General features: G+C 68.9%; 51 protein-coding genes and 1 tRNA gene. 30 read left to right on the top strand and 22 right to left on the bottom strand.

The genetic code is table 11. The annotated features are described in order from the left end of the window. Nucleotides 1-226: 226 nt before the first annotated feature. The 3 genes from WG923_RS28525 to WG923_RS28515 all read right to left on the bottom strand — a co-directional run bounded on the left by WG923_RS28525 (nucleotide 227) and on the right by WG923_RS28515 (nucleotide 1,900). Nucleotides 227-691: an SWIB/MDM2 domain-containing protein gene (locus tag WG923_RS28525; protein ID WP_340354419.1), complete on the bottom strand. Its 465-nt coding sequence runs from the start codon at nucleotides 689-691 to the stop codon at nucleotides 227-229. Nucleotides 692-759: 68 nt separating this feature from the next. After that, on the bottom strand, nucleotides 760-948 hold the full coding sequence (locus WG923_RS28520; RefSeq protein ID WP_340354418.1) for a hypothetical protein: 189 nt from the start codon (nucleotides 946-948) through the stop codon (nucleotides 760-762). A 40-nt stretch (nucleotides 949-988) separates the two neighbouring features. Further along, the gene (locus tag WG923_RS28515; protein ID WP_340354417.1) at nucleotides 989-1,900 is read right to left on the bottom strand and encodes a DMT family transporter; all 912 of its coding nucleotides are present in this window, start codon (nucleotides 1,898-1,900) and stop codon (nucleotides 989-991) included. 29 nt (nucleotides 1,901-1,929) lie between these two features. Here WG923_RS28515 and WG923_RS28510 point away from each other — a divergent pair, with 29 nt between their 5' ends. The 12 genes from WG923_RS28510 to WG923_RS28455 all read left to right on the top strand — a co-directional run bounded on the left by WG923_RS28510 (nucleotide 1,930) and on the right by WG923_RS28455 (nucleotide 12,586). Beyond that, nucleotides 1,930-2,331 carry a gamma-glutamylcyclotransferase family protein gene (locus WG923_RS28510; protein WP_340354416.1) on the top strand — a complete coding sequence of 134 codons (402 nt, stop codon included), beginning with the start codon at nucleotides 1,930-1,932 and terminating at the stop codon, nucleotides 2,329-2,331. 262 nt (nucleotides 2,332-2,593) lie between these two features. After that, a complete protein-coding gene (aceA, locus tag WG923_RS28505) occupies nucleotides 2,594-3,919 on the top strand; it encodes an isocitrate lyase (protein WP_340354423.1) in 1,326 nt (441 codons plus the stop codon). Nucleotides 3,920-4,164: 245 nt separating this feature from the next. Then, entirely contained in the window at nucleotides 4,165-4,365 is a 201-nt protein-coding gene (locus tag WG923_RS28500) for a hypothetical protein (protein ID WP_340354415.1), read from the top strand. A gap of 187 nt (nucleotides 4,366-4,552) precedes the next feature. Further along, nucleotides 4,553-6,460, top strand: a complete 1,908-nt coding sequence (gene thrS / locus WG923_RS28495) for a threonine--tRNA ligase (protein WP_340354414.1) — start codon at nucleotides 4,553-4,555, stop codon at nucleotides 6,458-6,460. A 79-nt stretch (nucleotides 6,461-6,539) separates the two neighbouring features. Continuing rightward, a complete protein-coding gene (infC, locus tag WG923_RS28490) occupies nucleotides 6,540-7,157 on the top strand; it encodes a translation initiation factor IF-3 (protein WP_340354422.1) in 618 nt (205 codons plus the stop codon). A 189-nt stretch (nucleotides 7,158-7,346) separates the two neighbouring features. Further along, nucleotides 7,347-7,550, top strand: a complete 204-nt coding sequence (gene rpmI / locus WG923_RS28485; RefSeq protein WP_201672507.1) for a 50S ribosomal protein L35 — start codon at nucleotides 7,347-7,349, stop codon at nucleotides 7,548-7,550. A 27-nt stretch (nucleotides 7,551-7,577) separates the two neighbouring features. Continuing rightward, on the top strand, nucleotides 7,578-7,937 hold the full coding sequence (rplT, locus tag WG923_RS28480) for a 50S ribosomal protein L20 (protein ID WP_171557186.1): 360 nt from the start codon (nucleotides 7,578-7,580) through the stop codon (nucleotides 7,935-7,937). Nucleotides 7,938-8,033: 96 nt separating this feature from the next. Beyond that, nucleotides 8,034-9,089 carry a phenylalanine--tRNA ligase subunit alpha gene (gene pheS / locus WG923_RS28475; protein ID WP_340354413.1) on the top strand — a complete coding sequence of 352 codons (1,056 nt, stop codon included), beginning with the start codon at nucleotides 8,034-8,036 and terminating at the stop codon, nucleotides 9,087-9,089. A gap of 3 nt (nucleotides 9,090-9,092) precedes the next feature. Then, complete coding sequence (gene pheT, locus WG923_RS28470) at nucleotides 9,093-11,513, top strand: phenylalanine--tRNA ligase subunit beta (RefSeq protein ID WP_340354412.1); 2,421 nt, start codon at nucleotides 9,093-9,095, stop codon at nucleotides 11,511-11,513. Nucleotides 11,514-11,563: 50 nt separating this feature from the next. Continuing rightward, on the top strand, nucleotides 11,564-11,893 hold the full coding sequence (locus tag WG923_RS28465; RefSeq protein WP_340354421.1) for an integration host factor subunit alpha: 330 nt from the start codon (nucleotides 11,564-11,566) through the stop codon (nucleotides 11,891-11,893). A 121-nt stretch (nucleotides 11,894-12,014) separates the two neighbouring features. After that, nucleotides 12,015-12,467, top strand: a complete 453-nt coding sequence (locus tag WG923_RS28460; RefSeq protein WP_340354411.1) for a MerR family transcriptional regulator — start codon at nucleotides 12,015-12,017, stop codon at nucleotides 12,465-12,467. 42 nt (nucleotides 12,468-12,509) lie between these two features. Next, a tRNA-Pro gene (locus tag WG923_RS28455) sits at nucleotides 12,510-12,586 on the top strand. Between the two features lie 60 nt (nucleotides 12,587-12,646). Here the strand turns inward: WG923_RS28455 and WG923_RS28450 are convergent. From WG923_RS28450 to WG923_RS28440, 3 genes are all read right to left on the bottom strand, one after another. Beyond that, nucleotides 12,647-12,814, bottom strand: coding sequence for a hypothetical protein (locus WG923_RS28450; protein WP_340354410.1), 168 nt, complete (start codon nucleotides 12,812-12,814; stop codon nucleotides 12,647-12,649). A gap of 109 nt (nucleotides 12,815-12,923) precedes the next feature. Further along, on the bottom strand, nucleotides 12,924-13,460 hold the full coding sequence (locus tag WG923_RS28445) for a response regulator (protein WP_340354409.1): 537 nt from the start codon (nucleotides 13,458-13,460) through the stop codon (nucleotides 12,924-12,926). 75 nt (nucleotides 13,461-13,535) lie between these two features. Continuing rightward, nucleotides 13,536-13,781 (bottom strand): hypothetical protein, encoded by a 246-nt coding sequence (locus WG923_RS28440; protein WP_340354408.1) that lies wholly within the window; start codon nucleotides 13,779-13,781, stop codon nucleotides 13,536-13,538. Nucleotides 13,782-13,867: 86 nt separating this feature from the next. Here WG923_RS28440 and WG923_RS28435 point away from each other — a divergent pair, with 86 nt between their 5' ends. The 3 genes from WG923_RS28435 to WG923_RS28425 all read left to right on the top strand — a co-directional run bounded on the left by WG923_RS28435 (nucleotide 13,868) and on the right by WG923_RS28425 (nucleotide 18,046). After that, nucleotides 13,868-14,761, top strand: a complete 894-nt coding sequence (locus WG923_RS28435; RefSeq protein WP_340354407.1) for an adenylate/guanylate cyclase domain-containing protein — start codon at nucleotides 13,868-13,870, stop codon at nucleotides 14,759-14,761. 6 nt (nucleotides 14,762-14,767) lie between these two features. After that, nucleotides 14,768-15,871 carry a type VI secretion system-associated FHA domain protein gene (locus WG923_RS28430; RefSeq protein ID WP_340354406.1) on the top strand — a complete coding sequence of 368 codons (1,104 nt, stop codon included), beginning with the start codon at nucleotides 14,768-14,770 and terminating at the stop codon, nucleotides 15,869-15,871. An 81-nt stretch (nucleotides 15,872-15,952) separates the two neighbouring features. Next, the gene (locus WG923_RS28425; protein WP_340354405.1) at nucleotides 15,953-18,046 is read left to right on the top strand and encodes a serine/threonine-protein kinase; all 2,094 of its coding nucleotides are present in this window, start codon (nucleotides 15,953-15,955) and stop codon (nucleotides 18,044-18,046) included. Between the two features lie 42 nt (nucleotides 18,047-18,088). Here WG923_RS28425 and WG923_RS28420 read toward each other — a convergent pair whose 3' ends face one another. The 8 genes from WG923_RS28420 to WG923_RS28385 all read right to left on the bottom strand — a co-directional run bounded on the left by WG923_RS28420 (nucleotide 18,089) and on the right by WG923_RS28385 (nucleotide 26,198). After that, the gene (locus WG923_RS28420; protein WP_340354404.1) at nucleotides 18,089-18,637 is read right to left on the bottom strand and encodes an NUDIX hydrolase; all 549 of its coding nucleotides are present in this window, start codon (nucleotides 18,635-18,637) and stop codon (nucleotides 18,089-18,091) included. 132 nt (nucleotides 18,638-18,769) lie between these two features. Then, a complete protein-coding gene (locus tag WG923_RS28415; protein ID WP_340354403.1) occupies nucleotides 18,770-19,825 on the bottom strand; it encodes a TRAP transporter substrate-binding protein in 1,056 nt (351 codons plus the stop codon). Nucleotides 19,826-19,985: 160 nt separating this feature from the next. After that, a complete protein-coding gene (locus tag WG923_RS28410; protein ID WP_340354402.1) occupies nucleotides 19,986-21,302 on the bottom strand; it encodes a TRAP transporter large permease in 1,317 nt (438 codons plus the stop codon). Further along, complete coding sequence (locus tag WG923_RS28405) at nucleotides 21,299-21,775, bottom strand: TRAP transporter small permease (RefSeq protein ID WP_340354401.1); 477 nt, start codon at nucleotides 21,773-21,775, stop codon at nucleotides 21,299-21,301. Before WG923_RS28405 ends, WG923_RS28410 begins: the two co-directional genes overlap by 4 nt. A 129-nt stretch (nucleotides 21,776-21,904) precedes the next feature. Beyond that, nucleotides 21,905-22,600, bottom strand: a complete 696-nt coding sequence (locus WG923_RS28400) for a fumarylacetoacetate hydrolase family protein (protein WP_340354400.1) — start codon at nucleotides 22,598-22,600, stop codon at nucleotides 21,905-21,907. After that, complete coding sequence (gtdA, locus tag WG923_RS28395; protein ID WP_340354399.1) at nucleotides 22,597-23,652, bottom strand: gentisate 1,2-dioxygenase; 1,056 nt, start codon at nucleotides 23,650-23,652, stop codon at nucleotides 22,597-22,599. Before gtdA ends, WG923_RS28400 begins: the two co-directional genes overlap by 4 nt. Before the next feature lie 9 nt (nucleotides 23,653-23,661). Further along, the gene (locus WG923_RS28390) at nucleotides 23,662-25,005 is read right to left on the bottom strand and encodes an FAD-dependent oxidoreductase (RefSeq protein WP_340354398.1); all 1,344 of its coding nucleotides are present in this window, start codon (nucleotides 25,003-25,005) and stop codon (nucleotides 23,662-23,664) included. Continuing rightward, on the bottom strand, nucleotides 25,002-26,198 hold the full coding sequence (locus tag WG923_RS28385) for a 3-hydroxybenzoate 6-monooxygenase (protein WP_340354397.1): 1,197 nt from the start codon (nucleotides 26,196-26,198) through the stop codon (nucleotides 25,002-25,004). The genes WG923_RS28390 and WG923_RS28385 overlap by 4 nt, the downstream gene beginning before the upstream one ends. Before the next feature lie 99 nt (nucleotides 26,199-26,297). Here WG923_RS28385 and WG923_RS28380 point away from each other — a divergent pair, with 99 nt between their 5' ends. Together WG923_RS28380 and WG923_RS28375 are read left to right on the top strand one after the other, a co-directional pair. Further along, entirely contained in the window at nucleotides 26,298-26,756 is a 459-nt protein-coding gene (locus WG923_RS28380) for a MarR family winged helix-turn-helix transcriptional regulator (RefSeq protein ID WP_340354396.1), read from the top strand. 92 nt (nucleotides 26,757-26,848) lie between these two features. After that, nucleotides 26,849-27,520, top strand: coding sequence for an OmpA family protein (locus WG923_RS28375; RefSeq protein ID WP_340354395.1), 672 nt, complete (start codon nucleotides 26,849-26,851; stop codon nucleotides 27,518-27,520). Between the two features lie 44 nt (nucleotides 27,521-27,564). Here WG923_RS28375 and WG923_RS28370 read toward each other — a convergent pair whose 3' ends face one another. Genes WG923_RS28370 through WG923_RS28355 form a run of 4 tightly spaced genes read right to left on the bottom strand, consistent with a single transcriptional unit; the run spans nucleotide 27,565 to nucleotide 31,083 of the window. Next, nucleotides 27,565-27,873 (bottom strand): antibiotic biosynthesis monooxygenase family protein, encoded by a 309-nt coding sequence (locus tag WG923_RS28370; RefSeq protein ID WP_340354394.1) that lies wholly within the window; start codon nucleotides 27,871-27,873, stop codon nucleotides 27,565-27,567. Between the two features lie 11 nt (nucleotides 27,874-27,884). Continuing rightward, nucleotides 27,885-28,217: a 2Fe-2S iron-sulfur cluster-binding protein gene (locus tag WG923_RS28365; protein WP_340354393.1), complete on the bottom strand. Its 333-nt coding sequence runs from the start codon at nucleotides 28,215-28,217 to the stop codon at nucleotides 27,885-27,887. Further along, a complete protein-coding gene (locus tag WG923_RS28360; protein ID WP_340354392.1) occupies nucleotides 28,217-29,695 on the bottom strand; it encodes a glutamine synthetase family protein in 1,479 nt (492 codons plus the stop codon). The genes WG923_RS28365 and WG923_RS28360 overlap by 1 nt, the downstream gene beginning before the upstream one ends. Further along, nucleotides 29,692-31,083: a Rieske 2Fe-2S domain-containing protein gene (locus WG923_RS28355; protein ID WP_340354391.1), complete on the bottom strand. Its 1,392-nt coding sequence runs from the start codon at nucleotides 31,081-31,083 to the stop codon at nucleotides 29,692-29,694. The genes WG923_RS28360 and WG923_RS28355 overlap by 4 nt, the downstream gene beginning before the upstream one ends. Before the next feature lie 145 nt (nucleotides 31,084-31,228). On the opposite strand from WG923_RS28355, the gene WG923_RS28350 reads away from it, so the two are divergent. Beyond that, nucleotides 31,229-31,582, top strand: coding sequence for a CZB domain-containing protein (locus WG923_RS28350; RefSeq protein WP_340354390.1), 354 nt, complete (start codon nucleotides 31,229-31,231; stop codon nucleotides 31,580-31,582). Between the two features lie 35 nt (nucleotides 31,583-31,617). Here WG923_RS28350 and WG923_RS28345 read toward each other — a convergent pair whose 3' ends face one another. Further along, nucleotides 31,618-32,556 (bottom strand): alpha/beta hydrolase, encoded by a 939-nt coding sequence (locus WG923_RS28345; RefSeq protein WP_340354389.1) that lies wholly within the window; start codon nucleotides 32,554-32,556, stop codon nucleotides 31,618-31,620. 147 nt (nucleotides 32,557-32,703) lie between these two features. Here WG923_RS28345 and maiA point away from each other — a divergent pair, with 147 nt between their 5' ends. From maiA to phbB, 5 genes are all read left to right on the top strand, one after another. Further along, complete coding sequence (gene maiA / locus WG923_RS28340) at nucleotides 32,704-33,345, top strand: maleylacetoacetate isomerase (RefSeq protein ID WP_340354388.1); 642 nt, start codon at nucleotides 32,704-32,706, stop codon at nucleotides 33,343-33,345. A 79-nt stretch (nucleotides 33,346-33,424) separates the two neighbouring features. After that, on the top strand, nucleotides 33,425-34,162 hold the full coding sequence (gene pgeF, locus WG923_RS28335; protein ID WP_340354387.1) for a peptidoglycan editing factor PgeF: 738 nt from the start codon (nucleotides 33,425-33,427) through the stop codon (nucleotides 34,160-34,162). Nucleotides 34,163-34,461: 299 nt separating this feature from the next. Then, nucleotides 34,462-36,156 (top strand): PHA/PHB synthase family protein, encoded by a 1,695-nt coding sequence (locus WG923_RS28330; protein ID WP_340354386.1) that lies wholly within the window; start codon nucleotides 34,462-34,464, stop codon nucleotides 36,154-36,156. Nucleotides 36,157-36,301: 145 nt separating this feature from the next. Further along, on the top strand, nucleotides 36,302-37,483 hold the full coding sequence (locus tag WG923_RS28325) for an acetyl-CoA C-acetyltransferase (RefSeq protein WP_340354385.1): 1,182 nt from the start codon (nucleotides 36,302-36,304) through the stop codon (nucleotides 37,481-37,483). Between the two features lie 44 nt (nucleotides 37,484-37,527). Further along, nucleotides 37,528-38,265, top strand: a complete 738-nt coding sequence (gene phbB / locus WG923_RS28320; protein ID WP_340354384.1) for an acetoacetyl-CoA reductase — start codon at nucleotides 37,528-37,530, stop codon at nucleotides 38,263-38,265. Nucleotides 38,266-38,333: 68 nt separating this feature from the next. Here the strand turns inward: phbB and WG923_RS28315 are convergent, their stop codons facing one another. Continuing rightward, a complete protein-coding gene (locus WG923_RS28315; RefSeq protein WP_340354383.1) occupies nucleotides 38,334-38,753 on the bottom strand; it encodes an RNA-binding protein in 420 nt (139 codons plus the stop codon). A 92-nt stretch (nucleotides 38,754-38,845) separates the two neighbouring features. Further along, on the bottom strand, nucleotides 38,846-39,250 hold the full coding sequence (locus WG923_RS28310; RefSeq protein ID WP_340354382.1) for an RNA-binding protein: 405 nt from the start codon (nucleotides 39,248-39,250) through the stop codon (nucleotides 38,846-38,848). Between the two features lie 156 nt (nucleotides 39,251-39,406). Between WG923_RS28310 and dusA the strand changes: the two genes are divergently transcribed. The 6 genes from dusA (at nucleotide 39,407) to WG923_RS28280 (ending at nucleotide 47,441) form a co-directional block, all read left to right on the top strand. After that, nucleotides 39,407-40,369 carry a tRNA dihydrouridine(20/20a) synthase DusA gene (gene dusA / locus WG923_RS28305; protein WP_340354420.1) on the top strand — a complete coding sequence of 321 codons (963 nt, stop codon included), beginning with the start codon at nucleotides 39,407-39,409 and terminating at the stop codon, nucleotides 40,367-40,369. 129 nt (nucleotides 40,370-40,498) lie between these two features. Continuing rightward, on the top strand, nucleotides 40,499-42,829 hold the full coding sequence (locus WG923_RS28300) for a bifunctional salicylyl-CoA 5-hydroxylase/oxidoreductase (protein WP_340354381.1): 2,331 nt from the start codon (nucleotides 40,499-40,501) through the stop codon (nucleotides 42,827-42,829). Beyond that, nucleotides 42,813-43,673 carry an enoyl-CoA hydratase family protein gene (locus tag WG923_RS28295; protein WP_340354380.1) on the top strand — a complete coding sequence of 287 codons (861 nt, stop codon included), beginning with the start codon at nucleotides 42,813-42,815 and terminating at the stop codon, nucleotides 43,671-43,673. The genes WG923_RS28300 and WG923_RS28295 overlap by 17 nt, the downstream gene beginning before the upstream one ends. Nucleotide 43,674: 1 nt before the next feature. Continuing rightward, the gene (locus WG923_RS28290; RefSeq protein WP_340354379.1) at nucleotides 43,675-44,814 is read left to right on the top strand and encodes an acyl-CoA dehydrogenase family protein; all 1,140 of its coding nucleotides are present in this window, start codon (nucleotides 43,675-43,677) and stop codon (nucleotides 44,812-44,814) included. Then, the gene (locus WG923_RS28285; protein ID WP_340354378.1) at nucleotides 44,811-45,212 is read left to right on the top strand and encodes a RidA family protein; all 402 of its coding nucleotides are present in this window, start codon (nucleotides 44,811-44,813) and stop codon (nucleotides 45,210-45,212) included. Before WG923_RS28290 ends, WG923_RS28285 begins: the two co-directional genes overlap by 4 nt. A gap of 87 nt (nucleotides 45,213-45,299) precedes the next feature. After that, a complete protein-coding gene (locus WG923_RS28280) occupies nucleotides 45,300-47,441 on the top strand; it encodes a response regulator (protein ID WP_340354377.1) in 2,142 nt (713 codons plus the stop codon). Nucleotides 47,442-47,459: 18 nt separating this feature from the next. Here the strand turns inward: WG923_RS28280 and WG923_RS28275 are convergent, their stop codons facing one another. Further along, nucleotides 47,460-48,095: a GntR family transcriptional regulator gene (locus WG923_RS28275; protein WP_340354376.1), complete on the bottom strand. Its 636-nt coding sequence runs from the start codon at nucleotides 48,093-48,095 to the stop codon at nucleotides 47,460-47,462. 100 nt (nucleotides 48,096-48,195) lie between these two features. On the opposite strand from WG923_RS28275, the gene scpA reads away from it, so the two are divergent. Continuing rightward, the gene (scpA, locus tag WG923_RS28270; RefSeq protein WP_340354375.1) at nucleotides 48,196-50,358 is read left to right on the top strand and encodes a methylmalonyl-CoA mutase; all 2,163 of its coding nucleotides are present in this window, start codon (nucleotides 48,196-48,198) and stop codon (nucleotides 50,356-50,358) included. The last annotated feature ends 120 nt before the right edge of the window (nucleotides 50,359-50,478 follow it).

The raw sequence follows: 50,478 nt of genomic DNA, 5'->3' as shown, positions 1-50,478 counted from the left end.
GGGGCGGGGGGGGGCCGCTCCCGAGGCCTGGTGGCCCTTCAGTGCCCCCCTCCCAGCCTCCCCCCGGAGGGGGGAGGAGCGAAGCCAGCCGCCCCCGACGGCGCACGAGCGAAGCCGGCCGCCCCCGACGGCGCACGAGCGAAGCCGGCCACGCCGACAGCGCAAGAGCCACTCCAAAGAAAAAGGCCGGCGGAGCCGGCCTCGGGAAGTGCAGGCAGGGCCTTGCTTACTTCACGTGCTTGCCGATCAGGCCAGCCATTTCGAACATCGACACCTGGCCCTTGCCGAACAGCGTGCGCAGCTTGTCGTCGGCATTGACCATGCGCTTGTTTTCGGTGTCCTGCAGCTTGTTCTTCTTGATGTAGGCCCACAGCTTGCTCACGATCTCCGTGCGGGGCAGCGGGTTGTTGCCCACGACCGCGGCCAGCGACGCGTCGGGCGTCAGCGGCTTCATGAACGCGGCGTTCGGGGTGCGCTTCTTCGCGGGGGCCTTCTTGGCGGCAGCCTTCTTGGCCGGGGCCGCCTTCTTCGCCGCCGGCGCCTTCTTGGCGGGGGCGGCCTTCTTCGCAGTTGCCTTCTTGGCCGGAGCGGCCTTCTTCGCGGCCGGCGCCTTCTTCGCCGCGGCCTTCTTGGCCGGAGCCGCCTTCTTCGCCGGCGCCTTCTTCGCCGTCGCTTTCTTCGCAGTTGCCATGTTCGATTTCCTTCTAGAAGTTGATTGAACCGTGCCAGTGAAAACTGCACTCGCTGGCAGTGCGGATGCTAATGGAGAACGAGGTCGCATCCAAGGGAAAAACGGGTTTTTTCATTGGGAGATGTTGCTTTTTCATCCGCGCGAACAACGCGTTTCTCCTCTGGAGAAGCCCTGCGGGCGCAGGCGCGCAGCTCGATTTCTCCTCTGGAGAGCGCGTTTGCATCCTCACGCAGCGCGGCAAGAAGCGCGATCAACATCGCGCCGCCACAGGGGATTTCTCCTCGAGAGCGAGGTGACTCAGCGCCTGCGCGCGCCGCCCGCAGGGGCCGTCGCGAGCAGCACGCCCGCGAGCGCGGCGACGAAGGCCAGCAACTGCATCGTACCGAGCGGCTCGCCGAGCACCAGCACGCCCACGAGTGCCGCGGAGACGGGCAGCATCGCGGTGAACACGCCCGCCTGCGCCGCCGGGACGACCTTCAGGCCCGTCATCCAGAGCCACACCGTCCAGATGCTCGCGGCGAGCGCGTAGAACACGAGCAGCAGCCACGAGCCGACGCCGACGCCGTGGAAGTCGAAGCGCAGCGCCGTGTAGAGGCCGAAGGGCGTGACCAGCGCGAAGCCCCAGAGGTTGATCAGCGCCGTGATGCGCTTGGGGCCCAGCACTCCCGTCAGCGCCTTGCCGATGACCGCATACGAGGCTTCGCAGACCACCGCGCCCAGCACCAGCAGGTTGCCGAGCCACGCGGAATCGCCCGCCGCAACGGTGCCGGCTTCCTTGCCGAGCGCCAGCAGGCCGATGCCCAGCGCCGCGCAGGCGATGGCCGTCCACGTGCGGCCGGAGATCGGCTCGCGCAGGAAGACGCGGCTCAGGAGCGCCACCGTGGCGGGGATGGCGGCCATGATCACGCCGGCCGAGACGGCGCTGGTCAGGCTCACGCCCCACAGCATGCACAGCGAGAACAGGAAGTTGCCGAGGAAGGATTCGAGGAACAGCAGCCGGCGCGTGCGGGGCGTGAGGGGCGCTTCGCTGGCCGGCTTCTTCAGCCAGTGCAGCATCGCGAGGCCGCCGATGCCGAAGCGCAGCCACGCGAGCAGGAACACGGGAATCGCCGCGGCGAGCGGCTTCGACAGCGCCACGTAGCTGCCCACCAGCGACATGCTGAGCGCGAGGCAGGCGTACGCGAGGGGCCGGCTGGGGACGAAGCTCATCGACAATGGCGCGAAAAATGCGCCGCATCATGCCTGAAGCCCCCGAACGCCACGTCTTCGTCTACGGCACCCTGCGCCGCGGCGGCCGCAACGACATCAACCGGCTCGCGCCCGCACCCGGCTACGTGGGCATGGGCGAGGTGCGCGGCGTGCTGTACCACCTGGACTGGTACCCGGGGCTCACCCTCGGCGGCGAGGAAGCGGTCACGGTGGTCGGCGAGGTGTACCGCATCACGCCGGAACTGGAAGCGATCCTCGACGGCATCGAGCAGATCGTGCCGGGGGCCGACAGCGAGTACTTCAAGCGCGAGGTCGAGATCGCGGTGGAGGGGCGTGGCATCACGTGCCTCGTGTACGAGATCAATCCCCTGCACGTGCGCGATCGCCGGCCGATCGGCCACGGCGACTGGATCGTTTTTCACCACGGTTGATTTTGTTTCGCATCGCGGAATCTGCGGTTTGTGCACCGCCGCAAAATTTCTCAATACAAGAAAGAGGATTCCGCATAGAGAAACGTGCAACGTAACCCGTTGATAAGGCTCATGAAAATATTTAGTCTTGTATAAGACACAAGAGCCACACGAAGTCTTCTACAAGACTTAAAGTTCATTCCAACGCGGCACGAAACACCGCCCTCGATTCCGAACCACCACCACCGACCCTTCTGGAGTGAACATGAGCAACTGGACCCACCTGACCCGCGAACAGCAGATCGCCCAGCTCGAAAAGGACTGGGCGGAGAACCCCCGCTGGAAGGGCATCAAGCGCAGCTACAGCGCCGCCGACGTGGTGAAGCTGCGCGGTTCGCTGGCCATCGAGCACACGCTGGCCAAGCGCGGCGCCGAGAAGCTCTGGAGCCTGATCAACACCGAGCCGTTCGTGAACACGCTCGGCGCGCTGACCGGCAACCAGGCGATGCAGCAGGTCAAGGCCGGCCTCAAGGGCATCTACCTCTCCGGCTGGCAGGTGGCGGGTGATGCCAACAGCAACGGCGAGATGTACCCCGACCAGTCGCTGTACTCGGTGGACTCCGTGCCGAAGGTGGTCAAGAAGATCAACAACACCTTCATGCGCGCCGACCAGATCCAGTGGAGCGAGGGCAAGGGTCCCGGCGACGAGGGCTACGTGGACTACTTCGCGCCCATCGTGGCCGACGCGGAAGCCGGCTTCGGCGGCGTGCTCAACGCCTTCGAGCTGATGAAGGCCATGATCGAGGCCGGCGCCGCCGGCGTGCACTTCGAGGACCAGCTCGCCTCGGTGAAGAAGTGCGGCCACATGGGCGGCAAGGTGCTGGTGCCCACCCGCGAGGCGGTGGCCAAGCTGGTGGCGGCGCGCCTGGCGGCCGACGTGATGGGCACGCCCACCATCCTGCTGGCCCGCACCGACGCCGAAGCGGCCGACCTGGTGACCAGCGACGTGGACCCGATCGACCAGCCCTTCTGCACCGGCGAGCGCACGGTGGAAGGTTTCTACCGCACGAGGAAGGGCTTCGACCAGGCGGTGAGCCGCGGCCTGGCCTACGCCGAGGTGGCCGACCTGATCTGGTGCGAGACCGGCACGCCGGACCTGAAGTTCGCCAAGGACTTCGCCGACGCGATCCACGCCAAGTTCCCGGGCAAGCTGCTGGCCTACAACTGCTCGCCGTCCTTCAACTGGCGCAAGAACCTGGACGACGCCACCATCGCCAAGTTCCAGAAGGAGCTGGGCGCGATGGGCTACAAGTTCCAGTTCATCACGCTGGCGGGCTTCCACAGCCTCAACTACGGCATGTTCGAGCTGGCCTACGGCTACGCCCGCAGCGGCATGACGGCCTTCGTGGAGATGCAGCAGAAGGAGTTCGCCGCCGCCGACAAGGGCTTCACCGCGGTGAAGCACCAGCGCGAGGTGGGCACGGGCTACTTCGACGCGGTGACCACGACGATCGAGGCCAACGCCTCCACGGCGGCCCTGAAGGGCTCGACCGAGGACGAGCAGTTCTTCGACGACCACGGCCACGGCGAGCAGCGCAAGGCGGCCTGACGGCCAAAGCCGATACCCCGCGCAGGCGGGGGCGAAGCGTCACCCCCGCGCAGGCGGGGGCCCGGAGAGCCCCGCAACGCGGGGCTTTTCTTCTTCAGCCCTGGGTCCCCGCCTGCGCGGGGACGACGGACAGGGCGACACAGCGGCCCGATCTGCCAAGTACTGCACACCCAGGGCAGGGCAAGCCCTTTTGCCATGGCCGCGCTTGCCCTTTACAGTGGAGTCCCGAGCAAGGAGGGCTGGCCATGGCTGGATCCACAGAGGAAAAGACGGGCATCTTCAACCTGCGCGACCTGGGCGGCGCCCGCTGCCCCGAATGCGGCGGCACAGGGCAACTGCGCATCGACAGCGAGAACATCAACGAGCACTTCGAGGTCGAGAAGCAGACCGTGATCACGGAATGCCCGCACTGCGCGGGCACGGGCTTCGTCGCCGCCGCGGGTTAGAATTGGCCATCCTGCGAGCAACAAGAGCGAGAAAGGCACCCTGGTTATGACACCGCGAACTACCCCGGAAGGTTTTTCCGCCCTGTAGAGGCGGCGTAGTCGCGCATCCAGAGTTGCTCCATTCCAACCGAAAGCGCGGCTGTCCCCGCGCTTTTTTGTTGCCCGAAAGCCCGAAAGACTTCTTCACATGATCCGGATCACGCTCCCCGACGGCTCGCAGCGCCAGTACGACCAGCCCGTCACGGTGGCCGACGTCGCCGCCTCCATCGGCCCCGGCCTCGCCAAGGCCGCCATCGCCGGCAAGGTCGACGGCAAGGTCGTCGACACGGCCTTCACGATCCCCGACGGCGCCAGGGTCGCCATCCTCACGCCCAAGGACCCGGAAGGCCTGGACGTGATCCGCCATTCCACGGCGCACCTGCTGGCCTACGCGGTCAAGGACCTGTTCCCGGACGCGCAGGTCACGATCGGACCGGTCATCGAGAACGGCTTCTACTACGACTTCGCGTACAAGCGCCCCTTCACGCCGGAGGACCTGGCCGCCATCGAAAAGCGCATGACGGAGATCGCCGCCAGGGACGAGCCGGTCACGCGCCGCGTGCTGCCGCGCGACGAGGCGGTGAAGCACTTCAAGGAGATGGGCGAGAACTACAAGGCGGAGATCATCGGCAGCATTCCGGCCGGCGAGGATGTCTCGCTCTACGCCGAGGGCAGGTTCGAGGACCTGTGCCGCGGCCCGCACGTGCCTTCCACGGGCAAGCTCAAGTTCTTCAAGCTCATGAAGGTGGCCGGCGCCTACTGGCGCGGCGACCACCGCAACGAGATGCTGCAGCGGGTCTACGGCACGGCCTGGGCCTCGAAGGAGGAACTGCAGCAGTACCTGACGATGCTGGAGGAGGCCGAGCGGCGCGACCACCGCAAGCTGGGCCGCGAGCTGGACCTGTTCCACCTGGAAGAGGTTTCCCCCGGCGTCGTGTTCTGGCATCCGAAAGGCTGGGCCATCTGGCAGGCCGTGGAGCAGTACATGCGGCAGGTCTACCGCGACAACGGCTACCTGGAGGTCAAGGGCCCCCAGATCCTGGACAAGTCGCTGTGGGAGAAGACGGGCCACTGGGACAAGTACCGCGAGAACATGTTCGTCACGGAGTCGGAGAAGCGCGAGTACGCGCTCAAGCCGATGAACTGCCCCGGCCACGTCCTGATCTTCAAGCAGGGCGTCAAGAGCTACCGGGACCTGCCGCTGCGCTACGGCGAGTTCGGCCAGTGCCACCGCAACGAGCCCTCCGGCGGCCTGCACGGGATCATGCGGGTGCGCGGCTTCACGCAGGACGACGGGCACATCTTCTGCACGGAAGACCACATCCTGCCGGAGTGCGAGGAATTCACGCGCGTGCTGCACCGGGTGTACAAGGATTTCGGCTTCACGGAGATCATCTACAAGGTCGCGACGCGGCCGGAAGCCCGGATCGGCTCCGACGAGCTCTGGGACAAGGCGGAACAGGCGCTGATGGAGTCGCTGCGCCGCTCAGGCTGCGAATTCACGATCTCGCCCGGCGACGGCGCCTTCTACGGCCCCAAGATCGAGTACACGCTCAAGGACGCGATCGGCCGCCAGTGGCAGGTCGGCACGATGCAGGTCGACTTCAACCTGACGACGCGGCTGGACGCCGAGTACGTGGGCGAGGACGGCGCCCGCCACCGGCCGGTGGTGCTGCACCGGGCCATCGTCGGCAGCCTCGAGCGTTTCATCGGCATCCTGATCGAGCAGCACGCCGGCGCGCTGCCCGTCTGGCTGGCCCCGGTGCAGGCGATCGTGCTGAACATCACGGACGGGCAGTCCGATTACGTCAATGAAGTGGCCAAATCGCTGAGGAATCAAGGGCTTAGGGTGGCGACGGATCTGCGCAACGAGAAGATCACGTATAAAATACGCGAGCATTCGCTGCAGAAGCCGCCCTATCTCCTCGTCGTCGGCGAGAAAGAGAAGGCGGCCGGTGCCGTTGCAGTGCGCGCCCGGGGCAACAAGGACCTCGGCGTGATGCCCCTCGCGGAATTCTCGCAAAGGATCGCGGCGGACATCGCCAGCAAGGTCTGATTCTTCATCGAATCGCGCCGCCGCTGGCGCCAGCTGCGGCGGCTTTGCTACATTTTTTGTAGCCTTATTGAATTGAAGGATCCGGACCATCGCTACTGATTTTCGTGACCGCCGCCAGCGTGAGGAACGCAAGCACCGCCTGAACCGGGAGATCATGGCTCCCGAAGTCCGCCTGAGCGGACCCAACAACGAGCCCCTGGGCATCGTGAGCCTGCAGGAAGCCCTGCGAATGGCCGGCGAGGCAGACGTCGACCTGGTAGAAATTGCCGCCACTGCCAATCCGCCGGTCTGCCGGCTGATGGACTACGGCAAGTTCAAGTACCAGGAACAGAAGAAGGCCGCGGAAGCCAAGTCCAAGCAGACGGTCATCGAGATCAAGGAAGTCAAGTTCCGGCCCGGCACCGACGATGGCGACTACAACATCAAGTTGCGCAACATCCGTCGCTTCCTGGCCGAAGGCGACAAGTGCAAGATCACGCTGCGCTTCCGGGGCCGCGAGATCACGCACCAGGAAATCGGCATGGCGCTGCTGCAGCGCATCCGGGACGACCTCGGGGACACCATCCTCGTCGAGCAGTTCCCCAAGCTGGAAGGCCGGCAGATGATCATGATGATCGCGCCCGGCAAGAAGAAGGTGGCGGTGGCTCCCAAGCCCGCCTCCGAAGCCGCCGGTTCGCCGGCGACGACGACGGGTTAAGAGGATTCAAAGCCACGACGGTTGGTCGCCGCCGTGGCGGTGAAGGGAAGGCTTTCGGGTCTTTCCGGGAGCCTGCGGGCTCCGCGGGTGGAGAGCGCGAGCTCGCCATCCACAAGTGGCTCGGGGCCATCAAGGCACGGATCCTGTTCCGTGACGCCTCACGAGCACAACGACAGAAGGAGCATGAACATGCCCAAGATGAAGACCAAGAGCGGCGCGAAGAAGCGCTTTCGCGTGCGCCCGGGCGGGACGGTCAAGCGTGCCCAGGCCTTCAAGCGTCACATCCTGACGAAGAAGTCCACCAAGAACAAGCGCCACCTGCGCGGCCCGACTGCCGTCCATGAGACCAACATGGGTCACATGGCGCAGATGCTGCCGTTCGCCGGCCTGTAATCACCAGACGAAGAAGGAGAACACACAATGCCTCGCGTCAAACGTGGTGTAACGGCTCGCGCCCGTCACAAGAAGGTCCTCGCCCTCGCCAAGGGCTTCCGCGGCCGCCGCGGCAACGTCTTCCGCATCGCCAAGGAGGCGGTGATGAAGGCGGGGCAATATGCCTACCGCGACCGCCGTGCCAAGAAGCGCGTCTTCCGCCAGCTGTGGATTGCCCGTATCAACGCCGCCGCGCGTGCGAACGGGCTGACGTACAGCCAGTTCGCCAACGGGATCCGCAAGGCGGGCATCGACATCGACCGCAAGGTCCTGGCCGATATCGCCTACCACGACCCGGCGGCGTTCACCGGCATCGTGAACCAGGTGAAGGCCAAGCTGGCTGCCTGAGTTTCGCGTGGGCGCCGCCTCGGCGGCGTCCGGTGCAACCCACGAAACAGGGCCAGGGCCGCAAGGAACCTGGTCCTGTTTTTTTCTTTCAGGACCATGCAGGAATTCGATTCGATCGTCGCGGGCGCGCGGGCAGCGTTCGGCCAGGCGGGCACCCCCGCGGAGCTGGAGAACGCCAAGGCGCAGTTCATCGGCAAGTCCGGCCGCATCACCGAGCTGATGAAGGGCCTGGGCGCGCTCTCCGTGCAGGAGAAGAAGTCGCGCGGCGCTGCGATCAACCAGGCCAAGCAGGCGATCGAGGCGGCGCTCGCCGACCGGCGCCAGGCGCTGGCCGACGCCGAACTCGAGGCGCAACTCAAGGCCGAGGCGTTGGACGTCTCGCTGCCCGGGCGCATGCGCGAGCCCGGCGGCCTGCATCCCGTGTCGCTCACCATGGAGCGCATCGAGCAGATCTTCGCTTCCATGGGCTTCGACGTGGCCGACGGCCCCGAGATCGAGAGCGACTGGCACAGCTTCACCTCGCTGAACAACCCGCCCAACCACCCGGCGCGCTCGATGCAGGACACGTTCTACGTGGACATCGACGGCGACGACGGCATCCCCTACAACCTGCGCCCGCACACCTCGCCGATGCAGGTGCGCTACGCCCACGCCCACATCAAGCGCTACCAGGAAGCAGTGGCGCGCGGCGACGTGATGCCGGAGATCCGAGTCATCGCGCCCGGCCGCACCTACCGCGTCGACAGCGACGCGACCCATTCGCCCATGTTCCACCAGTGCGAAGGCCTGTGGCTGGGCGAGAACGTGAGCTTCAAGGACCTGAAGGTCGTCTTCACCGACTTCTGCCGCACCTTCTTCGAAAGCGACGACCTCGCGCTGCGCTTCCGCCCGAGCTTCTTCCCGTTCACGGAGCCGTCGGCCGAGATCGACATCCAGTTCCAGAGCGGGCCGCTGGCCGGCCGCTGGCTGGAGGTGGCCGGCTCCGGCCAGGTGCACCCGCAGGTCGTGCGCAACATGGGGCTGGACCCCGAGCGCCACATCGGCTTCGCCTTCGGCATGGGCCCGGACCGCCTGACCATGCTGCGCTACGGCGTGAACGACCTGCGCCTGTTCTTCGACGGCGACATCCGCTTCCTGAAGCAATTCCGATAAGTCATGCAATTCCCCGAATCCTGGCTGCGCGCGTACTGCAACCCGCCGCTCGCCACGCAACAGATCGCCGACACCCTCACCATGGGCGGCATGGAGGTGGAGGAGCTGCGCCCGGTCGCGCCGCCCTTCACGAAGGTGGTCGTGGGCGAGATCAGGCAAGCCGTGCAGCACCCCAACGCCGACCGCCTGCGCGTGTGCCAGGTGGACGTGGGGCAGGGCGCGCTGCTGAACGTCGTGTGCGGCGCGCCCAATGCGCGCCCCGGCATCCGCGTGCCGACGGCGCTGGTGGGCGCCGAGCTGCCCCCGGGCGAGGACGGCCAGCCCTTCGTGATCAAGCTGGGCAAGCTGCGCGGTGTCGAGAGCCAGGGCATGCTGTGCTCGGCGCGCGAGCTCAAGCTGTCCGAGGACCACGCGGGCCTGCTGGAGCTGGATGCGGCCCACGCGCCCATCGGCGCCGACATCCGCGAGGTGCTGCAGCTCGACGACCACGTGTTCACGCTCAAGCTCACGCCCAACCTGGCGCACGCGCTGTCGGTGTACGGCGTGGCGCGCGAGCTCTCCGCCCTCACCGGCGCGCCTCTGAAGGAACCGACCTTCGAGCCGGTGCAGCCGACGCACGACGCGAAGCTGAAGGTCAAGGTCAGCGCGCCCGACCTGTGCGGGCGCTTTTCCGGCCGCGTGATCCGCAACGTCAACACGAAGGCGCAGACGCCGCAGTGGATGGTCGACCGCCTCGCGCGCTGCGGCCAGCGCAGCGTGACGGCGCTGGTGGACATCTCGAACTACGTCATGTTCGAGTTCGGCCGGCCCTCGCACATCTTCGACTTCGACAAGATCCACGGCGCGCTCGACGTGCGCTGGGGCCGCGCCGGCGAGCAGCTGAAGCTCCTGAACGGCAACACGATCGAGGTGGACGAGAAGGTGGGCGTGATCGCGGACGACCGCGAAGTCGAATCGCTGGCCGGCATCATGGGCGGCGACGCCACCGCCGTTTCCGACGAAACGAAGAACGTGTACGTCGAAGCCGCCTTCTGGTGGCCCGAGGCGGTGCAGGGGCGCTCGCGCCGCTACAACTTCTCCACCGATGCCGGCCACCGCTTCGAGCGCGGCGTCGATTCGAGCCAGACCGTCGAACACATCGAGTACCTCACGCGCCTGGTGCAGGAGATCTGCGGCGGCGAGGCCGGCCCCATGGACGACCAGCAGGTCAAGCTGCCGCAGCGCCAGCCGGTGCGGCTGCGCGTCGCGCGCGCGGCCAAGGTGATCGGCATGCCGGTGACCGAGGCGCAGTGCCTCGATGCCTTCGCGCGGCTGCGCCTGCCGGCGCAGGCCGAAGCCGGCACGATCACTGTCACCCCGCCGCCCTACCGCTTCGACCTCGCGATCGAGGAGGACCTGATCGAGGAGGTCACGCGGATCATCGGCTACAACGCGCTGCCCACCACGGCGCCGCTGGCGCCGATCACCGCGAAGCTGCCGCCGGAGGGACGGCGCAGCCGCAATGCGCTGCGCCGCCTGCTCGCCGGCCTGGGCTACCAGGAGACGATCAACTTCAGCTTCGTCGAGGAGCACTGGGAGAAGGATCTCGCCGGCAACGCCGATCCGATCCGGCTGCTCAACCCGATCGCCAGCCAGATGAGCGTGATGCGCTCGTCCCTCGTCGGCTCGCTGCTGCAGGCGCTGAAGTTCAACCTCGATCGCAAGGCCGAACGCGTGCGGGTGTTCGAGCTCGGGCGCGTGTTCGTGCGCGACGCCTCGGTGCAGACCACCGACACCACCGTGCGGGGCGTGCGCCAGCCGATGAAGGTGGCGGGCCTCGCCTACGGCGACCCCGATGGCCTGCAGTGGGGCCGCAAGGCCACGCACGGGGACTTCTACGACGTGAAGGGTGACGTGCAGGCGCTGCTCGCGCCGCTGCAGGCGCAGTACGCACCGGCGCAGCATCCCGCGCTGCATCCGGGCCGCTGTGCCTCCATCCGCATCGACGGCCGCGAAGTCGGCTTCGTGGGCGAACTGCATCCGCGCTGGCGGCAGCAGTGGGAGCTGCCGCATGCGCCGCTGGTGTTCGAGCTTGACCTCGACGCCGTCACGGCGCGCCGCGTGCCGCAGTTCGAGCCGGTGCCGCGCTTCCAGCCGGCCGAGCGCGACATCGCCGTGATCGTCGGCGAGAAGGTCACGCACGACCAATTGCTGTCCGCGATCCGGTCCGCCGACACGGGCGGCCTGTTGCGTGACGCATTCCTGTTCGATGTGTACAAGCCGCAGCAGGCGAGCGCCGGTCTCGCGCTGAACGAGAAAAGCCTGGCCGTTCGCTTGACGCTCGCGCGCAGCGACGCCACACTGACCGACGAGCAGATCGAGGCTGCCGTGCGCGCGGTGGTGGAGCGGGTCACCACGCAGCTCGGGGGCCGACTGAGGGGATGACGATGTCCGATCTCGCGACAACAACAGCGCTCATGCAGCAAGAGGACGTGATGGAGTTTGCCGTCGAAAGCCTGGAAACCCCCGCGTTGACCAAGGCGCAGCTGGCCGAACTCCTGTTCGAGCAGATCGGGCTGAACAAGCGCGAGTCGAAGGACATGATCGACGCCTTCTTCGACCTGATCTCCGGCAGCCTCGTCGAGGGCCAGGACGTGAAGATCTCCGGCTTCGGCAACTTCCAGATCCGCACCAAGGCGCCGCGCCCCGGGCGCAACCCGCGCACCGGCGAAGCCATCCCGATCGAGGCGCGCCGCGTCGTGACCTTCCACGCCAGCCACAAGCTCAAGGAACAGATCCAGGGCAACGGCGGCGGCGGCGCCTGAGCGCCGGGTTACAGGAAACACCCAAAAACCAACGCCGGCGTGTAAGCCGCCGCTGCCCGGCTTTGCATCGCGCAGCCCTTAGAGTACTCTAGGAGCTTTCTCTCCTAGTAGATTGATTTCAATGGAGAAAGCCCTCCCGGCGATCCCCGCCAAGCGCTACTTCACGATCGGCGAGGTCAGCGAGCTGTGTGGCGTCAAGCCGCACGTGCTCCGTTATTGGGAGCAGGAGTTCACGCAGCTGCGGCCCATGAAGCGCCGCGGCAACCGCCGCTACTACCAGCACCACGAGGTGCTGATGATCCGGCGCATCCGCGACCTGCTGTACGACCAGGGTTTCACGATCAGCGGCGCGCGCAACAAGCTGCAGGAGATCGTGCAGACCGAGCGCGACAAGCGCCGCGCGGGCGAGGTCATGCTCGAAGGCGTGGAGGAGGTCGAGGTCGAGGATTCCGGCTTCGGCGAGAGCCAGTTCGAGGATGCCCCGCCGGAGGAGCGCGACGGGTTCGCCCAGCAACTGCAGCTGCTGCGGCGCGAACTGTTCGAAATCCGCGACTTGCTCAGCTCGATTCACTGAGGCCGCGAAAACGGCCGATTCGCCCGGCTATAATTGCGGGCTCGGCGTGTAGCGCAGCCTGGTAGCGCACTTGCATGGGGTGCAAGGGGTCGCGAGTTCGAATCCCGCCACGCCGACCAACGATACGACCAGCCCGGTACCTGCCAAGGTGCCGGGCTTTTTCGCTTGCGGCCGCGCAATCAGTGCGGCGTGGACTTCTTCTCGCCGTGCTTGTGGGGACCCGTCGGCGATGCGGCGGACCGCCCCGACTTCTTCGCCGCGGCCTTGTCCGAGACCGTGCCGCTCGCGTGCGATTTCTTGCCGGCGTGGGTCTTCCCGCCTTTGTTGTCCTTGGTGGATTGGGGCATGCGTCGTTCTCCTGATGGCTGCGCCGGACCATCCGGCGTTTCGCATCAAGGTAGGCGGCGCGCCGGCAGCGCCGCGTCGGGCGGGAAGGCCGATCCGCGTAGGACCGCGTCAGCGTCCGCGCGTCTTCTCGCCCGCCGTCATCTGCTCGAGGATGCTGCGCAAGCCCGCGCCGGACCGTGCGCCCGGCGACTGCGCGTCCTCCGCGTGCCCGGAGCGCGCCGTGCCGGACCCTGCGCCGGCCTCCCGGGTGAGCAGGCGGTCCAGCGTGGTGGTGAGTTCCACCGGGTTCACCGGGGCGACCAGGAAGCCGTCCCCGCCGCTCTCCGCGGCCGCGAGGGCATCGGCCTCCTCCATCCGCACCGCGGACATGTGGATGACGGGCAAGCGGGCGGTCGACTCCCGGGCGCGCAACAGCCGGCACACCTCGAAGCCGTCGACATCGGGCAGGTGCACGTCCAGCACCACCGCGGAAACGAACTCGCTCAGCTCCAGCGCCTCGGCTCCGCCCGAGGCTTCGACCGTGTTGTAGCCGCCGGCGCGCAGGTGCCGTGCCACCGCATATTTCATGCTGGGGTTGTCGTCGACCACCAGGACGCTGTGCGCGCGGCGGAAGGTCGTCCGGTCGGGACTGCTGGAAGAAGGCATGAGTTTGTACGAATCATCCTACTCCGCATCGGACCCGGTCCGTTCGGTAGCGCACATGATCCCCAGCGGGACAGTTCAGGCTTGCCTGGCCGGGTCCCCGGCTCCCCGCGCACGCAGCAAGCGCGCCACACGGCGGCGCGTGCCCGGCGGCTCGCGCGTCGTGACGCTGCCGAAGGCGCGCTGGTAGATCGTGCGGCGCAGGGCCTGCGGCAGCTCGCTCCATTCGTCCACGAGCGCTGCGCCGAGCTGTTCGAGCATGCAGCGGTCGATGGGGGCGAGGCGGCCGGCCGCCCTGATCGCGCCTAGGGGTTGTCCGTTCATGGACCATCATGCGGGCGCCCCGCGCGCGGGTCGGTGCGCCACCGCACACACCTGCGCGCCTGGGCCGCCGGGCATAATCGACGTGCATGGCCTCCGTCGTATTCGCTGACCTGGTCGGCAGCACAGGCATCTTCGAGCGCCTGGGAGACGAGACCGCAGGGCGCTTCGTCACCCAGCTCACCACCGCGCTCGCCAAGATCTTCGAGCAGCACCAGGGCCGGGTGGTCAAGCTGCTCGGCGACGGCCTGTTCGTCGTTTTCGCAAGCGAGGAGCAGGCGATCACCGCCTGCATCGCGATCCAGCAGCAACTGCAGCAGAAGCCCGTGCGCCCGGGCGGCACCGGCCGGCCGGTGCAGATGCAGATGGGCATCGAGTCCGGCGAGATCGTCGAGATCGAGGGCGACTGCTACGGCGATGCCGTCAACAGCGCCGCCCGCCTCGCGGACCTCGCGGGCGCCCAGCAGATCCTCGCCAGCCAGCGCGTGCGCAGCGCCCTGCCGGCACCGCTGCAAGCCAGGTTGCGCAGCCTGGGGCCGATGTACCTGCGCGGCAAGAGCGACGCCACCGAGGTCTTCCGCGTCGAATGGCAGGCCGGCCACGAAGCGGATGCCACCGTGATGGGCGTCTCGCTCGCCAGCCCTTCGGCCGGGGAGGCCCACCTGGAATTGAGCATCGCCGGCCAGCGGCTGCAGCTGCGCCCGCGCGGCGAGGCGATCACGCTGGGCCGCTCGGTGACGGCCGACCTGCCGGTGAACGACTCGCGCGTGTCGCGCCTGCACGCCACGCTGGAATGGCGCGGCGGTCACTTCGTGCTGACGGACGCCTCCAGCTTCGGCACCTGGGTCTATTTCGGCAACCAGCCGGAACCGGTGGTGCTGCGCCGCACGGAGTGCTACCTGGTCGGCCAGGGCCAGATCGCGCTCGGCTGCGATCGCACCGCGGAAGCCGCGCCGATCGCCAGCTTCGCGGTGGGCAGCTAGGGGCCCATGGCGCTGCAGGTCCACGTCGCCGGCCCGGGAGTGGATGTCACCCGCCGGCTGGAGGCGGGCGATCCCGCCCTCATCCTCGGCCGCGACAGCGACTGCGCGATCTGCCTGCCCGACCCGGAACGCAGCGTCTCGCGCCGGCACCTGAGCCTGTGGAACGAGGGCGAGCAGCTGCACTTCCACGTGCTGTCGGTCGTCAACGGCGTGCAGACGGCGGCCGGCGAACTGCCGCCCGGCTCGCGCGGCGTGCTGGGGCCGGGGGAGGTGCTGGCGCTGTCGGCGTTCCGCATCTCGGCGGCTGTCGCGACGGACGCCGCCGCACCCGCGCCCGAGTTCGTCGATACCTGGGCGCGCCTGCAGGTCGAGGCGGACCTGCTGCAACCCGGCGAAGGCGCCACGCAACCCGAGGCGCCGGCGGAGGAGGACCCGTTCGGCGACTGGGGCTTCCAGAGCACCTTCGGCCCCGGCTCGCCGGGCGGCGCGCTCAGCGCCGATGCCCTCACGCCGGCGTCCGACCTGCAGGCCTTCCTCGACGGGCTCGGTGTCGGCGGCGGGGAGCCCGGCCTCACGCGCGGCGAGCTGCACACGATCGGCCGCCTCACGCGCATCGCGGTGCAGGGGCTGTTGCAGGCCAGCGAAGCCGCTGCCGGCAGCCGCCGGGATGCGCGCGCGGGCGACCACACGATGGCGGAGAAGCGCGAGCTCAATCCGCTGCGCATGGACGCCCCGATCGAGGCCAAGCTGTCCTACCTGTTCGGGGGCGCGGCGGCCAGCGCCGGCTTCCTGCCGCCCGACCGCGCCATGGCGCAGGTCGCGACCGAGCTGGCCGCCCACGAGCACGCCATGGGGCAGGCCGTGCAGGAGGCGCTGGCCGGGGTGCTGGCGGATTTCGAGCCGGAGGCGCTCAAGAAGCGCTTGCTGGGCGGCGGCGGCCGGCTGTTCGAATCGGCGCGGGCCTGGGATGCCTTCGCCAGGGACTACGCCGAGCGGATGGCCGCCGAACCGGCGTGGGTCCAGCAATTGCTGGACCGGCATTTCGCCCGGGCCTACGCGCGCGCGCTGTTGCGTGCGAAACGCAACACAAGCGGCCGCTCCGACGGTTGAGCCGCTCGGCCTTGCGCACGGGGTGCGGGCTAGAATGCGTTTCCACCTGTTGCGCCTCGGGCTGATGTGACTCTGAAAAAGTTGGGACGTTACGAAGTGCTGCGCGTCATCGGCAAGGGCGCGATGGGCGTCGTGTACGAAGGGCGCGATCCCAACCTGGACCGGCGCGTCGCCATCAAGACGGTGAAGGTCGAGAACCTCTCCGAGGAAGCCGCCGCCGAATACGAGCACCGCTTCCGCACCGAGGCGCGCTCCGCCGCCCGCCTGCAGCACCCCAACATCGTCAGCGTCTACGACTCCGACCGGGACGGCAACGTCGCCTTCCTGGTCATGGAGTACATCCAGGGCGACGACCTCAAGCACCACCTCGATCGCGGCCAGCGCTATTCGCTGGAGCAGTCGCTCAAGATCGTGCGCGACCTGCTCAGCGCGCTGGACTACGCGCACAAGGCGGGCATCGTGCACCGCGACATCAAGCCGGCCAACCTGCTCATCGAGCCGGCGGGGCGCGTGAAGCTCACCGACTTCGGCGTGGCCCGCATCCAGGACTCGGGCGAAGCCACGCGCACCCAGGGCAGCATGATCGGCACCCTGAAATACATGGCGCCCGAGCAGGTCCAGGGGCAGAAGATCGATTCGCGGGCGGACCTGTTCTCGGCCGGCGTCGTGCTGTACCAGCTGCTGACGGACAAGCGGCCCTTCGACGGCGACAACGATTTCTCGATCATCCACCAGATCATCGGCCACACGCCGCCGCCGCCCAGCAGCATCAATCCGCGCCTGCCCGGCGCGCTCGATGCGGTGGTTGCGCGCGCCCTGGCCAAGGACCGCGAGGAGCGCTTCGCCACGGCGCGCGACTTCGCCGTCGCCCTGCAGGCGGCGATCCGCCGCGCGGAGGACCAGACGGTGGTGCCGCCGCTGAACCCGAACCGCAGGCCCGAGCCCGCGCTGTCGCGCCCGCTCACCACGCCCGGCACGGTTCCACCCGGCGGCACGGTGCCTGGTGGCGTGACGACGCCCGGCGGCACGTCGACGGTCACCCAGGAGCTGGAGCTCGTCTACTGGAAGGACGTCAAGGACGCCACCGACCCCGAGGAGCTCCAGGGCTTCCTGGAGAAGTTCCCGGCCGGCATCTATGCGGACCTGGCGCGCCGGCGCCTGCGCAAGCTCTCCGGCGGCGACCAGACGGTGGCCGCCGGCATGACGCAGCCGGGCAGCGGCATGGCGGCGGCGACGCCCGCATTCACGGCCAGCGTCTTTCCCAACAGCGCCTTTCCGAACCTCGAGGCCGGTGCCTTGCCCCCGGAGGCCGCACGCCCGGGCGCGGACGCATCGAGCGCGTTCCAGCCGACGCAGTGGATCGAGGAGGAATACACCCGCACCGTCGCCGAGCCGCCGGCGGACGCCGCGGCCGCCACCGCCACCACGGTGCCTGAAGGCGCTGCTGCCGCTGCTGCGAGCGCTGCCGCCGCGCCGGCGCCCACGGCGAAACCCCGGCGCGCGCCCGAGCCCGCGGCACCCGCGAAGAGGAAGGTGCCCGTGGCCGTCCTCGCCGGCGTGGGCGTGCTGGCGGTGGCCGGGGTGCTGGCGATGGTGATGGGGCGGGGCAAGGGCCCGGCGCCCGAGCCGCAGGCCCAGGCGCCTTCCGAATCCGTTGCCGCCGCGCCGCAGCCGGCGCCCGCGGCGGCGCCCACCGCTCCCGCTGCGCCCGTGGTCGCCGCGGCACCCGCGGATGCCCCGGCCGCTGCTTCCGCGTCCGCCACGAAGGCGGTGCCCGCCCCCGCAGGCGCGGCGCACCCGCTGACCAAGGCCGAGCGGGACAAGGAGCGCGCGGAGAAGGCCGCCGCCCGCAAGGCCGCTGCCGAAAGCCAGCCCAAGCCAGGAACCAGGACGGCCGCCGTGCCGCCCGCGCCCGAGCCCGCGCGCTCCGGCCCGACCCCGCCGCCGCGCATCGATCCCGAACCTGCCCGGGCGCTGCCGCCGCCCGTGACGACGGCCAACTCGGGCAACGGCGCCAACTACCAGGCGGTGGACCAGTGCAAGGACCGCATGTTCCTCGCCAAGGAACTGTGCCTGGCGGAGCACTGCGACAAGGCGGGCGCGCGCAACCATCCGCTGTGCGTCAAGCGCCGCGAGGAAGCCCGCATGCGCGAGGAAAGCAAGGTCCCGCGCTAGGAGCCAGGCTCCCAGGAGCCGGGCTCCGGGGCGAGGACGTCGCTACAGGATGTCGACGTTGTGTACCGCGAAGTGGCCGCGGGCGCGGTCGGCGAAGAAGCGCTCCAGCGTTTCGCGCACCGTGCGGAAGGCGATCTCGTCCCAGGGGATCTCGTGCTCCTCGAACAGGTGCGTCTCGAGCGTCTCGAAGCCGGGGTCGAACAGGTCCGACAGCAGGCGGGCGCGATAGAACAGGTGCACCTGGCCCACGCGCGGCACCGAGAGCACCGTGAACAGGCCTTCCAGCTCGATCTGCGCGCCGGCTTCCTCGTGCGTCTCGCGCATGGCGCCCTGCGCGGTCGTCTCGCCCAGTTCCATGAAGCCGGCCGGCAGCGTCCACTTGCCCCAGCGCGGCTCGATGTTGCGCTTGCACAGCAGCACCTTGTCGCCCCAGTAGGGCACGGTGCCCACCACGTTCAGCGGGTTCTCGTAGTGGATCGTGTCGCACGCGGGGCAGACCGCGCGCTCGTGCGTGTCGCCGTCGTCGGGCACGCGGTAGACGACGGCGGTTCCGCAATTGCGGCAATGCTTGATGGGACTGCGGAGCGTCACTTGGTGGCTGGCGGTGAGCGGCAGAGCGCGCGAAGGTAGGCTGGCGGTGAGCCGCGAAGCGCGCGAACCCCAGCGCTTCCGGCGTGACAAGGGCTCCCGCAGGAGCCCTTCTGGACAAGGTTGAATGGGAGTTTACGCCTTGGTCGTCTTGGTGTGCTTGTCGATCAGCGCCTTGGCCGTATCGAGCAGCTTGCGCCCCTCGAAACCGCGCTTGTTCATGTCCTCCACCCACTCCACTTCGATCTGGCGCGAGCGGCGGCGGAACTCCTGGGCCTCGGCCGCGCTGACCGTGAAGATGCTGGTGCCGGGCTGGTCCACGGCGGCCTTGCGGCCGGGAACGTCGCCGGCCTGCTGCACCTTGCCCAGCCAGGCCGACGTGGCCATGCCGGAGTTGGCGTCGATGACCTTCTTCAGGTCCGGCGGCAAGGAGTTGTACTTGGCCTTGTTCATGGCCATCACGAAGGTCGTGGTGTACAGGGCGCCGCCGGCGGGGTCGAACTCCGCGTGGTGCTTGGTCAGTTCGTGCACCTTCACCGAGGGCACCACTTCCCACGGGATCACGCAGCCCGTGATGGTGCCCTTGGACAGCGCATCGGGGATCTGCGGCAGCGGCATGCCCACCGGCGTGGCGCCCAGCGAGCCCACCAGCTTGGTCACCTGGCGGGTGGGGGCGCGGACCTTCAGGCCGCGCATGTCGGCCACCGTCTTGACGGCCTTGTCGACGGTGTGGATCACGCCGGGGCCGTGCACGTGCAGGGCGATGACCTGCGTGTCCTTGAATTCGTCGGGCGCGAGCGTCTGCACGTATTCCCAGTACGCCTTGGAGGTGGCCTCGGCGTTGCTCATGATGAACGGCAGCTCGAACACCTCGACGCGCGGGAAGCGGCCGGTGGTATTGCCCGGCAGGGTCCACACGATGTCGACCACGCCGTCGCGGGCCTGGTCGTAGAGCTGCACCGGCGTGCCGCCAAGCTGCATCGCCGGGTAGGCCTCGAACTTGATGCGGCCCTTGGAGTCCTTCTCCACCTTGTCCATCCACGCCTTGTGCATGTTCAGCCAGACGTTGGAGGTCGGCGCCATGAAGGTGTGGAACTTCAGCGTGACGGCCTGCTGCGAGAGGCTGCCCAGGGCCGCGCCGCCCAGCGCTGCCGCGGCGCCGGTACGAAGAACTGTTCTGCGTTGGATCATTGTCGGGTCTCCAGGAGAGGTGCGCCCGAACTTAACGCATGCGCCGCCGCGCGGAGTTGGGGGCTTTCCCTCACCGTAGGCTGGAGGTGGAGCGCAGCGCAACCCCGGCGATCCGTCCGCCAGCGCCGGGGTTCGCGCGCTGGCGCGGCTCACCACCAGCCTACGAGATGTACTTCACCAGCCAGAGCGAGATGGAGGGAAAGAACAGCAGCAGCAGCGTGCGCAGCGTGTCGCTCACCAGGAACGGCATCACGCCGCGGTAGCTCTCCCAGATCGGGATGTCGCGGGCCATGCCGTTGACGACGTACACGTTCAGTCCCACCGGCGGCGCCAGCAGCCCGAAGCCCACCGTCATCAGCACCATGATGCCGAACCAGATCGCCGTGTATTCCTTGGACATGCCGAAGTCGAGCGCCATGATCATCGGGAAGAAGATCGGGATCGTCAGCAGGATCATGGACAGTTCGTCCATCACGGCGCCCAGCACCACGTAGAACAGCAGCACCGCGGCGACCACCATGACGGGCGACAGGCCCCACGATCCCACCACGCTCGCGAGCTGCGCCGGCACCTGCGTGAGCGCGAGCGCGGAGTTCATCACGTCGGCGCCGATGAAGATCATGAAGATCATCGCCGAGCCTTCGGCCGTGGCGTAGAAGCAGTGCTTGAACTTCTGCCAGGTCATCTCGCGCTTGATCAGGGCCGCGACGAAGGTGGACGCGGCGCCGACGGCGGCGCCCTCCGTGGGCGTGAAGAGGCCGCCGTAGATGCCGCCGAACACGAGCGCGAAGATGATCGCGATCGGCACCACGCCGCCGAGCGCGCGCAGCGTCATGCGGGCGGCCTGTTCGTGCTCCGGCGCGTGGCCCGGCACCAGCCGCACGTAGATGCCGATGGCGAGCATGTAGCCCACCATCGCGATCAGGCCCGGCACCATGGCCGCGGCGAACAGCTTGGCGATGTTCTGCTCGGTGAGGATGGCGTAGATCACCAGCGGCACCGAGGGCGGGATCAGGATGCCCAGCGTGCCGCCTGCCGCCAGCGTGCCGGTGGCCAGCCGCCCCGAGTAGCCGTGGCGCCTGAATTCCGGCAGCGCCACCGAGGTGATCGTCGCCGCCGTCGCCACCGACGAGCCGCAGATCGCGCCGAAGGCCGCGCAGGCCATCACCGCCGCCATCGCCAGGCCGCCGCGAAAGCGCGACATGATGGCGCTCGCGAACTCGAACAGCGCCTTGGAGATGCCGCCCTGGGTGGCGAAGTTCCCCATCAGGATGAACAGCGGGATCACCGACAGGTCGTAGCTCGCGAAGCGCGCGAAGGCCTGGGCGTTCAGGAAGTTCTCGAGCGGCGCCAGCCCGGCCTGCATCGCGTAGCCGATGCAGCCCGCAATGAACATGGCGATGGAGATCGGCGTGCGGACCGCCATCAGCGCCAGCATCAACCCGAAGATCAACCCGGTGAGTGCCAACGGACTCACTCGTGCACCTCCGGCCCGAACCCGAAGGCGGCCTGCCACAGCCCGATGACCGCGGTGAGCACCAGCGGCGGCACCATCGCGCAGTACACGATCCACTCGGGGAAGCCGAGCATCATGGTGGTGGCGTGCGAGTTCCAGGAGCTCAGGCCGCCCAGCGACGTGCGCCAGGCGAGCAGGGCGATCGCCAGTCCCAGCAGCAGCGCGCCCAGGCGATCGAGCTTCTCGTTGGTGCGCGCGCTGCACTTGGCGGTGAAGAAGTCGACGATGATGTTGCCGCGCCGGACCTGGCACCAGGGCAGGAACAGCGCGATCGCGGCGCCCGCCGTCACGCCCGTGAGTTCGAAGTCGCCCACCAGCGTGGTGCCGGTGGTGTTGCGGCCGATCAGGCTCACGCAGGTCATGAGCGTGATCCCCGTCAGGATGAAGCCGGCCACGATGGCGCAGAACTTCGCCAGTATCTCCAGGACGCGCAAGGTCTTGGCCCCTCTTGTTGCTTTGTCGGAGTGTGCTCACGCGCAGGCCACTCCCCCGTCGGCCGCGCAGCCGCGATCATAGGGCACCGCCGCCGCGGCGGTGCCCATGCGGTCAGGACAGCAGGGCGCTCAGACCACGCGCACGCGCAGTTCCGGCAGGCCGGTGACGCCGCCCACCAGCGTGTCGCCCTTGCCCACCGCGGCCACGCCTTCGGGCGTGCCGGTGTAGATCAGGTCGCCGGGTGCCAGCTCCCAGGCGGCGGAGATGTGCTCGATGATCTCGCCGATGTTCCAGATCAGCTTGGACACGTTGCTGCGCTGGCGGTCCTTGCCATTGACCTGGACCCAGATGTCCGCGTTCTCCACGTCGCCGGCCTGCGCCGCCGGGACGATGGGGCCGATCGGCGCGGCCTGCTCGAAGGCCTTGCCGATCTCCCAGGGGCGGCCCAGCTTCTTCTGCTCGCCCTGCAGGTCGCGGCGGGTCATGTCCAGGCCCACGGCGTAGCCCCAGATGTGCTTCTTCGCATCGGCGGCCTTGATGTTGCGCCCGCCGGTGCCGATGCAGGCCACCAGCTCGATCTCGTGGTGCAGGTCCTTGGTCAGGGGCGGGTAGGCCATCTCGCCCGTCTGCCCTTGCGGCACCACCAGCGCGTTGTCGGCCGGCTTGATGAAGAAGAACGGGGCCTCGCGTCCGGTGAAGCCCATCTCCTTGGCGTGCTCGACGTAGTTGCGGCCGACGCAGTAGATGCGGCGTACCGGGAAAGTTTCGGCGCGGCCGACGACCGGCACGCTCACGACGGGCACGGCGGGGATGACGTAGCTCATGACAACCTTTCTTCGGAATGGATCCCCAGCGCTTCGTGGACGGGGCGGTCGGAAAAACTGAACAGGACGCAGCCCCTGGCGGAGGAGAGGCGCGCAGTGTGCCACGAGGGCACGACGAAGTGATCGCGCGGGCCGAAGGCGTAGCGCCACTCCTCGCCGCCGGCGGTGATCGTCACCTCGCCTTCGCCTTCGACGACGCTGTAGACGGCGCCATCGGTCTGGCGCCAGCCCTGGCCGCTGAAGCCGGCCGGCAGCTTCTGCAGGAAGGTGCCGATCGTCGGCATGGTCCAGCCGCCGGTGAGCGGGTTCACATAGCGCAGCTTGGTGCCGTCGCAGGCATCGATGGGCGCGGAGCGTTCGAGCTGCTCCAGCGCCTCGCGGCTGCGCTCGTAGGGATAGCTGAAGATCGGCGACGTGCGGCCGTAGGGGGACGTTGCGCGCAGCGGCGCCATGTTGTGGCCGTAGCGCGCGAAGCTGGTGCCCTCGCGGCGCGTGACCTGCTGCGACTTGCTGGTGTCGTTCTGCGCGAAGCCGGCGTCGAAGAAGCGGATCATCGGGATGTCCAGGCCATCGAGCCACACCACCGGCTCATCGGCCTCGTGGCCGTGGTCGTGCCACGTCCAGCTGGGCGTGATGATGAAGTCGCCCGGATGCATGATCGTGCGCTCGCCGTCCACCGCGGTGTAGGCGCCGGAGCCCTCGACGATGAAGCGCAGCGCGCTCTGCGTGTGGCGGTGGCTGGGCGCCACTTCGCCTGGCAGGATCAGCTGCAGGCCGGCATAGAGCGACTGCGTCACCGCGGACTGGCCGCGCAGCTTCGGGTTCTCCAGGATCAGGACGCGGCGCACGGCCTCCTCGGCGGTGATCACCTCGCCGGCGCGCATCAGGTAGGGCCGGATCTCGTCGTACTTCCAGAACGCGGGCACGCAGGGCGTGCGCGGCTGCGGCGGCACCAGCGCATGCAGCACCTCCCACAGCGGCGTGAGGTTGTGCGGGTCCATCTCGCGGTACAGCTGCTGGCGCAGCTGCGCGGTGGGAAGCGGTGCGTTCATGGTGTCTCCTTATTCGGCGCGGCCCAGCCAGGCGCCATTGTCTTCGAGGCGGGATTGCAGGGCGGCGATGTCGACGGCGCTGGCTGCAATGCCGGATTGCAGCGCGAGGTCGGCAGCAGTCCCCACCGCCTGCCCCATGACGAAGCAGGCGCCGGTGACGCGCGCCGCGGACTGCGCCTCGTGGCTCATCGAGGCGCAGCGGCCGGCAATCCACACGTTGTCCAGGCCCTGCGGCACGGTCATGCGGTAGGGCAGGTGGTTGAAGCCGCGGCTTTCCGGGATCTTCGGCCAGCGGAATTCGACGTCGCCCTTCAGGTGCAGTTCCAGCGGCCAGCCGTTGACGCCGATGGTGTCGGCAAAGCTCGCGCACTCCAGCACGTCGGCCTCGGTGAGCTGGTACAGGCCGCGCACGCGCCGTGTCTCGCGGATGCCCACCTGCGGCGCGATGTCGACGATGTAGCAGCTCTCGAAGCCGGGCACCTCGCGCAGGAAGCCGGCGACCGCGGCGATCTGGCGCCGGCCGAGGATTTCGGCTTCGCTCAAGTCCCGCGCATCGGTGCCGTCCATGGCGTTGCCTGCGCGGTTGGCGAGCTGCGTGAGGTTCACGCGCCATTCGATGCCGCTCTTCTGCGGCCGCACGATGGGCGTCTTGCGCGGAAAGGTGTAGCGGCCTTCGGCCTCGGCCTGGAGCATCAGCCTGGGGATCACCTCCCAGGCCTTGCCGGCCCGCTCGGGGTTCACGCCGTTGATGCGGAACATGGTCGAGGGATAGAGCATGTTGCCCTGGCCGTCGCCCTTCTCGTAGGGCACGCCGGCCCAGGCGGCGAGGTCGCCGTCGCCGGAGGCGTCGATGAAGGCGCGGCCGAGGATCGCGTGGCGGCCCGACTTCGTCTCGACCAGCAGGGCCTGCACGCGCCGCTCGCCGTCCATCACCACCCCGGCGGCGAGCGCGTGGAACAGGATCTCCACGCCCGCGGACAGCAGCAGGTCGTCGGCAGCGATCTTGTAGGCGGCCGTGTCGTAGGCCTGCGCCACGGTCTTGCCGAACAGGGCATGCGGCTGGTTCAGGCCGCCCAGGCGCTCTATGCGCTGCAGCAGGTCGTCCGCCACGCCATGCACCACCTGCCGGATCTCGCCGTGCACGTTGGCGTGCAGGCCGCAGAAGTTGGTCACGCCGGCCGCGGTGCCCATGCCGCCGAGGAAGCCGTAGCGTTCCACCAGCAGGGTCTTGCGGCCGCCGCGCGCCGCCGAGACGGCCGCGGCCATGCCGGCCGGGCCGCCGCCCAGCACGACGACGTCGTATTCGCCCCAGACGGGCGTCGCGCGGCTGGGTTCGGTGAGGCTGCGGGTCATCGGTCGAACAGCTTGTCCAGCTCCAGGCCCTGGTACATCCATTGGAGTCCGGCGAAGCCCGCGGATTCCTGCCCGCCCTGGAACATGCGGTTGCGCAGCTCGCGCGCGACGCCGCAAGCGTGATAGATGTCGCCGTAGAAGCGCGCGGTGAGCTGCACGCGGCCGGTGCGCAGGTAGCGCGCCTGCTGGTACTTCTGGAACGCGGCGGAGACGTCGTTGCGAGTGTGCTTGAGCGCCTCGCCGAGCACGACGGCATCCTCGATCGCCTGGCCCGCACCCTGCGCCAGGTACTGCAGCATCGGATGCGCGGCATCGCCCAGCAGCGTGACGCGGCCGTCGGTCCAGTTCTTCACCGGCTCGCGGTCGCACAGCACCCACATCTTCCAGGTCTCGATCTTCCCCAGCAGCTCGCGCACCTGCGGCACGGCCTGCGCAAAGCGCTCGTTCAGTTCGGCCGTGTCGCCGAAGGTGTTCCAGCCTTCGTCGTACTTGTTGCTGTGGAACACGGCGACCAGGTTGAACAGCTCGCCCCGGCGCAGCGGGTAATGCACCAGGTGCGTCTTTTCGCCGCCCCACAGCAGCACGTCGTCGCTCCACAGGTGCGCGGGCACCTCCTCGCGCTTGAGCACCGCGCGGTAGGCGATGTGGCCCGAGACGCGCGGCTTGCCGTCGCCCACGACCGCCTCGCGCACGCGGCTCCAGAGGCCGTCGGCGCCGATCAGCGCGTCGGCGCGCAAGGTTTCGCCGCCGGCGAGCCGCACGGTCACGCCCTGCGCGTCCTGCGCATAGCCCTCGACCTTGCATGCGGTGCGCAGCGTCACGTTCGAAAGCTTGCGGCAGGCCTCGAGGAACACGTTGTGGATGTCCACGCGGTAGATCACGCCGTACGGATAGCCGTAGGCCGCGATGGCGGCATCGCCCAGCGGCACGCGCACCACCTTCTCGCCGGTGCGCACGTCGTTCATGCCCAGGCCGGGCGGGAAGAAGGCCACCTCGTTGATCGCCTGCGTGAGGCCCAGCAGTTCGAACATGCGGAAGATGTTCGGGCCCAGCTGGATGCCGGCGCCGATCTCGCCGAAGGCGGCCGACTGCTCCAGCACCGTGACCTGGTGGCCCTGCCGGCCCAGCACGCAGGCGGCGGCCAGGCCGCCGATGCCGCCGCCGGCGACCACGAATGAAAGCACTTCGCGCATGGTTTGTCTCCTCCCGGCCCCCTGAGGTCAGGGCGCGCGGGATGCTAAGCATACATATTGATTTGACCTGGCGCAAGGTTCCTGCATAGACTGCGCGCCATGAGCAAGGGATTCGACTTCCGGCATGCGCCGGGCCACCTGATCCGGCGCGCGCACCAGGTCGCCGTGGCGATCTTCATGGAGGAGACGGCGGGCTACGAGGTCACGCCCGTGCAGTTCGCCATCCTCAACGCGCTGCTGCAGGACCCGGGCGAGGACCAGGTGACGCTGGCGCGCAAGGTCGCCTTCGACGCCGCCACCTTCGGCTCCGTGATCGGCCGGCTGGAGGCGCGCGGCTGGGTGCGGCGCGAAGCGGACGAAAGCGACCGGCGCCGCAAGCGGCTGTGGGTCACCGCCGATGGCGCCGAGGCCGCGCGCAGGATGAGGCGCCCGGTCGGCAAGGTGCAGTCCCGCATCCTGCAGCCGCTGGACGAAGGCGAACGCGCGCAGCTGGTCGCCTTGCTCGATCGGCTCGTGGCCGCGCACGAGGACATCGCGGCCGGTGGCGAGCAGGCGTAACAAAGCTGAAGTTTCGACTCTGTCCGACAGCAGAGCGCCGCAATTTCGACTTCAATGCAGGAGCTTTCTTTGCACTGACAGGAGAAGAGAACATGAACACGAACACGATCCGTTTCGGCCTGATTGCCGTCACCGCCGCCGCTTTCGGCCTGGCCGGCTGCGCCGATATGAACAACGCCATGGGCGGCATGAGCCCCAACGCACGCAACACCGCCATCGGTGCCGGCGTCGGCGCGCTTGCCGGTGCCGCGATCGGCGGCGACGCCAAGGGCGCCCTCATCGGCGCCGGCGTCGGCGCCGCCGGCGGCTACATCTGGTCCAGGAGCATGGAGCAGAAGCGCGCGGCGATGGAGCGCGCCACCATGGGCAGCGGCGCGACGGTGTCGCAGACGCAGGACAACCAGCTGAAGCTGAACGTGCCGAGCGACCTGTCGTTCGACACCGGCCGCGCCGACATCAAGCCGAACATGCGTCCCATCCTCGACCAGTTCGCCAACGGCCTGGCCGGCCAGCCGAACACGGAAGTGCGCGTCATCGGCCACACCGACAGCACCGGCGGCGATGAACTGAACAATCGCCTGTCGCTGGAGCGCGCGCAGGCGACCAAGAGCTACCTGGTCTCGCGCGGCGTGAGCCCCAACCAGATCCAGGTGGCGGGCCGCGGCGAGCACGAGCCGGTGGCCGACAACACCAGCGATGCCGGCCGCGCGCGCAACCGCCGCGTGGAGATCTTCCTCGGCGAGCGCAGCGTCGCCGCGCGCTGAGCTTCGGCCTGCACCCATGACAAAGGGGCCTCGCGGCCCCTTTGTCATTGCTCGTCGCTCTTGGCGACGAGCGTGAAGTGCTCCACCACCGGTGGCTGGGCGAAGTACGGCCCGACGATCGCGCGCCATTCGGCGAACAGCGGGCCGCCGCGGAACTTCACCGTGTGGTCTTCCAGCGTGTCCCAGAAGACCTGCAGCACGTAGCGATCCGGCGACTCCACGCCCTTGTTCACCTTGAAGCCGCGGCAGCCTTCGGCACGCGCGATGACGCTGCGCGCGCCGCGCTCGATCGCTGCCTCGAATTCCTTCTGCTGGCCCGGCTGGATGCGGATGTCGGCGAGTTCGAGAATCATCGTGGCGCTCCTCAGTGTTGGCTTTCCGGCAAGTCTACCGCCAGACCATCGAGCTCCGCGGTGAGCTTGATCTGGCAACTCAGGCGGCTGTTCGGCCGCCGCGGCGAGGCGGTGAATTCCAGCATGCCCATTTCGTCTTCCGTCGGCAGCTCGAGCCGGCTGGCGAAAGGCTCGCGCACGTAGACGTGGCAGGTCGCGCAGGTGAGCAGGCCGCCGCAATCGGCCTCGATGCCCTTCACGTTGTGGCCGACGGCCGCCTGCATCAGGCTCTGGCCGGGCTTGACTTCCAGCGTCGTCTCGCCGGGGGCCGAGGCCGGCCCGAACAGGTGCACCTTGATCCTCATCACAAGCGTCCGAAGTATTCGCGCCGCTGGAATTCGTCCTTGTTCTCCGAGGCCTCGAAGCGCTGCTGCTCGCTGCGCTTGATCTGGGTGAAGTAGGCGATGAACGCGGGGCCGAACGCCTCGCACAGCGAGAGGTCGGTGTGCAGCGCGTCGAGCGCCTCGCCCAGGCTGGTCGGCAGGTTCTCGCCGGCGCCGGCATAAGGCGCGTCGGTCGCCACGGGCGGCAGCAGCCGGCGGCCGATGCCGTCCAGGCCCGCATGGACCTGCGCCGCGACATAGAGATAAGGGTTGGCCGCGGGCTCGCCGATGCGGTTCTCGATGCGCGTGGCCTCGTCGCCGCAGTCGCCGATCACGCGCAGCAGCGCACCCCGGTTGTCGCGGCCCCACAGCACCGATTGCGGCGCCAGCGCGTTCGGGCGGAAGCGGCCGTAGCCGTTGGCGGTGGGCGTGCAGAACGCCGTCATGCCGCGGGCGTGCTGCAGCAGGCCGGCCAGCCAGTGCTCGCCGAGGGCCGACAGCGTGAAGCCCGCATCCGCCGGCGTGGCGTGCGTTTCGGGGCTGGCGCGCCGGAACGCATTCGCTCCGGTGCGCAGGTCCACCAGCGACTGGTGCAGGTGCCAGCCGCTGGACATGATGTTCGGGAAGGGCGGCCGGCACATGAACGTGGCGTGGTAGCCGGCGCGCCGCAGCGCCATCTTCACCGCGTTGCGGAACAGGACCATGTTGTCCGCCGCCGTCAGCGCATCGGTCGGCTCGAACACTGCCTCCACCTGGCTCGGCCCGAGCTCCACCTCCAGCGACAGCAGCGGCAGGCCCAGCGCCTGCGCGGTGCGCTGCACGATGCGCAGCGGCTCCTCGGCCAGGTCGTACCAGCCTTCGGCCAGCAGGTTGTAGCCGGGATGCACCAGGCTCACGCGCGGCACGGGCGCGGGCCACGCGGCCTGCTCGGGGTCGAGCTGCGGCTGCGCGTCCTCGATGCGGTAGATGTGGAACTCGATCTCCAGCCCGCACTTGAGGCCGTAGCCGGCGTGCTCCAGCCGCGCGAGGGCGCGCTGCAGCACGCGCCGCGTGTCCAGTTCGACCGGCTGGCCGTCGGTGAACCAGGGCTGGCCCTGGATCCAGCCGCTGGAGGGCGTCCAGGGCAGCTGGCGGAAGCTGGCCGGATCGCCCAGCAGCTGCAGGTTGTTGGCGAAGCCGAACCCCGGCAGGGAAGCGGTGCCGCCCGGCTCGAAGACGCGAAAGGCGGTGCGGTCCGAGCTGTCCTTGAGCATCAGCGTGCTGACCAGCCCGACGCCCTCGCGCAGCGCGCGCGCCGCCGCGGAGCCGACCAGGGTCTTGCCGCGCAGCACGCCGTGCAGGTCGCACCAGGCGAAGCGCACCAGTTCCAGCCCCTGGGCCTCGATCAATTGCGCGACGCGCGCCACGGATTCTTCGCGCTCGGCATCGTGGATGCCGCAGCGCTGGGCAAACGACGTCACGTGGGCTGGGCCTCCGTGCGGGTCGTGGGCGCGGCGAGCCAAGGGGCGCCGGCGCGCCTGGCCTGCACGCGTTCGCGCCACCAGGTGCTCCAGGCGCCTGCGGGTGCGATGCCGTCCACGGTGTCGGGCCCGCGCATGTCGGCGGCGAGCGAGGCATCGGCCACGCCAGGGGCGACGCCGCCGGCCTGCACCGTCGCTATCGCCGCGAGGAGCATGCGGCGGTTGGCCATGATCACCTTGTCGCTGGTGCCCAGGTGCTCGCGCGTGCGGTCCTGGATGGCGCCCATGCTTTCCACGGCCCACTGGTCATGGACGTTGATGTCCTCCTCGCCCATGCCCAGGAAGGTGCGGCTGCGCTGCTCCTCGGGATCGAAGCCCCAGCCGTCGTGCCGCCCCGACTTCGGCACGTAATCGGGCAGCGCGATGAACTGCAGCCGCTGCTGGCGCATCGCCTCCTTGTCCACGGGCCCCCCGAAGCTGGTGAAGATCGAAACCCAGTAGGTGTGCGTGTCGTCCACCGGCAGGTGCATCTGCGTGATGGTGAGCGTCTCCGACAGCGGGATCACGAAGGTGTGGGGGAAGATCGCCTGCGTCACGCGCACGTGCGTCAGCTCCTGCGTCATGGAGCGCAGGGCCGTGAGCTGCAGGCCCCAGGGCTTGCTCTCGGCAGAGATGTCCGGCTGGTGGAACTCGCGCATGATCCGCGTCATCGGCCACTTCTCGCCGCCGAAGTCCCCGGCGCTGGCGCTGCGGAACTGCTTGCCGGCCGGGTTGTCGCCGATCGCCTCCAGCGGCGCGTCGCCGAGGAAGCGGTGCAGGAAGGACGGATGCGCCGGGTCGATCCCGACCTCGAAGGCCTGCAGCCAGTTGCAGTGCCACAGGCCCTTGAACGCGAAGGTATGCGTGGCGGGTGCCGCGAAGCAGTCGAACTGCGGGAAGGGCGGCGGGGTGCTGCCTTCCTCGCCGAACCAGCCGAAGAGGACACCGCTCTTCTCGACGACCGGATAGCTGCGCTGGCGCACCCGCTCGCACAGCTTGCTGCCGGCGGGCTCGGCGGGCGTTTCCAGGCAGCGGCCCGTGGCGTCGAACTTCCAGCCGTGGAAGGGGCAGCGCACGCCGTCGCCTTCGTGGCGCGCGAACGCGAGGTCCGCGTTGCGGTGCGGGCAGTCGCGATCCAGCAGCCCCCAGCGCCCGGCCTCGTCGCGGAACAGGATGAGGTCCTGCCCCAGCACCCTCACGGGCTTGAGCGCGCGCTGGGCCATGCGCGGGTCCAGCCGCGGATCGAATTCATCGACCAGGGCGACCGGCTGCCAGTACTGGCGCATCACGGCGCCGCAGGGCGTGCCGGGGCCGATGCGCGTGACCAGCTCGTTGTGTTCAGCCTTCATGCGTGCCGCCTCCTGTCGGCCGGATCGTAGCGCAGGGCGGCTGCCGCGCGTGCCGGTGCCGTCGACCGCGGGAATCTTGAGGCAGCTCAACGCAGGCCGGGCCGAATAGCGGATTGATCGATGCTGCAAACGAAAGGAGATCCGCATGGACCTGGACCACGCCGTCGACAAGCACGCCGAGTGGAAAGTGAAGTTCCGCGCCGCCATCGCCAGGCACGAGACGATGGATGCCGGCACCATCGCCAAGGACAACTGCTGCGACCTCGGCAAGTGGCTGTACGGCGAGGGCAAGAGCCGCTGGAGCGCCCTGCCGGCCTATCGCTCGTGCGTGGCCAAGCACACCGAGTTCCACCTCGCAGCGGCCCGCGTGGCGCAGGCGATCAACGCGAAGAAGTACGCCGAGGCGGAGAAGATGCTCGAAGGCAACGCGCCGTACAGCGCCGTGTCGCGCGACGTGGTGACCGCGATCCTGCGGCTGAAGAAGGAAGCCGCGCTGTAGCGACAAGCAGCGCGGCTCCGCGGTGCGCCCGCCGCTCAGTGCAGCGCGTGCACCAGCTGGCTGGCGCACAGGTGGACCGCGACGTTGGCTTCGTCCAGCACGCGGCCCATCAGGATGAAGCCGTGCACCTCGCGCTCGAAGTTCACCAGCGTCGCGCGGCTGCCGGCCTCCGACAGCTTCTGCGCGTACTGCAGGCCCTCGTCGCGCAGCGGGTCGTAGCCCGCGGTGAGGATGAAGGCCGGCGGCAGGTCGGCGTGGCTTTTCGCCAGCAGGGGAGAAGCACGCCATTCCTGGTCGTGGGCGTCGCCGCCGAAGTAGTGGTCGTGGAAGTAGTTGATGGTGTCGCGTGTCAGCAGGTAGCCCTGGCCGTTGGTGGTGTGCGAGGGCCAGCCGCGGCGCTGGTCGGTGGCGGGGTAGATCAGGAGCTGGAACTTGATCGGCAGCCTGCCCGTATCGCGCGCATGCAGTGCCACGACCGCGGCGAGGTTGCCGCCGGCGCTGTCGCCACCCACGGCCAGCCGGTTCGCATCGACCTTCAGGGCAGCGGCGTTGTCGCTGATCCACTGCGTGGCGGCAATGGCGTCGTCCACGGCCGCCGGGAAGCGGTGTTCGGGCGCGAGCCGGTAATCGACCGCGATCACGGCCGTGCCCGACAGGTTGGACAGCTCGCGGCACAGGGTGTCGTGCGTCTCGAGGTCGCCGATGACCCAGCCGCCGCCGTGGTAGTAGACCAGCACCGGCAGCACGGCGTCGTCCGGCGTGCCGAGCGGGCGGTAGCTGCGCAGGCGGATGGGGCCGGCGGGGCCGGGTGCCTCGAGGTCGCGCATCGCCGCGACGTGCGGCGGCTCGGGCTGGGTGAAGAAGCGCCGCTCGAGGTAATACGCCCGCGCATCGTCGGGCGAGAGCGTGTGCATGGGCGGGACGCCCTTTTCCTCGATCAGCCGCAGCAGGGCCTGGGCTTGCGGATGCAGCATGCGGGTCTCCGGTCGTTGTGCATGCCAGTGTAGAGGAGAAGATGCGAGCCCCCACGCTCGTCACTGCGTGTACTCGCTGGCCCCCGGGGGGGCTGGCCCGCCTGGGGGCGGCCCGGCGGCGGGCCCCCGGCGTTATGCTCACTGTCCATGAAGCTGTACAACTACTTCCGCTCCTCCGCTTCCTTCCGCGTGCGCATCGCGCTCGAGCTGAAAGGGCTCGCGTACGAGTACCTTCCGGTGCACCTGGTCAAGGGCGAGCACCGGCAGGAGAAGTACACGGCCGTGTCCGCTTCGCAGCTCGTGCCGGCGCTGGAAACCGACGATGGCCATCTCCTGAGCCAGTCGATGGCGATCATCGAATACCTGGACGAGACCCATCCCGAGCCGCCCCTGCTGCCGCGCGATGCGCTGGGCCGCGCCCGCGTGCGCGCGCTCGCCCAGCTGATCGCCTGCGAGATCCATCCGCTGAACAACCTGCGCGTGCTGAAGTACCTCACGCGCGAGCTCAAGGTGGAGGAGGCGGCGAAGAACACCTGGTACCGCCACTGGGTGCGCGACGGGCTGGAGAAATTCGAGCAGGAGCTCGCGCGGCTGCCCGCGGGCACCTACTGCTGGGGCGACACGCCGACGCTGGCCGACTGCTGCCTGGTGCCGCAGGTCTTCAACGGCAAGCGCTTCGACGTGGACTTCGGCGGCCTCACCCGCACCATGGCGGCCTTCGACGCCTGCATGCGGCATCCCGCGTTCCAGAAGGCGCAGCCTTCGAGCTGCCCGGACAACGAGGCATGAGCGTCGCCGGGCCGCCCCAAGACGCGAAGGCCCCCTCGGGGGGCAGCGCACTCCACGCAGTGAGAAGCGTGGGGGCTCGATGACGCCGGAGTGGCCGGCGCCGGCGGGCGTGCGGGCGTTCTGCAGCGAGCGTGACGGGGGTGTCTCCGCCCCTCCCTACGACACGCTGAATCTCGGCGACCACGTCGGCGACGACGAAGCGGCGGTGCAGGAGAACCGGCGCCGCTACGCTGTCACCCTGCAGGCGCGCCCCGTGTTCCTCAAGCAAGTGCACGGGCAGGGCGTGGTGCGGCTGGACGCCGCGACGCCCGACCAGGCCGAAGCCGACGCGTGCTGGACGACTGAGCGCGGCGTCGCCTGCACGATGATGGTCGCGGACTGCCTGCCGGTGCTGCTGGCGGACCGTCGGGGAACGATCGTCGGGGCTGCCCACTGCGGCTGGCGCGGCCTGGCCGGTGGGGTGCTGGAAGCCCTCTGGACGCAGATGGCGCCGACGGCAGGCGCAGCGCGGGACGCGATCGCGTGGATCGGCCCCTGCATCGGACCGGATGCCTTCGAGGTCGGCCCCGAAGTGCGCGCGGCCTTCCTGGCGCAGGACACCTCCGCCGCGGACCTGTTCCGCCCGCACGCCGAGGGCAAGTTCCTCGCCGACCTGCCGGCCCTCGCGCGCCGGCGCCTCGCTGCAATGGGCATCACCGCGGTCCACGGCAACGACGGCTCGCGCCGGTGGTGCACCGTGGCCAATGCCTCAAGGTTCTTTTCGCACCGGCGGGACCGCGTCAGCGGCCGTTTCGCTGCTTCCGTCTGGCTCGCCTGAGGCCTGCGCCGCCGCCGCCGCGGCGGCTTCCCTGCGCCGGCGCGCGGCCCGCCGCGCCGGCCGCCCCATCAGATACACGAGGAGAGCGACAGGACCCGCGCCATAGAGTAAAACCGTGAACACGGCACCGAGCAGGGTGCCGTTCGGGTGGCTGGCTTCGGCGACGCCCATCATCAGCGCCACGTAAGTCCAGGCGATCACGATCAGGTACATCGAGGTACCACTCGGATAATGTTGCGGCGCAACATGGATGATGGGATACTCCGGGTTTCCCCGAATAAGACAATAGGAGACATCGGATGAATTCTGACGTGGACTGGGCGTCGCAGGCCAAGCAATTCCAGCAGGAATTGGGCAGCCAGTGGGCGCGGGCCCTGCAGTCGTTCCAGCAGGTCGCGGTGCCGACCGCCGCCTCCAGCCTCCCCAGCCTGACCTTCTCGCCGGACAAGCTGCAGGAACTGCAGCAAGCCTATGTCCGCGAAGCCTCCGAACTATGGAACGCAGGCCTGTCCGACCGGCCTTCCCCCTCCGACAAGCGCTTCGCCAACGATGCCTGGTCGCGCAACCCGGTGGCGTCGTTTTCCGCCGCGGTCTACCTGCTCAATGCGCGCACGCTGCTGGCCCTGGCCGAAGCGGCGGAAACCGATACCAAGACCAAGGCGCGGCTGCGCTTCGCCGTCGAACAGTGGATGGCCGCCTCCGCCCCCAGCAACTTCATGGCGCTGAACGCCGAGGCGCAGCAGAAGGCGCTGGAAACCAAGGGCGAAAGCATTGCCCGCGGGGTGCAGAACCTGCTGGCGGACCTGCAGCAGGGCCATGTTTCCATGACCGACGAAAGCGCCTTCGAGGTCGGCCGCAACGTGGCCACCACCGAAGGCGCCGTGGTCTTCGAGAACGAGCTGTTCCAGCTGATCGAATACAAGCCGCTCACGAAGCAGGTGTACGAGCGTCCGTACCTGGTGGTGCCGCCCTGCATCAACAAGTTCTACATCCTCGACCTGCAGCCCGAGAACTCGCTCGTGCGCTATCTGTCCGAGCAGGGCCACCGCACCTTCGTCGTGAGCTGGCGCAACCCGGATGCCTCGCTGGAAGGCAAGACCTGGGACGACTACATCGGCGACGGCCTGCTCAAGGCCATCGAGGTGACGCAGGACGTCGCCAACGCCAAGCAGATCAATGCGCTGGGCTTCTGCGTCGGCGGCACGCTGCTCGGTACCGCGCTGGCCGTGCTGGCCGCGCGCAAGGAAAAGCCGGTGGCCTCGGCCACGCTGCTCACCACCTTCCTGGACTTCACCGACACCGGCATCCTCGATGTCTTCATCGACGACGCCTTCGTGCAGTTCCGCGAGATGCAGATGGGCAAGGGCGGCCTGCTCAAGGGCCAGGAGCTCGCCTCCACCTTCAGCTTCCTGCGCCCGAACGACCTGGTGTGGAACTACGTCGTGGGCAACTACCTGAAGGGCGAGACGCCGCCGCCCTTCGACCTGCTGTACTGGAACAGCGATTCGACCAACCTGCCGGGGCCGATGTACGCCTGGTACCTGCGCAACACCTACCTCGAGAACAATCTCGTGAAGCCGGGCCAGTGCACCGTGTGCGGCGAGAAGGTGGACCTGGGCAAGGTCGACATCCCGGTGTTCGTCTACGGTTCGCGCGAGGACCACATCGTGCCGATCGCCGGTGCCTATGCCTCCTTGAAGCACCTGCCCGGCAAGAAGCGTTTCGTGATGGGCGCCTCCGGCCACATCGCCGGCGTGATCAATCCGCCCACCAAGAACAAGCGCTCGTACTGGACCAACGACAAGCTGCCCGAGACCTACGACGAATGGCTCAAGGGCGCCAAGGAGCATCCAGGCAGCTGGTGGCCCGAATGGGCCAACTGGCTCAAGCCGCACGGCGGCAAGCAGGTTCCCGCGCCCAAGACGTACGGGCGCGGCACGAAGTACAAGGCCATCGAGCCAGCACCGGGGCGGTACGTCAAGGCGAAGGCTTGAGAGCCGCAGCGCCCCCACCCCAACCTTCCCCCGAAAGGGGAGGGAGACAAGACAAGAAACCACAGGCCTTCCCGCAAGGGAAGGAGGAAGCCAGGCCCTCCAGTCAGGGCGTCATAGCCACCCAGTCCCCACAAGGATGAACCCCATGGAAGACATCGTCATCGTTTCCGCCGCGCGCACCGCCGTCGGCAAGTTCGGCGGCTCGCTCGCCAAGATCCCCGCCACCGAACTGGGCGCCATCGTGATCAAGGAGGTCCTGGCCCGCGCCAAGATCGATCCGGCGCAGGTCGGCGAAGTGATCATGGGCCAGGTGCTCGCCGCGGGCGCCGGCCAGAACCCGGCGCGCCAGGCGCTGCTGAAGGCGGGCCTGCCCAAGGAAGTGCCCGGCCTGACGATCAATGCCGTGTGCGGCTCCGGCCTGAAGGCCGTGATGCTGGCGGCCCAGGCCGTGGCCTGGGGCGATGCCGAGATCGTGGTGGCGGGCGGCCAGGAGAACATGAGCGCCGCGCCCCACGTGCTGATGGGCTCGCGCGACGGCCAGCGCATGGGCGACTGGAAGATGCAGGACACCATGATCGTCGACGGCCTGTGGGACGTCTACAACCAGTACCACATGGGCGTGACGGCCGAGAACGTGGCCAAGGAACACAACATCGACCGCGCTGCGCAGGATGCCCTGGCGCTGGGCAGCCAGCAGAAGGCGGCCGCCGCGCAGGAAGCCGGCAAGTTCAAGGACGAGATCGTCCCCGTGTCCATCCCGCAGAAGAAGGGCGATCCGATCGTCTTCAACAGCGACGAGTTCATCAACAAGAAGACCAACGCCGAAGCGCTGGCCGCACTGCGGCCCGCCTTCGACAAGGCCGGCAGCGTGACGGCCGGCAATGCCTCGGGCCTGAACGACGGCGCCGCCGCGGTGGTGGTGATGAGCGCGAAGAAGGCCAAGGAACTGGGCTTGAAGCCGCTGGCCACCATCAAGGCCTTCGGCACCACCGGCCTGGACCCGAAGACCATGGGCATGGGCCCGGTGTCCGCCACCAGGAAGGCGCTGCAGCGCGCCGGCTGGAAGGCCTCCGACGTCGACCTCTTCGAGCTGAACGAGGCCTTCGCCGCCCAGGCCTGCGCGGTCAACAAGGCGCTGGACATCGACCCGGCCAAGGTCAACGTCAACGGCGGCGCCATCGCCATCGGGCACCCGATCGGTGCGTCGGGCGCGCGCATCCTGGTCACGCTGCTGCACGAGATGCAGCGCCGTGGAGCGCGCCGCGGCGTCGCCGCGCTGTGCATCGGCGGCGGCATGGGGGTTTCCCTCGCGCTCGAACGCGCCTGAGCGCCTAGATTCGATTGCCCCACCAAACTTCAAAAGGACGAGACATGGCTCAGAAAGTTGCATACGTGACCGGCGGCATGGGTGGCATCGGTACCGCGATCTGCCAGCGCCTGCACAAGGACGGCTTCAAGGTGATCGCGGGTTGCGGCCCGACGCGTGACTTCGACAAGTGGCTGGGCGAGCAGAAGGCGCTGGGCTACACGTTCTACGCCTCCGTCGGCAACGTCGGCGACTGGGACTCCACCGTGGCCGCCTTCGCCAAGGCGAAGGCCGAACACGGCGCGATCGACGTGCTGGTGAACAACGCCGGCATCACGCGCGACCGCATGTTCCTGAAGATGACGCGCGAGGACTGGGACGCGGTCATCGAGACCAACCTGAACTCGATGTTCAACGTGACCAAGCAGGTCGTGGGCGACATGGTGGAAAAGGGCTGGGGCCGCATCATCAACATCTCGTCGGTCAACGGCGAGAAGGGCCAGGCGGGCCAGACCAACTACTCCGCGGCCAAGGCCGGCATGCACGGCTTCTCGATGGCGCTGGCGCAGGAACTCGCGAGCAAGGGCGTGACGGTCAACACGGTCGCCCCGGGCTACATCGGCACCGACATGGTCAAGTCCATCCGCCAGGACGTGCAGGACAAGATCGTGGCGACCATTCCCGTCAAGCGCTTCGGCGAGCCGAGCGAGATCGCCTCGATCATCTCCTGGCTGGCGGGCGAGGAAAGCGGCTATTCGACCGGTGCGGAGTTCTCCGTCAACGGCGGCTTGCACATGAACTGAGCGACGGCGACGTCGCGACGGGGCCCGCTTCGGCGGGCCCTTTTCGTCTTGGCTCGACCCGGAGGCCCCTAGCGCTTGGCTTCTACGAGGTCCTCGATCACGAGGTGCCGATACCGCTGGCCGTACGAGATCGGCAGCTCCTTCAGCACGTCGAGCACGTGCTCGGAGGCCATGCCGGCGTTGGCGTGCACGATCAGCGCATGGTGCCCCTCGTGGGCCAGCATGCGGAAGCGCCGCGCGGTGTCGGCCTCGGTGCCGACCGAGGGCAGCAGCATGTCGTCGTCTTCATCGGTCGCGCCGGTGATCTGGCGCTCGAACTCCTGCGGCGACGCGACGGACAGGGCGTCCTCGGAGACCCCGTCCTTGCGCAGCAGTTCGCAGGCCCGCCGTGCATCCTCGGCGGTCGGGAACATCAGGACCATGTGGCCGGTGGGATAGAACACGCCCCGCATGTTGGTCATGCCGGTGCCAAGGCTGAACGGCTTCATCTGCAACTCCTTCGGAGAGGGCAGCGAAAGCATAGGCGCGCCGAGCCGGCCGCGCGGCAAGACCACGCGGCCGGCAGGGGAGCCGGCGCGGCTTACTCGACGACGTCCTCGATGACCAGCTTGCGGTACTTCTGGCCGAAGGACATCGGCGTGTCGCGCAGGATCTCCATCACGCGGTCGGAGTGCTCCTGGTCGGGCGCGTGGACGAACAGGCCGTGGTGGCCCTGCGCGACCAGCTCGGCCATCTTGCGCACGGTGTCGCCTTCGGTGCCGGCCGAGGGCAGGATGCCGTCGTCGCCCTTGGAGCCGGCGATCTCGCGCTGGAAGTCCTGCGGCGTCATGAACATCAAGCGGTCCTCGGCGACGCCGGCGCCGGCAAGCTTGCGGGCGGCCTCGCGCGCGGGCGCCTCGCCCGGGAACAGCAGCACCATCCACCCGGTGGGGTAGAACGTGCCGCGCATGGTCTTCATGTCGGAGCTGAGCTGAAAAGGCCTCATGCCTGATCCTTCCTTGGGTCTTTTCCCCATTGCAGCGCGCACGGCCGGGCTTGGCTGTAGTCGCCGGGGGACGTTGCCGGTAGGAAGCGGCCGGACAGGGCCGGGGCAGCGAACTGGGACAATGCGGGGGTGACATTCGATCCGCGCAACTGGCGCATGTCGGTCGCGCCCATGATGGACTGGACGGACCGGCACTGCCGCTACTTCCATCGCCTGCTGAGCCGCCGCACCCGCCTCTACACCGAGATGGTGACCACCGGGGCGCTGCTGCACGGCGACGTGCCGCGCCACCTCGACTTCGACGCCTCCGAGCATCCCGTGGCGCTGCAGCTGGGCGGCAGCGAGCCGGCCGACCTGGCCCGCTGCGCGAAGCTCGGCGTGGAGTGGGGCTACGACGAGATCAACCTCAACTGCGGCTGCCCGAGCGAACGCGTGCAGCGCGGCGCCTTCGGCGCCTGCCTGATGGCGGAGCCGCAACTGGTGGCCGACTGCGTCAAGGCGATGGTCGATGCGGTCGACGTGCCCGTGACGGTGAAGCACCGCATCGGCATCGACAAGGTCGAGAGCTACGAATTCGTGCGCGACTTCGTCGGCACGGTGGCCGAGGCCGGCTGCCGCGTGTTCATCGTGCACGCGCGCAACGCCTGGCTCAAGGGACTCTCGCCCAAGGAAAACCGCGAGATCCCGCCGCTGCGCTACGAGCTGGTGCACCGGCTCAAGCGAGACTTTCCGCAGCTGGTGATCGCGATCAACGGCGGGATCACGGAGGACGCGGTCGTGCTGGCGGAGCTGTCGCAACTCGACGGCGCCATGATCGGCCGCGAGGCCTACCACCATCCGTGGTGGCTGGCGCGCTGGGACGCGCTGTTCTACGGCCAGGCCCCTTCGGGGCTGCGGCGCGAGCAGGTGGAAGAGGAGATGGTGCGGTACATGGAGCGGGAACTGGCGCAGCGCGGCACCCCGTGGTCGTCCATCTCGCGGCACATGATGGGGCTGTACAACGGGCTGCCGGGCGCGCGGCGGTGGCGGCAGGTGTGGAGCGACCATCGGTTGAAGGGGGAGACAGCGCGGGAGGTGATGCGGTTGGCGCATGAGGGGGTGGCGCTGGTGGGGGGCTGAAGGCCTGGGTGGCCGGGCGCGGGGAGCGCCCCCACCCCAGCCCTCCCCCGGAGGGGGAGGGAGAAGAAACCCGTGGGGCGGCGAGCGGAGAATTGCTTTAGACTTAAACAATCGAGGTCTGGAGCAAGCATGAACATCGTCTGCATCGGCGGGGGGCCTGCGGGGCTGTACTTCGCCTTGCTCATGAAGAAGCAGGATCCCTCGCACCGCATCCGCGTGGTGGAGCGCAACCGGCCGTACGACACCTTCGGCTGGGGCGTCGTGTTCTCCGACCAGACGCTGGGCAACCTGCAGGCGGCCGATCCCCAGACGGCCGGCGAGATCCTCGGCGCCTTCAACCACTGGGACAACATCGAGGTCAACATCCGCGGCCACCGCATCGTCTCGGGCGGCCACGGGTTCTGCGGCATCGGCCGCAAGCGCCTGCTGAACATCCTGCAGCGTCGCTGCGAGGCGCTCGGCGTCGAACTGGTGTTCGAGACCGACGTGCAGGGCGACGAGCAGTTCCCCGACGCCGACCTGATCATCGCCAGCGACGGCCTCAACAGCCGCATCCGCACGAAATACGCCGAGACCTACCAGCCGGACATCGACGTGCGGCGCAACCGCTTCGTCTGGCTGGGCACCCACAAGCGCTTCGACGCCTTCACCTTCGCCTTCGAGGAGACGCCGCACGGCTGGTTCCAGGCCCATGCCTACCAGTTCGACGACGAGACCTCCACCTTCATCGTGGAAGCGCCGGAGGAGGTGTGGCTCGCGGCGGGCGTCGACAAGATGGACAAGGAAGAATCGATCGCCTTCTGCGAGCGCCTGTTCGCGAAGTACGTCGATGGCCGCGGGCTGATGTCCAATGCGGGCCACCTGCGCGGATCCTCCCAGTGGATCAAGTTCCCGCGGGTCGTCTGCCGCAGCTGGGTGCACCACAACGGCCGCGCCCCCGTGGTGCTGATGGGCGACGCCGCGCACACAGCGCATTTTTCCGTCGGCTCGGGCACCAAGCTGGCCCTCGAGGACGCGATCGAGCTGGCCCGCTGCATCGGGTACTTCCCCGGCGACCTGGCGCACGCGCTGCGCCAGTACGAGGCGCTGCGCGGCGTGGAGGTGCTCAAGATCCAGAACGCGGCGCGCAACTCCACCGAGTGGTTCGAGAACGTGCGGCGCTACGTGCACCTGCCGCCGCAGCAGTTCGCCTATTCGCTGCTCACGCGCAGCCAGCGCATCAGCCACGAGAACCTGCGGCTGCGCGATCGCGAATACGTGGAGCGCTACGAGGACTGGATCGCCCAGCGCTCGGGCACCCGGCGCGCGCCCGAACGCCAGCCCATCCCGCCGATGTTCACGCCCTTCACGCTGCGCGGCGTGACGCTGAAGAACCGCATCGTGGTCTCGCCGATGGCGCAGTACTCCTGCGTCGACGGCATGCCGGCCGACTATCACCTGGTCCACCTGGGGGCCCGCGCCATGGGCGGGGCCGGCATGGTGGTCGCCGAGATGACCTGCCCCAGCCCCGACGCGCGCATCACGCCCGGCTGCCCGGGCCTGTGGAACGCGCAGCAGCGGGATGGCTGGAAGCGCGTCGTGGACTTCGTGCACGGCCACACCGACGCGAAGATCGCCATGCAGCTCGGTCACGCCGGCCCCAAGGGCTCGACCCGCGTTCCGTGGGAGGGCGAGGACCTGCCGCTGGCCGAAGGCAACTGGCCGCTGCTGTCCGCCTCGCCGCAGCAATACATCGACGGCGTGAGCGACTGGTCGCGCCCCATGACGCGCGCCGACATGGACCGGGTGCGCGAGGACTTCGTGCGCAGCGCCCGCTTCGCCTCCGAAGCCGGCTTCGACTGGCTGGAGCTGCACTGCGCGCACGGCTACCTGCTCTCCAGCTTCATCTCGCCGCTGACCAACCAGCGCACCGACGACTACGGCGGCACGCTGGAAAACCGGCTGCGCTACCCGCTGGAAGTGTTCCGCGCGCTGCGCGCCGTGTGGCCGCAGGACCGGCCGATGTCGGTGCGCATCTCGGCGCACGACTGGGTGGAAGGCGGCATCACGCCGGACGACGCGGTGGAGATCGCGCGGGCCTTCAAGGACAGCGGCGCCGACCTGATCGACTGCTCCTCCGGCCAGGTGAGCAAGCGGCAGCAGCCGGTGTACGGCCGCATGTACCAGACGCCGTTTGCCGACCGCATCCGCAACGAGGCCGGCATCGCCACCATGGCGGTCGGCGCGATCTCGGAGGCCGACCACGTCAACAGCATCATCGCGGCCGGCCGGGCGGACCTGTGCGCGATCGCCCGGCCGCACCTCGCCAACCCCGCATGGGCGCTGCAGGAGGCCGCCAAGATCGGCTACCACGACCTCGAGTGGCCCAGGCAGTACCTGTCGGGCAAGACCCAGCTCGAACGCAACCTCGAACGCGAAAAGGCCCAGGCCCAGGAGACGGTGCATGAACGATTCAACTGAGCGCGTCGATCCGGCGCTGGCGGCGGGCAACCGCAAGGCGCTGGCCGGCTACCGACCCACCCACTTCCTCTGGCAGGCGCAGGAGGGCGTGGCGACCATCACGCTGAATCGCCCCGAGCGCAAGAACCCGCTCACCTTCGACTCCTATGCGGAGCTGCGCGACCTGTTCGGGCAGCTGCGGTACGCGACCGACGTGCACGTGGTCGTGATCGTCGGGGCGGGCGACAACTTCTGCTCCGGCGGCGACGTGCACGAGATCATCGGACCGCTGGTGCGGTTGCAGGCGCCCGAGCTGCTGATGTTCACGCGCATGACGGGCGACCTGGTCAAGGCGATGCGTGCCTGCCCGCAACCCATCGTGGCGGCGGTGGACGGCGTGTGCGCCGGCGCCGGCGCGATCGTCGCCATGGCCTCCGACCTGCGGCTGGGCACCGCGCGCAGCAAGACCGCCTTCCTGTTCAACCGCGTCGGGCTGGCGGGCTGCGACATGGGCGCCTGCGCCATGCTGCCGCGGATCATCGGGCAGGGCCGCGCGAGCGAGCTGCTCTTCACCGGCCGTTCGATGACGGGCGAGGAGGGCGAGCGCTGGGGCTTCTTCAACAAGCTGTGCCTGCCGGAGCACCTGCCGGAGCAGGCGCAGGCGCTGGCCCGCGAGCTGGTGCAGGGCCCCACCTTCGCCAACGGCATCACCAAGACCATGCTGCACCAGGAATGGGCCATGACCATCGAGCAGGCGATCGAGGCCGAGGCGCAGGCCCAGGCGCTCTGCATGCTCACGCAGGATTTCCGCCGCGCGTACGAGGCCTTCGTCGCGAAGCAGAAACCGCGCTTCGAGGGGAACTGAAGTGCCGGACCACGCGTACCTGGAGTGGCCCTTCCTGGAGGACAGGCATCGCACGTTCGCCGCGCAACTGGAGGACTGGGCGGCCGCGCATGTCGCCCACGCGCACGCCGGGGACGTAGCCGCGGATTGCCGCCGCCTCGTGCGGCTGCTCGGTGACGCCGGCTGGCTGCGCCATGCGGTGGGCAGCATCGACACGCGCGCGATCTGCCTGGCGCGCCAGATCCTCGCGTACCACAACGGCCTGGCGGATTTCGCCTTCGCGATGCAGGGCCTCGGCTCGGGCGCCATCAGCCTGCAAGGCACGCCCGAACAGAAGGATCGCTACGTGCCGCGGGTGGCGCGCGGGGAGGCGATCGCCGCCTTCGCGCTGTCCGAGCCCGAGGCCGGTTCGGATGTCGGCGCCCTGCAGTGCGCTGGCCGCATCGAGGGCGATCATGCGGTGCTCGATGGCGAGAAGACCTGGATCTCCAACGGCGGCATCGCGGACTTCTACGTGGTGTTCTGCCGCACCGGTGAAGCGCCCGGCACGCGCGGCATCTCGGCCTTCATCGTCGACGCGGACACGCCGGGGCTGGAGATCGCCGAGCGCATCGAGGTGATCGCGCCGCACCCGCTGGCGCGGCTGCGCTTTCGCGGCTGCCGGGTGCCGCTGGCGCAGCGCATCGGCGCGCCGGGCGAGGGCTTCAAGGTGGCGATGCGCACGCTGGACGTGTTCCGCACCTCGGTGGCCGCGGCGGCGCTGGGCTTCGCCCGCCGTGCGCTGCACGAGGCGCTGGCGCACGCGACGCAGCGCAGGATGTTCGGGCAGGCGCTGGCGGACTTCCAGCTCACGCAGGCGAAGCTCGCGCAGATGGCCACCACCGTCGAAAGCTCCGCGCTGCTCGTCTACCGGGCCGCCTGGCTGCGCGACCGGGGCCGCACCGTCACGAAGGAAGCGGCGATGGCCAAGCTGGCCGCCACCGAGGGCGCGCAGCAGGTGATCGACGCGGCCGTGCAGATGCACGGCGGGCTGGGGGTCAGGCGCGGCCAGGTCGTGGAAAGCCTGTACCGCGAGATCCGGGCATTGCGCATCTACGAAGGGGCCACCGAGGTGCAGCAGCTGATCATCGGCCGCGAACTGCTCAAGGAGATGCGAACATGATCCGCCAAGCCGTGCTCCCCGAGGGCTGGCCGCGCCCGAAGGGCTATGCCAACGGCGTCGTCGCCCAGGGCCGCATGCTGTTCATCGCCGGCATGATCGGCTGGGACGCCCAGGGGCGCTTCGCGAGCGACGACTTCGGCGCCCAGGCGCGCCAGGCGCTGCGCAACGTCGCCGAGGTGCTGCGGGCCGCCGGCGGCAGCGGCGAGCACGTGGTGCGCATGACGTGGTACGTGACGGACAAGCGCGAATACCTGGCCGCCACCCGCGAGATCGGGCGGGCCTTCCGCGAGACGATCGGCAATTACGCGATCGCCATGACGGCGGTGGAGGTGCGCGCCCTGATCGAGGACCGGGCCAAGGTGGAGATCGAGGCGACGGCGGTGCTGCCCGACGCCTGACCGCCTCCCGGCGCGCGCTGCCCCGCGTCGCAGCGCGCGCCAGCTCGGCGGCGGCACCTGATAATGGCGGCGAGAGAGGAGCCGCTCTTGCAAGAGGACCTGCCTTCCCGCTGGCCGCCGGCCGACAAAGAGGACAAGCCGGTGCGCGAATTCGCGCAGGGCTTCGCCGACGCCCACCGGCAGAAGATCTTCCTGGGCCTGTCGATCGCGGGCACGGTGCTGCTCGGGCCGTTCACGGTCAACAACTTCATCCAGGGCCGCGTCGTGCTGGGCATCGCCACCAGCGTGTTCATGGCCTGCCTGCTGACCAACGCCCTGGCGATCGCCCGCGGCCGGGTTCCGCTGGTGCCCGTGTGGGCGATGTTCGTCGCCTCGATGTTCGGGCTGGCCACCGCGATCCATGACAACGGCCTGATCGGCATCTTCTGGGTCTACCCCGGCATCCTGCTGTTCCACTTCATGCTGCCGGTGCGGCAGGCGAACATCTTCAACGTCGCGATGGTCGCCATGACCGTTCCCCTGGCGTGGATGCACCTGGGGCCCGCGCTCACCGCGCGCGTGGCGGTGACGCTGACGCTGGTGGTGGTGTTCGCCAACCTGTACTCGCGCATCGCCGATGCCCAGCACGCCAAGGAATCCGAGCAGCGCGAGCGGCTGGACGCCCTGATCCGCCAGCTGGAAGACCAGAACAAGGCCCTGCGCGAGGCCTTCCGCCTGCGCGAGGAGGTGGAGCGCATCGCGCGGCACGACCTGAAGACGCCGCTGGCCAGCATCGCTTCGATCCCGCGGCTGCTGCGCGAGCGCCGTCCGCCCGACCCGGTGGAGGACGAACTGCTGGGCACCGTGGAGCGTGCCGCGCTGCGCGTGCTGAGCATGGTCAACCTCTCGCTGGACCTGTACCGCATGGAGGCCGGCAGCTACCGCCTGCGGGCCCAGGCCGTGGACCTGGCGGGGCTGGTGAACACGGTGGCCCGCGAGCTGCACCCGCATGCCCGCTCCAAGAAGGTGCGGCTGGTGATCGAGCTGCCGCCCGAGCCCCTGTACGCCAAGGGCGAGGAGCTGCTTTGCTATTCCACGATCGCCAACCTGCTGAAGAACGCGCTGGAAGCCTCGCCGGAAGGGTCGGACGTGCGCGTGAAGCTGCGCCTCGCGCCGGGGGCGGGGGGCGAGTCGGTGGCGCTGGACATCACCAATGCCGGCGAGGTGCCGCGCGAAGTCCGCGACCGGTTCTTCGAGAAGTACGCCACCCACGGCAAGCGCGGGGGCACCGGGCTGGGCGCGTATTCGGCCCGCCTGATGGCGCAGGTGCAGCGCGGCGACCTCGTCATGAGCGCGCGCCACGGCACGACGACGCTGTCGCTGCGCCTGCCGCCCTGGCGCGCGCCCCTGCCGGCGCCTTCGCTCGAGTCCGCGGCCACCGGCATGCCGCGCGCGCAGGTGCAGGCGCAGGCGGCGAACGCGGCGCAGCCCCTGCCGGAGCTGTCCGTCCTCCTCGTCGACGACGACGAGTACAACATCGTCGTCCTGAAGAACCTGCTGCCCAGCCCGCCGCTGGCCGTGCGCACCGCCGTCAACGGGCGCGACGCGCTGGACCTCGTGCGTGCCTCGCGCCCCGACGTCATCTTCCTGGACCTGCAGATGCCGATCATGGGGGGCCTCGAAGCCGCGCGGGAGATCCGCGCGCTGCAGAAGGAGCGCGGCGAGGCGCCGAGCTTCATGGCGGCCTTCTCGGCCCACGACGACGAGGCCACGCGCCAGGAGTGCCTGGACGCCGGCTTCGACCTGTACCTGGCCAAGCCGGCCTCGCGCGAGGAGGTGCTGGCGGTCCTGCGGCGCGAGGATCCGTCCGTGGTCCACGCCGTGTCCGCGCCGGTGCCGTTGCTGGCGAGCGGGGAGGGCGCGCCGCCGCAAGCCATCCCGCTGGCGCCACCGGGGCGCGTCTGGGTCGAGCCCGGCCTCATGCACCTGATGCCCGAATTCCTGTCGTCGCGCCGCAAGCTGGCCGAGACGCTGGTGAGCGCCGCGCGCGACGGGGAGCGCGAGACCGTTCGGGTAACGGCCCACAAGCTCGCCGGCAGCCTTGCGATGTACGGCTTCAAGGAGGCGAGCCGGGTGAGCCTCGAAGTGGAGGCGGCCGCGCACGACGGCGACCTGGCGCAGCTGCGCTCGCGCTGCGAGGCGCTGGTGGAGATGATCACCAAGGTGGAGCCGGTGGCGCGGCCGGCGTGAGCCGCGCGCGGCCCGGCCTCAGGCGGCCGCTTCCAGCCCGCTCCTGAAATGCAGCTGCATGCGCTCGCGCGCGGCCTCGGCGTCGCGCTGCTCGATCGCCTCCATCACCGAGCGGTGCTCCGCCAGCGACTCCTCGATCCGCCCCGACTTGAGCAGCGAGTGGTGCCGATTGAGCTTCATCACCTTGCGCAGGTCCGCCACCATCTGGTTGCGCCAGCGGTTGCTGGCGATCTCGAGCAGGCGCATGTGGAAACGCTCGTTGAGCGCGAAGAAGCGCGCGCGGTCCTTCACGGCGGCCTCCAGCTCGCGGTGCAGCTTCTGCAGTTCCTTGCGCTCCGCCTCGGTGGCGCGTTCCGCCACGACGGCGGCCGCGTCGCTTTCGAGCAGGGCGAGCAGGTGGTAGACCTCGGCGAGGTCGCGTTCCGACACTTCCGTGACGTAGGCCCCGCGCCGCACCTTCATCGTCACCAGGCCCTCGGCGGCCAGCACCTTCAGGGCCTCGCGCAGGGGTGTGCGGCTGATGCCGTACTCCTGCGCCAGCCTGACCTCGTCGATCCAGCTTCCCGGCTCCAGCTCGCGGCTGAAGATCCGCTGCCGCAGCAGCTCCGCCACCTCCTGGTAGAGGGCGCGGGGGGCGAGGGCTTCAGCGGTCATGGATGCGATTCTAGGGCGTCGGAAATTCTTTATCAATAATTATGAATGAGGTAAGATGGCGCCGCCGTGGGAACAGCCCCCGGTTCCACAGGAAGCGTCCATGAGCCCCGCCCAGCCCGAATTCAAGCCCGTCTCCCTCGAGGAATGGAAGAAAGCCGCCGCCAAGTCCGCCCCCGGCGGCAAGGTGGAGGCGCTGAACTGGCACACGCCGGACGGCATCGCCGTCAAGCCCCTGTACACGGCGCAGGACCTGCAGGGGCTGCCGTACGCCGACACGCTGCCCGGCTTCGCGCCCTTCCTGCGTGGCCCGCAGGCCACGATGTACGCGGCGCGGCCCTGGACGATCCGGCAGTACGCGGGCTTCTCCACCGCGCAGGAATCCAACGCCTTCTACCGCAAGGGCCTGGCCGCCGGCGGGCAGGGCGTGAGCGTGGCTTTCGACCTCGCCACCCACCGCGGCTACGACAGCGACCATCCGCGGGTGGTGGGCGACGTCGGCAAGGCGGGGGTGGCGATCGACTCGGTGGAGGACATGAAGATCCTGTTCGACGGCATCCCGCTCGACAAGGTCTCGGTGTCGATGACCATGAACGGCGCGGTGCTGCCGGTGCTGGCGGGCTACGTGGTGGCGGCGGAGGAGCAGGGCGTGTCGCAGGACAAGCTCTCGGGGACCATCCAGAACGACATCCTCAAGGAGTTCATGGTCCGCAACACGTACATCTACCCGCCGGAGCCCTCGATGCGGATCGTGGGCGACATCATCGAGTACACGGCGCGCAACATGCCGAAGTTCAACTCGATCTCGATCTCCGGCTACCACATGCAGGAGGCGGGGGCGAACCAGGCGCTGGAGCTGGCCTTCACGCTGGCCGACGGCAAGGAGTACGTGAAGACGGCGACGGCCAAGGGCCTGGACGTCGACGAGTTCGCCGGGCGCCTGTCCTTCTTCTGGGCGATCGGGATGAACTTCTACCTCGAGATCGCCAAGATGCGCGCCGCGCGCCTGCTGTGGTGCCGGATCATGCAGGGCTTCGGCGCCAAGAACCCCAAGAGCCTGATGCTGCGCACGCACTGCCAGACCTCGGGCTGGTCGCTCACCGAGCAGGACCCGTACAACAACGTCGTGCGCACCGCGATCGAGGCGATGGCGGCGGTGTTCGGCGGCACGCAGTCCCTGCACACCAACAGCTTCGACGAGGCGATCGCGCTGCCCACGGAGTTCAGCGCGCGGATCGCCCGCAACACCCAGCTGATCATCCAGGAGGAGACGCACATCACCAACGTGATCGACCCCTGGGCGGGCAGCTACATGATGGAGCGGCTGACGCAGGACATGGCGGATGCGGCCTGGAAGATCATCGAGGAGGTGGAGGCCATGGGCGGCATGACGCGCGCCGTGGACTCGGGCTGGGCCAAGCTGAAGATCGAGGCAGCGGCGGCCGAGAAGCAGGCGCGCATCGACGCCGGCCGCGACGTGATCGTCGGCGTCAACAAGTACAAGCTGGCCAAGGAAGACCACGTCGAGATCCGCGAAGTCGACAACGTGATGGTGCGCGAGCAGCAGATCGCGCGCTTGAAGCAGATCAAGGCCACCCGCGACGGCGGCAAGGTGCACGCCGCGCTGGAGGCGCTGACGACGGCCGCCCGCACCGGCGACGGCAACCTGCTGGATCTGAGCATCCAGGCGATCCGCCTGCGCGCGACGGTGGGCGAGGTGAGCGATGCGCTCGAGAAGGTGTTCGGGCGCCATCGCGCCGATACGCAGAAGGTGACCGGTGTGTACGCAGCAGCCTATGAATCCGCCGAAGGGTGGGAAAGCCTCAAGTCCGAGATCGCGCAGTTCGCCGAGCAGCAGGGCCGCCGGCCGCGCGTGATGATCGCCAAGCTGGGGCAGGACGGGCACGACCGCGGTGCCAAGGTCGTCGCGACCGCCTTCGCCGACCTCGGCTTCGATGTCGACATGGGCCCGCTGTTCCAGACGCCGGAAGAGTGCGCCCGGCAGGCGATCGAGAACGACGTGCATGCCGTGGGCATCAGCACGCTGGCCGCCGGCCACAAGACGCTGGTGCCGGCGATCATCGCGGAGCTGGAGAAGCAGGGCGCCGACGACATCGTCGTGTTCGTGGGCGGCGTGATCCCGCAGCAGGATTACGAATACCTGTACAACGCCGGCGTCAAGGGCATCTATGGTCCCGGCACTCCGATCCCGGCCAGCGCGAAGGACGTGCTGGAGCAGATCAAGCAGGCGGTGGTGCGCTCGTGATGATCCGCTGTTCTCCCTCCCCCTCCGGGGGAGGGCAGGGGTGGGGGCGCTCCGTCGCCCGAATGCGCGCCATGCGTGGGGGGGGCCCCCCCCCCCCCCCCCCCCCGGGGGGGGGCGGCC

The sequence above is a fragment of the Ramlibacter sp. AN1133 genome (genome assembly GCF_037890035.1).
Lineage (GTDB): Bacteria > Pseudomonadota > Gammaproteobacteria > Burkholderiales > Burkholderiaceae_C > Ramlibacter.
This window is presented reverse-complemented; position numbering and strand designations above follow the sequence as displayed.

What these genes read in the sequence shown, in the direction of transcription:
- WG923_RS28525 (WP_340354419.1), bottom strand. Translation starts at nt 691, where the DNA reads ATGGCAACTGCGAAGAAAGCGACGGCGAAGAAGGCGCCGGCGAAGAAG.
- WG923_RS28520 (WP_340354418.1), bottom strand. Translation starts at nt 948, where the DNA reads ATGTTGATCGCGCTTCTTGCCGCGCTGCGTGAGGATGCAAACGCGCTC.
- WG923_RS28515 (WP_340354417.1), bottom strand. Translation starts at nt 1,900, where the DNA reads ATGAGCTTCGTCCCCAGCCGGCCCCTCGCGTACGCCTGCCTCGCGCTC.
- WG923_RS28510 (WP_340354416.1), top strand. Translation starts at nt 1,930, where the DNA reads ATGCCTGAAGCCCCCGAACGCCACGTCTTCGTCTACGGCACCCTGCGC.
- WG923_RS28500 (WP_340354415.1), top strand. Translation starts at nt 4,165, where the DNA reads ATGGCTGGATCCACAGAGGAAAAGACGGGCATCTTCAACCTGCGCGAC.
- thrS (WP_340354414.1), top strand. Translation starts at nt 4,553, where the DNA reads ATGATCCGGATCACGCTCCCCGACGGCTCGCAGCGCCAGTACGACCAG.
- rpmI (WP_201672507.1), top strand. Translation starts at nt 7,347, where the DNA reads ATGCCCAAGATGAAGACCAAGAGCGGCGCGAAGAAGCGCTTTCGCGTG.
- rplT (WP_171557186.1), top strand. Translation starts at nt 7,578, where the DNA reads ATGCCTCGCGTCAAACGTGGTGTAACGGCTCGCGCCCGTCACAAGAAG.
- pheS (WP_340354413.1), top strand. Translation starts at nt 8,034, where the DNA reads ATGCAGGAATTCGATTCGATCGTCGCGGGCGCGCGGGCAGCGTTCGGC.
- pheT (WP_340354412.1), top strand. Translation starts at nt 9,093, where the DNA reads ATGCAATTCCCCGAATCCTGGCTGCGCGCGTACTGCAACCCGCCGCTC.
- WG923_RS28465 (WP_340354421.1), top strand. Translation starts at nt 11,564, where the DNA reads ATGGAGTTTGCCGTCGAAAGCCTGGAAACCCCCGCGTTGACCAAGGCG.
- WG923_RS28460 (WP_340354411.1), top strand. Translation starts at nt 12,015, where the DNA reads ATGGAGAAAGCCCTCCCGGCGATCCCCGCCAAGCGCTACTTCACGATC.
- WG923_RS28450 (WP_340354410.1), bottom strand. Translation starts at nt 12,814, where the DNA reads ATGCCCCAATCCACCAAGGACAACAAAGGCGGGAAGACCCACGCCGGC.
- WG923_RS28445 (WP_340354409.1), bottom strand. Translation starts at nt 13,460, where the DNA reads ATGCCTTCTTCCAGCAGTCCCGACCGGACGACCTTCCGCCGCGCGCAC.
- WG923_RS28440 (WP_340354408.1), bottom strand. Translation starts at nt 13,781, where the DNA reads ATGAACGGACAACCCCTAGGCGCGATCAGGGCGGCCGGCCGCCTCGCC.
- WG923_RS28435 (WP_340354407.1), top strand. Translation starts at nt 13,868, where the DNA reads ATGGCCTCCGTCGTATTCGCTGACCTGGTCGGCAGCACAGGCATCTTC.
- WG923_RS28430 (WP_340354406.1), top strand. Translation starts at nt 14,768, where the DNA reads ATGGCGCTGCAGGTCCACGTCGCCGGCCCGGGAGTGGATGTCACCCGC.
- WG923_RS28415 (WP_340354403.1), bottom strand. Translation starts at nt 19,825, where the DNA reads ATGATCCAACGCAGAACAGTTCTTCGTACCGGCGCCGCGGCAGCGCTG.
- WG923_RS28400 (WP_340354400.1), bottom strand. Translation starts at nt 22,600, where the DNA reads ATGAGCTACGTCATCCCCGCCGTGCCCGTCGTGAGCGTGCCGGTCGTC.
- gtdA (WP_340354399.1), bottom strand. Translation starts at nt 23,652, where the DNA reads ATGAACGCACCGCTTCCCACCGCGCAGCTGCGCCAGCAGCTGTACCGC.
- WG923_RS28390 (WP_340354398.1), bottom strand. Translation starts at nt 25,005, where the DNA reads ATGACCCGCAGCCTCACCGAACCCAGCCGCGCGACGCCCGTCTGGGGC.
- WG923_RS28385 (WP_340354397.1), bottom strand. Translation starts at nt 26,198, where the DNA reads ATGCGCGAAGTGCTTTCATTCGTGGTCGCCGGCGGCGGCATCGGCGGC.
- WG923_RS28380 (WP_340354396.1), top strand. Translation starts at nt 26,298, where the DNA reads ATGAGCAAGGGATTCGACTTCCGGCATGCGCCGGGCCACCTGATCCGG.
- WG923_RS28375 (WP_340354395.1), top strand. Translation starts at nt 26,849, where the DNA reads ATGAACACGAACACGATCCGTTTCGGCCTGATTGCCGTCACCGCCGCC.
- WG923_RS28370 (WP_340354394.1), bottom strand. Translation starts at nt 27,873, where the DNA reads ATGATTCTCGAACTCGCCGACATCCGCATCCAGCCGGGCCAGCAGAAG.
- WG923_RS28365 (WP_340354393.1), bottom strand. Translation starts at nt 28,217, where the DNA reads ATGAGGATCAAGGTGCACCTGTTCGGGCCGGCCTCGGCCCCCGGCGAG.
- WG923_RS28355 (WP_340354391.1), bottom strand. Translation starts at nt 31,083, where the DNA reads ATGAAGGCTGAACACAACGAGCTGGTCACGCGCATCGGCCCCGGCACG.
- WG923_RS28350 (WP_340354390.1), top strand. Translation starts at nt 31,229, where the DNA reads ATGGACCTGGACCACGCCGTCGACAAGCACGCCGAGTGGAAAGTGAAG.
- WG923_RS28345 (WP_340354389.1), bottom strand. Translation starts at nt 32,556, where the DNA reads ATGCTGCATCCGCAAGCCCAGGCCCTGCTGCGGCTGATCGAGGAAAAG.
- maiA (WP_340354388.1), top strand. Translation starts at nt 32,704, where the DNA reads ATGAAGCTGTACAACTACTTCCGCTCCTCCGCTTCCTTCCGCGTGCGC.
- pgeF (WP_340354387.1), top strand. Translation starts at nt 33,425, where the DNA reads ATGACGCCGGAGTGGCCGGCGCCGGCGGGCGTGCGGGCGTTCTGCAGC.
- WG923_RS28330 (WP_340354386.1), top strand. Translation starts at nt 34,462, where the DNA reads ATGAATTCTGACGTGGACTGGGCGTCGCAGGCCAAGCAATTCCAGCAG.
- WG923_RS28325 (WP_340354385.1), top strand. Translation starts at nt 36,302, where the DNA reads ATGGAAGACATCGTCATCGTTTCCGCCGCGCGCACCGCCGTCGGCAAG.
- phbB (WP_340354384.1), top strand. Translation starts at nt 37,528, where the DNA reads ATGGCTCAGAAAGTTGCATACGTGACCGGCGGCATGGGTGGCATCGGT.
- WG923_RS28315 (WP_340354383.1), bottom strand. Translation starts at nt 38,753, where the DNA reads ATGAAGCCGTTCAGCCTTGGCACCGGCATGACCAACATGCGGGGCGTG.
- WG923_RS28310 (WP_340354382.1), bottom strand. Translation starts at nt 39,250, where the DNA reads ATGAGGCCTTTTCAGCTCAGCTCCGACATGAAGACCATGCGCGGCACG.
- dusA (WP_340354420.1), top strand. Translation starts at nt 39,407, where the DNA reads ATGTCGGTCGCGCCCATGATGGACTGGACGGACCGGCACTGCCGCTAC.
- WG923_RS28300 (WP_340354381.1), top strand. Translation starts at nt 40,499, where the DNA reads ATGAACATCGTCTGCATCGGCGGGGGGCCTGCGGGGCTGTACTTCGCC.
- WG923_RS28295 (WP_340354380.1), top strand. Translation starts at nt 42,813, where the DNA reads ATGAACGATTCAACTGAGCGCGTCGATCCGGCGCTGGCGGCGGGCAAC.
- WG923_RS28285 (WP_340354378.1), top strand. Translation starts at nt 44,811, where the DNA reads ATGATCCGCCAAGCCGTGCTCCCCGAGGGCTGGCCGCGCCCGAAGGGC.
- WG923_RS28275 (WP_340354376.1), bottom strand. Translation starts at nt 48,095, where the DNA reads ATGACCGCTGAAGCCCTCGCCCCCCGCGCCCTCTACCAGGAGGTGGCG.
- scpA (WP_340354375.1), top strand. Translation starts at nt 48,196, where the DNA reads ATGAGCCCCGCCCAGCCCGAATTCAAGCCCGTCTCCCTCGAGGAATGG.